This is a genomic window from Cryobacterium sp. TMT3-29-2 (genome assembly GCF_004564305.1).
GTDB classification, from domain to species: Bacteria; Actinomycetota; Actinomycetes; order Actinomycetales; family Microbacteriaceae; genus Cryobacterium; species Cryobacterium sinapicolor.
The window spans coordinates 1-51841 of the sequence record NZ_SOGK01000113.1 but is presented as its reverse complement, the minus strand read 5'-3'; the positions used below and the strand labels follow the sequence as shown (position 1 = coordinate 51841).

The following is a 51841-nucleotide window of genomic DNA, read 5'->3' as shown; positions in this document are numbered from 1 at the left end:
CTCATGGACGAACTCGCGGATCTCCGCCGCGTTGAACCCCGGGCTGATCGACATTCCCTTGCCTCCTACTGCTTGTGAAGTGACTCACAAGCAGCTTGACGCAGAGGGCAAAAGCGCATTTTGCCTCAAAATCTCCGTCGAATTCGTTAGTTAAGGGAGCGCCATGAAGGTTGCAGTTCCGGCAGAGATCAAGAACAACGAGTTCCGGGTGGCGATCACTCCGGCCGGCGTGCACGACCTCGTGGCGCACGGGCACGAGGTGCTAATCGAAACGGGGGCCGGGCGCGGCTCCGGGCTCAGCGACGAGAGCTACGCCGCGGCGGGCGCGACGATCATGCCGGATGCCGCGTCCACCTGGGCCGCCGCCGACCTGCTGCTCAAGGTGAAGGAGCCCGTCCAGAGCGAATACGCCTTTTTCCGTTCCGATCTGCTGCTGTTCACCTACCTGCACCTGGCCGCGGAACCTGCCCTGACCCGCGCGCTGCTGGAGAGCGGCGTCACCGCGATCGCCTACGAGACCGTGCAGCTGCCGACTCGGGCCCTGCCCCTGCTCGCGCCGATGAGCGAGGTCGCGGGCCGCCTGGCACCCATCGTGGGTGCCAACGTGATGCTCAAGCCCAACGGCGGACCGGGCCTGCTCGTGCCCGGGGTGCCCGGAACGCATCCGGCCCGGGTCACCGTGCTCGGCGGCGGCGTCGCCGGCACCGCCGCCATGCAAGTGGCCCTCGGGCTCGGCGCCCAGGTGACCGTGCTCGACACCAACCTGTTCCGCCTGCGCGAAATCGACGCCCTGTATTACGGACGGGTGCAGACCATCGCCTCGAACAGCTTTGAGATCGACCGGGCGCTGGTGTTGTCCGACCTGGTGATCGGGTCGGTGCTGATCCCCGGAGCCCGGGCCCCCAAACTCGTCAGCAACGAGCTCGTCTCCCGGATGAAACCGGGCAGCGTGCTCGTGGACATCGCCGTGGACCAGGGCGGATGCTTCGCCGACTCTCACCCGACGACGCACGCCGACCCGACTTTCACCGTGCACCGCTCCCTGTTCTACTGCGTGGCCAACATGCCCGGCGCCGTTCCCAGCACCTCCACCTATGCGCTCACCAACGCGACACTGCCCTATGTTCGGCTGATCGCGAACCGTGGCTGGAAAGACGCGCTCCGAACGGATGCCGCACTCGCCCTCGGCCTGTCCACGGTCGGCGGCCGGGTCACCAGCGGCCCGGTCGCGACCGCGCACTCGCTGCCGCTCCGTGAACTGGTGGACGCGTTGGCCTGATCCGCGACCGGGTCCCGTCATTCACGAGGCGGCTGGCGTTACGGCGGGCGAGGCGGCTGGCGTTCTGGCGGGCGAGGCGGCTGGCGTTCTGGCGGGCGATACGGCTATGCGACCGGGGGCCGCAGAGTGGCTCGGTGCACGGTGCCGTCCGGGCGCAGCACCCAGACCCGACCGCGGTTGGGTGCCAGCGGCGGCGGCAGGTCCCGGCGTCGGCTGATCGCCCGGTAGTCGGCGAGGCTGCAGCCGTCGAAGACGAGGTCCGCGTGCGGGCGCAGGGCACCGAGCAGGGACCACTGCGCCTGCCACGCGTCGACGTCGCCGACGAAAGCGGTCCCCGACTGCGTCTCGCTGAGCCGGAGCGGCGCCCCCGCGTGCGCCACCTCCGCAATCGCGTCGTGGGACGCTGCGGCGAGGTCGACGACCCGCGCACCGGGGACCGCGCCGAGCGCCGCCGCCGTGCGGGACGGCGAACCCGACACGACGAGAAGGGTCTGCCCCGGCAGTCCCAGGAGCGCGGCGACATCCGGAAGCGTCGGGGCATCCGGACGTTTCATCAGGCCCAGGCTCCCCGGACTTCCTGGGCCACCCGGGCCATCCGGACCTGCACGGCCCTGCTCCGGCGCGAGAAGCTGGATGCGGTGGCCCTGCCAGGTCCCGCCGCCGGGCGGGAGCTGGTCGTCGAACAGGGCGGCCGCTCCCCCGGCCGCGACATGCTCGCCGACATCGGCCAAGCGCAGCACCAGCCGTCTCTGACACAGAGTCGGCAGGGCCTGAAGCGATCCGGTGAGCCGCTGCGCGGCCACGACGATGCGGACTCCGCCGTCCGCCCCGTCTCGGAGCAGTCCGGCGAGTAGCTCGAGGGCTGCCGGGCGGTGTTCCTGGTCCCAGCGGGCGTGCACGGAATCGAAGTCGTCGAGCAGCAGCAGCCGGGCCACCGGGCTCCCCCCGGCGTCGAGGCGTCGGCGCGCCTGGACCAGGGCGTCCCACACGGCCTCGACATCGGCACCGAACAGGTCGGCATCACCGACGGGTGCGAACCCCGCCACGACCGACGCCAGTGCCGCTGACTTGCCCGAGCGGGGCCCGCCGATCACGAGCAGGCTGCCCTCGCCCATCGGCTCGTAACGGGCCACCCGGTAGCGCTGGAGCTCCGGCTCATCGAGCAGCCCCAGCAGTGCTCCGGGCTTGGCACGGATGCCGGGCGCGGCACAGTCCTGCCCGGGAGCCGGAATGGGGCCGTCGGACGCGTACTCGTCGACCGCCGTTCCGCTCGCGACCAGGGCAAGGAGGTCCACGCGGCTCAGGCTCGCGGGCAGCAGGTCGAGCCAGGGGCGCCGGGGTCTCGGCTCCCCGGCGGCCGCCGCGGCGAGGTCGCTGATCTCCTGCTGCGAGGTCGTGGCCACCTGGCAGAGCACCGGTCCTGAGGAGTCCGTGGCGATCAGACACCGGCCGGCCTGGTCGGCGCCGAGGGCCGCGGCGGCATCCGTGCCCAGAACCGCCACGCTGTCGGCGCGGTTGTTGACCCGCAGCGATACCCGCAGCGTGCAATTGGCGAGCAGGGCGTCGCGCACCACCCCGGTGGGCCGCTGGGTGCAGAGGATCAGGTGGACCCCCAGCGATCTGCCCCGCGCGGCAATGTCGATGAACAGAGCGTGCAGGTCGGGGAAGGCCGTGAGCATGGTCGCGAATTCGTCGACCACGATCACAAGCCGTGGAAGCATCCCTCCGGAATCCTGCCCCCACAGGTGCACGATGTCCCGCGCACCAGCCCGGCCCAGCACACGTTCGCGGTACCGCAGCTCGGCGGCAAGGCTGGCCAGCGCCCGAGCGGACTGGTGCCCGTCGAGGTCGGTGATCAGCCCGACGCAGTGGGGCAGGGCGCACAACGGGGCGAACGCCGCCCCACCCTTGAAATCGACCAGCAGGAACGTCACCTCAGCGGGGCTTGCCACCGCCGCCATCGCCGCAACCCAGGTCACCAGCAGCTCGCTCTTGCCACTGCCGGTCGTGCCGCCGACGACGGCGTGAGGCCCGGCCCCGACCAGGTCGAGCGACACCTCCCCCGCTTCGCCGACCCCGATGGCGCAGCGGAGGCTCGGCGATCGGGACTGCCCCTGCCGTACCCGATGCCCGGGTCGGAAGCCGGTGAGTTCGCCGAGGGCGACGGATGCCGGCACCGCCCGCGACGTCGGCACCAAACCGGCCGTCGCGGCCCGGTCGCTCAACACCCGGGCAACCCGGAGCGCCTGTTCGACGGTGATCAGTTCGGGCCGGAAGCCGGTTCCCCAGGCGTGCACGCCGGATCGCAGCACCTCGGCTCGTCCGGGACCCTGCATTCGCACGATGGTGTCGCAGCCGACGGGGAGTGCCTCGAGCGTTCCGGCCAGGGCGATGATCAGCCCCGACCCTGCGGGTGCCGGTTTCCCGGACGCCCCTCCCGGCGGCGCCTCGCAGACCACGACGGTGCGAGCACAGACCGACCCGGTGTCGTACGGGAGCGCGGCCGCCCAGTCCCAACCGTTTTCTGGCACGCTCAGGCGGACCTGGTCGGGCACCAGCGAGCAGGCCAATTGCACCAGGAGCCCGCGGCCCAGCGCCTGCCCGAGCGGAAGCGGTCCGACGATTCCGATCCCCCCGCCGACGTCGGCGACGATGGGCGCCTCGGGAAGGGTGGCCGCCCAGTCGCGCAGGTCGCGATGCTCGTCGAGACCTGCGCCGCCGTCGAGGCGCAGACCGCTCGGCACCGCACCGGACCCCAGGCTCACATCCGATCCCGAGCCGGTCCACCGCAGGGCGGCGTGCGGGGCGGCCACGATGCTGTTGGCCGAGGGTGTGCGCCGCCACTGCAGGCGGCGCAGCTCCTCCTGGCGTAGGGCCACTTCGGCCCGCAGGGTCACCAGGGCCTGCTCCTGGTCGGCGGCGTTCGCGCGCCGGGTGCGTCGCCCCGTGCGGCGCGCGTCGAGCATGCCGGCCAGGGCGATGACCGGGCCGAGTACCGCGAAGATCAGCACGAAGGCCGAACCCGTGATCAGCCAGATCACCCCCGCCGCGGCCAGCGGCGCCACGCTCGCGATCAACGGGAAGCCGGGCGCCGGCGGGTCGGCCGGACGGGCGGGGAGGGTCAGCGGGACATCGGCTCGGATCACCGCACCAGCCCATCACTCCGGGGGCGATCCCAGCGGCACGCACCGGCATCCGTGGCGGACAGGCGGCCGACAGGGCTGGGGAGGGATCAACGGGTGTGGCACCCAACGAGTCTCGAACCAATTCGACGGAGATTCTCGTCTGAAAACACTTTTTGGGCGGTTCCGGGGCCGGTTTGGGCAAAATCTCCGTCGAATTCGTTCGGGCCGGCTCGTTCGGGCCGGCTCGTTCGGGCCGGCTCATTCGGGCCGGCGCCGGCCCGGGCAGGGAGCGGCTCGCAGGCGACTAGTTGAGGATGAAGAACTGGTCCGCGATCTCGACGCGGGAACCACGCGGCACCAGATAGCGCCGGCCAGGTTCGCAGCGAACCAGTACCGCATCCGGGCGACGGATGATCGTGCCGTTCCCCGAGAACCGGTCACTGACCCAGAACTCGCCCTCGTGCTGGCCGAACTCGAGGTGGCTCTTCGACACCGACCGACCGAGGTCGTTGATCTGCACCAGGATGTCGACGTGTTCGGTCGGCTGGGGCAGCGGTCGGCGACCGATCAGGCCGGTGCCCAGGGCCGAGATCGTCTCCCCCGTGCTGAACTGGAGCACGAACAGGGACGCGGCCGAGGGGGCCGCGTCGAACGAGGATGACGTGGCCGAGGGGGCCGCAGGCTGAACCGACAGCGGCGCCGGGGCGGGATCCGGATCGGGGATCTCGACCGAGACGGAGAACACCGGTGCCGGGAGGACGGGGGCCGGGAGGACGGGGGCCGGGAGCACGGGGGCCGGGAGCACGGGGGCCGGGAGCACGGGGGCCGGGAGCACGGGGGCCGGGAGGAGAGGAGCGTCAACCGGAGCCGGGAGGACCGGGACCGGGACCGGGACCCGGACCGGGGCCGGGACCGGAGCCGGGAGGACCGGGGCCGGGGCCGGTCCCGCAATCGGAACCGACACCACCGGCACGGAGATCACGGTGTTCCGGCGGAGCGGCTGGATGACAGTGGTGTCGCCGGGCCGCGGATCCGGGCGTTTTCGGGTTTGCGGGGTGGCGGTGCTCGAGCTGCCGCATTCACCGCAGAACATGGCGCCGACGGGCAGCTGCGCACCGCAGATCAGGCAGTTCATGGGCGGGCTCCTCCCGGTGCAGGGCCGCTCCCTCGCGGGGCTGTTCGGTGAACGGATGTCCCTCCAGCGTACCGACCCAACGAGCGCAGCGACACGAGGGCCCGAAGCCGGTCGGTGCGGCTGCCCCCCGCGCCGAGCGAGCGGCACAGGGCGGTGACCGCCGTCCACACCTCCTCGGCGGCGGCATCGTCCGACCGTTCAGGGGAGAACACGGCGCGGTCGACGGCATCCGCGACGACGCCGGCCGCCGTCCTGGGCTCCGTACCCGGCACCAGAACGGCCAGTTCCGTGCGGGTGGCCCCGACCGGAACGTCGACGCCGTGATCGAGGACGGCGTCGGAGAACTCGCGCCAGCCACCGCGGATCCGGTCGAGCGGTGTGGACCGGGTGCGACGCAGGTGCCGTCTGCGCGCCTTGGCGCCGACGATCAGCAGGAAGGGCGCGAGCAGCACACCGAGGCCGAGAAGCGTCCAGGCGGCGACGGTCGCCGCGGCGAGCAGGAAGGCCAGCAGCGGGTCGGATGGGGCCGGCGGATCCTCGGTGCTGCTCTCCGGCGGGGCCGGATCGCGCAGCTCCACCGGGTCGGGGAGCGCCGGGGGCACCACCGACTGCGGCCGGGAGACCACCGTCGGGTCGTCGGGGGCCCGCGCCGGGATGTCGCGCACGGCCGGGTTCGGATCGATCGTGGCCCAGCCCAGTGTGGAGGCCACCTCGATCCACGCCGAGATGTCGGAACCGACAACGGGGATCGCCTCTGCCCCCGACGCCGTCTCGCCCCCGGAGGCGGCCCTCGGCACGAAGCCGATGACGACCCGGGCCGGGAAGCCGAGCCGGCGCGCCATCAGGGCCGCGGCGACGGCGTATTGCTCGGCGTCGCCGAGCATGGGTTGATCGGTGAACAGCTCGCTGATCCGGTCGGCACCGTGCCCGGACCGGCTCACCGGTTCGTCCGGGAGGATGCCGTGGCTGATATAGCCATCCGTCTTGAGCCCGTCGAGCATGGCCTGCAACTGCACGCCGGGCGGGTCGCCGGCCCGCACATAACGGGCCAGAGCCTGTTCGAGCTCGTCCGGCAGAATAGCCGGCTCGGGCAGCACGGCGCTGCCGGGCCGCAGAGCGGCCAGGTTGTCCGGGGAACGGGGGACGACACCCACGCTCCGGTAGCTGTCGCCTCTGACCAGCCCGGTGAGCACCGCGGCCGTGCCGCTGTTGTCGTTGTAGTAGAAGGAGTCGGAGCGTACGATCCGGGTGGGTCCGGTGAACGTGATGCTTTCGAGCTGTCCGGCGCCGGGCACCCAGACGCCGGTGTAGCCCTCGACCGTCACCGTGAGGGTGGTCTCGTCGCCGTCGACCAGGGACTGGTCGAGCCGGTCCGGCAGCCGGGTGAACGAGCCGGACGCGCTGCTGACCTGGTCGCTGCCGACCGAGTAGACGATCCCGTCGTAGCTGTCCAGGGTGGCCAGCCGGAGCCGACCACCGCTCGGCAGGCCGGCCACCTCGAGGAGCACGGCATCCGACCGCCCGGTCTGCAGGTAGCCGCGGAACTCGCTCAGCGGGCTCGGGTAGGCGCGCGGGTCGAACGGCTGCTGCACCCGGGCGCGCGCCACGTCGCGGGGCACGTCGGCCGGCAGCAGGACCGCGGCCCCGGTACCGGCGGCGATCGCCACCGCCACGATCACGGCGGCGCTGACCAGCCCGCGGGCGGCCGCGAGCCGCCGATGGGAAGACGACGCCGTACTGCGGCGGGATTGCTGCAGGGTGAGCCGCCGGGCGGATCGGCGACGCATCCAGCGAAACCAGAGCAGCCAGGCCAGGAGCACGACGAAGAGGCCGAGACCGGTTCCGATCGGCATGCTCGCGACCGTCGGCCCCAGCACGATGCCGCTGACGAACAGGGCGGCGGGGGCCAGGGTGCCGAACTCGCCGACCGGGGCGCGGAGGGCCACCGACAGCCCGATCACCGTGCTGAGCAGCACGAGGATGAAAGCAGGCACGAGCAGCGCCTGATAGGAACCGACCGGCAGCACGATGGTGACGAGCTGTTTCCAGCTCAGCGCGGTCGCCGCGAGCAGGTCGAGGAAGCCGTCCGGGGTGGGCAGGACGCCGCCCACCGCCCGACCGGGAACGGCCAGCGGCACCCCGGCGAGGAGATACACCCCCACCGTGGACAACGCCACCAGCCAGGTGCCCCAGCGCAACAGCGCTCCTAGAAGGGCAACGAGCGCGCCGAGGGCGAAGGTGACGCAGACCAGCACGATGAACTCGCGGCTCTGATAGACCGGCCAGAACGAGGCTGCGGCGATGACGGTCGCCAGCAGCAGCCCGATGGTGTTGCCGACGATGAAGCGCCAGTCCAGACGGATGCCGCCGGCCGCCATCCCGTCCCGGCGCGCGCCGCGCCGCCGTACCCCGCGCGCGCTCATGCCGCCTTCGTTCGAGCGAGGCTGTGCTGGAGGTCTTCGAGGTAGCCGATGGTGAGTACGCTCAGCTCGGCCACCCGGCGGAAGCTGGGCACGGTCTCCGGGGCGCAGATCACGGCGACCACGTCGACCCCGGCCGGGAAACGGCTGGCGGCCGTGCACAGCTGGGTCAGGGTGGTCACCGACCCGCAAACCAGGAAGGCCACCGAGATACCCGCCACTGTGTCCGCGGCAGCCCGGGCAAGTTCGCTGACCGGCAGGGCCGCAGAGGAACGATCCACGCCGCTGAGATCGTCGAGCAGCCGGGCGCGGGTGAGGGTGCGGAGCGAGCGGAGACCCGGCATCCGTCGTCGGTTGGAGTCCGGCGGCACCGCACTCGCGACCACGGAGACCGTGCGCGCGTCACGGATGGCCCGCACCCCCAGGCTGCCGGCGACGCTGACGGCCAGCTCGAATTCGTCCTCGTCGGCGTAGTCGGAATCCGCCAGGCTGAGCGCGACCATGAGGTGGCTGCGGCGGGATTCCTCGAACTGTCGCACCATGAACCGCCCGGTCTTCGCGGTGCTCTTCCAGTGGATGGCGCGCCGCTCATCGCCGGCCACGTATTCGCGCAGGGCGTGGAACGACACATCGCTGTTCGTCAGATCGCGGGTGGGATTGCCCTCGAGGTCGCGGATGAAGCCGGTGCTCATGCTCGGGATCGAGACCGTGCGCGGATGCACGAACAGTGAGACCTGTTCCGACCAGGCCACCTCCCGGCGCAGCAGCCCGATCGGGTCGGCTCGCGCCGTCCGCACCGGGCCGATCGGGATCACGCCGCGTTTTCGGGTCGGCACGATGAAGACGTCCGAGAAGTCCTCGCCGCGGGCGAGGCTCGGCATCGCGAATTCGGCCAGCCCGGCACCGACCGGAACCTCGACGCCGACGCCCGGCAGCCGTCGGCGGGTCGGGTTCCGCACGTTGACCTGGCCGGGCACCCGCTCCCCCACCACAACCCGGTCCACGGGCAGGTGCAGGTGGATCTCAAACGCGTTCCGACCGATCAGGAAACAGGAAGCCGCGACCAGGAGCACGAGCCCGGCCCAGCCGATCACGATGAACTCGGTCCAGCCCAGGGCGTACCCGACGAGGAACGACGCCCCCACGACGGTCAGGGCGGCCCAGCCGAGCGGGGTGACCACGGAGGAGACCACGTGCAGGGCGCGGGTGGCACGAGCGCTCGCCTCCCGCGCGAAGCGCACTCCCGCCGCGACCGTCTCGGCCAGTCGGCCGTCGCCGGAGGTGCCCACAGGCACCGCAGCAGGTGGCGTGAGCGCCGTGACCGCGTCGATCGGCGCTCCCTGCGTCACGCAGCTTGCCTGTCGCTGGGCGGCGGCGTCTCGATCAGCACCCGGGCGATCACGCTGGAGGCAGTGACCCCGTCGAATTCGGCCTCGGGGTCGAGCACCAGCCGGTGCGCGAGCACCGCGTCCGCCAGCTCCTTGACGTCGTCGGGCACCACATAGTGGCGGCCGTTCGCGGCGGCGAGGGTCTTCGCCGTGCGGATCAGAGCGAGCGCCCCGCGGACGCTGACGCCCAGGCGCACCTCGGAGCTCGTGCGGGTGCCGTCGATCAGGCGCGCCACGTAGTCGTTGATGGTGGCGTCGACGTAGACGGTGCGGGCCAGGGCCGCGAGCTCGACGACGGTCGCCGCGGACACCACCGGCGGCACGATCACCTCGTGCGCGCGCTGCCCTGCGCCTTCGAGGATGCGGATGGTCGAGGCGTGGTCCGGGTATCCGATGGACGCCTTCATGATGAACCGGTCCAGCTGGGCCTCCGGCAGCCGGTACGTGCCGGCCTGCTCGATCGGGTTCTGGGTGGCGATCACCATGAACGGGGCCGCGACCGGGTGGGTGACGCCGTCGACGGTGATCTGCCCCTCCTCCATCACCTCGAGCAGTGCGGCCTGGGTCTTCGGGCTGGCCCGGTTGATCTCGTCGGCCAGCACGATGTTCGCGAAGACCGGCCCGCGGTGGAATTCGAATGCACCGCTGCGCTGATCGTAAATGCTCACCCCGGTGATGTCGCCCGGCAGCAGGTCCGGGGTGAACTGCACCCGGTTGCTGGTGCCGCGCACACTTTGCGCGATAGCGCGCGCGAGCGAGGTCTTGCCGGTGCCCGGCACGTCTTCGAGCAGCAGGTGCCCGCCACTGAGAAGCGCGGTGAACGACATCCGGATGACGTGGTGCTTGCCCAGCAGCACCTGCTCGACCCCGGTCACCAGTCGGTCGAAAACGTCGGCGAACTGGGTCGCCTGCTCCGCGGTCATCGTCATGGGGTGATCACTTTCGTGTAGTTCATGGTGCATAGGTGTAGCTCTGATTATTCACGGTCACCGTCAGGCGCACGGTGCCGGCCGCCGGAGGCGGCACGTCGGTGCCGAATCTGCAGGTGTTCGGGGAGTCGGCGTCCCGCGGGGCCACCGCGGCGTCGCCGGGCACCGAGCACCTGTAGGCGGCAGGGAGGCCGTTGTTCTCCGGCCCGTTTGTCCAGCTGATGATTCCGGTGGCGGGGTCGTACGCGAGCCCGGTCACAGTGAATCTAACGGATGCCTCGGGCGCGGCCACCGTGCCCGACCACGGCCCGCAGGATCCCCAGCCGGTACAGGCCGAAACCTGATAGCGCACGACCGCGCCGAACGGGAGCCCCAGCAGTTCACGCGGCCAGCCCGCCCCACCGAAGACGACCTCCGATTCCGGAACGACGTTGCCGGAGCCGTCGACCGCGCGCAGTCGGTAGTCCCGGATGCCCGCGCTCGGGCTGATCCCGTCGACGCGCAGATCCCAGGCATCGCCCCGCACGGCCATGCGGCTCTGCACGTCGGTGACCGGCCCCGGCGCCGGCCGCACGAGCACACTCGCCACGGCCGTCGGGGCGCAGCCGGCCCGGTTGTAGCCCCAGACAACGAAGTAGTACCGGCCGTTATCGGCGAGGAGGCTGTCGAACACGGCGCTGGTCACGTCTCCGGCCAGCATCCGCTGTTCGGCGACGATTCCGCCCTCGGTCGGCGCCTGGAGCTCCCCCGACGCGGAGACCGTGCACGACTGCGCGCCCCTGGGAATCTGGTCCGTACTCAGCCGCTGCACGAAGTAGCCGCCGATGGGGTCCCCTCGACCGTCGAACCCGTCCCACGTCACGGTCACCGCTCCGGCGGCGTCGGCCGAGCTCGCCGCGACCGTGCCGGCGCGAGCCGGGCCGAACGGCGTCGCGCTGCCGGCCGCACTGTTCCAGCCGGCCAGTGCCGGGTAGGCGTCGTTGCGGGCGCTCACAGTGAACGGGGTGTTGACGCCGTTGACGAGACCCGTCAGGTCGACGGTGCAGGTGCCGGCCCGGCAACTCGGCCCGGAGGCGCTGACTTCCTCTTGGACGGCGCCGTTGCTGGTCACCAGATAACCGCGCATCGCCGTTCCACCGCCGACCGGGGCAACGGTGTTCCAGCGCAGCCGCAGGCCGCCGTCGAGGGGTTCCGCGACCAGCCCGGTCGGCGCGGGCGGCACCGAGTCGGACCAGACCCGATCGGAGAGCACTGTCGCCGCGGACAGGCCGATCCCATTCTGCGCGGCGACCGACACCCGCAGCGCATTGCCCTGGCCGTTGCCGGGCGTCGCGACCTGGCAGGAGGTGGCCGAGCAGAGCGACGTGGACAGAACGGCCCCGGAGCCGGCGTCGAGCAGGGAGATCTGATACCCGGTGATCGCCGAGTTGTTGAAGGCCCCGGCGTTGAAGGAGACGGCGAGGCTGCGGTCGGCGAAGCCGGTGACGCGCAGGCTGGACACCGGATCGGGCTTGTCCTGCACCGAAACACGCACAGTGCCCCAGGCATAGCGGCCCGGGTCGTTGGTCGCGTCGGCCACCTGGTATTGCAGAGTCAGGTCGGTCGGCGCGGCGTCCGCGGCGACCCGGACCGACAGCCGGCTTCGGTCCGTGCTGGGCGTGATGCTGACTCCGGCCGGAACGGCGCCGCCGTCCAGGCCCCGCACCGCGAGCACGCGCAACGGCACGGACGGGAACGGATTGGTGGCGCCGTCGTTCGCGAGTACGTCGACGACGGTCGTGCGCCCGCGGGGAGCGACCGCTGCATCCGTCACGGGGATGGCAACGGGCCGCGTGGATGCGACCACGCGCAGGTCGATCCGGCCTGCCCTGCCCTCCTGGACGCCGTCGCGCACACCGATGGTGATCGTGCTCCGGGCGCCCTTCGGGGTGGACTCGGTGGCGCGCAGGGTGAGTTTCTGGCCGTCGAGCCTATAGCTGAAACCGGTCGGCAGCGGGTCGAGCACGGCGTAGGCCAGCTCGGCCTGGTCGTTCGGATAGGGGTAGCTGGTAAGCCGGGTCAGGTCGATGACCTTCTCCTGGTCGGGCTCGAAGTCGAGCACGGCACCGCCGAAACCGGGCGGCTGGTTCTCGCGGGGCGTGACCTCGATGGGCAGGACGATGGTCGCCGTGCGCCCGTCCGGATCGTTGGGTCCCGACCCGTCGGTCACCTCGAACGAGATCGACGCCGGCCCGAAGTACTTGTCGGTGCTCGTGAACGCGAGGCCTGTGTCGCTGCGCACCAGGTCGGCCCCGTCGGAGTGGGTGGCCTGCACGAGGCTGCGGTCGGTGAGCCGCACCGTCTTTCCGGCGACGGCGACGACGTAGTCGTTGATGTCGATGTCGAGCAGCGCCTCGCTCTGCACCGTCAGCGGCTTGACGCCGCGGCGCAGCTGGGGCAGGGCGTCGTCGGTTCCGGGAACCCAGATGAGCGCGTAGGACACGATGCTCGTGTCCTCCGGGTGCGCCACCGCGAACGGGATGATCTGGCTGGTTGAGCCCACCGTGACCCGGATGCGCCCGGCCGGCGTCACTTCGGCCACTCCCGAGAAACGGTCGGGGACGCTCAGGGCCAGTTGCGCGGCCGGTCCTTCCGCGAAGAAGACGTTGGCCAGCACGTCGACGTCGACGGTGCGGGCCTCGAGCACATCGGACAGCGCGACGTGGGTGTCGCGGGCGTCCGGCCGTGAGTGCGGGGCGTCCGACCTCACCACGACCGTGAGGAAGGTGGAACTCGTGCCGCCCCGCACGTTCTGGATCTCGTAGATGAAGCCGTAACGCCCCTCTGTCATCGGTGCGGTCACGGCAACGGTGTCGCCGTCGACGACGGCGGTGCCGGAGCCGGCCCCGCCGCTCGCTTCCACGCCGCTGATACTCAGGGTTCCGCCGTCGGGGTCGGAGTCATTGCCGAGCACCCGCACGGCGACCGTGCTGCCGGGGCGCACGACGACCTCGTCCGGAGCTGCGACCGGATTGCGGGCGCCGTCGAGGCGCGGGCTGATGCCCACCCGCACGGTGCCGACGGCCCGGGCCCCGAGCGCGTCGACCACCGAGTAGCTGAACGTGTCCGTGCCGGCCGAGTACTCCCCAGCCGTGTAGTCGAGAGAGTCGACGCCGGTGACCGTGACCGACCCCTTCTCCGGGCTGGTCTCCTGGCCGACCAGCTGCACGGAGTCGCCGTCGGGGTCGATGCCGGACAGCGGGATCGGGATGCTCACCGTGTCACCGGCGAGCACGCGGGCCGTCACCGTCTTGGGCACGGGAGCGCTGTTCGAGGTCGGATCCGCTTCCCGCACCGCGATGCTGACCTCGGCGTTCGCGAACTGGCCGTCCGGGGCGTTCACCCGATAGACGGCGGTGACGTTGCCGGCCGTGTCCGGCGCCAGGAACCGCAGCACGGAGCCCGAGACGAAGAGCAGCCCACCGCCGGCAGGGAGCTCGGTCGCGAGCGCCGGCGCCAGGGTGAGAGTGTCGCCATCGGGGTGCTCGTCGTTGGCGAGCACGGGAATGTCGATGGCGTCGCCGACCCGCACGGAGATGGAGTCCGGCACGGCGATCGGGGCCTGCTTCTGCGCCGGCGGCGGGATCTCGATCACGGTGACCGTGCCCGCGGCGTCCGCGAGGCCGTTGCTGACCCGGTAGCCGAACACGGCCGTGCCGCCCTCGAGCGGTTTGGTCAGGGTGACGCGCAGGATGCGTTGGTCGAGGATCTCGATGCGCAGCCCGCTGTCGGCGGGGACATCCGTGATGCCCGTCACCAGCAGCACCCCGCCGGCCGGATCGGAGTCCGTGGCGAGCACGTCCACGAGGGTGGCCTGCTGACCGCGGATAAAGGCGGTGTGCGGCACGGTGACGGGGGCGGTACTGGCGTCGGGCGCAGCCATCACATTGACGCGGATGCGTCCGGTGGCGGTAATTTCGCCATCCGTCACCGCGTACTCGATCTCGTGCACGCCCACCACGCCGCTCTGCAACCGAAAGGTGCCGGCGTCGAAGTCCGCCGTGATGCTCACCTCGGGTTTGGCCGGCACGCTGCTCAGGCGCAGCGGCGCCGAACCGCCGCGCACATGCTCGAGCGGCGACACGGTCACCTCGCTGCCGGCGGTCGCAAGCACCACGAACGCCTCCGCGACGATGGGCACCGACCCGCTGGGCCGAACCATCACCGAGAGCGTTCCGGCTCCACCCAAACGGCCGTCGGAGACGGTCAGGCCCACCGTTTTCGCGCCTCCGCCCGCCCCGGCATCCGTGTAGACGACGGACCCGGCCGGCGTGAAGCTGACCTGGTCCGGTGCCGGCGCGGTCGCCGCCGCGAGGTAGAACGGGTCGCCGTCCGGGTCGACCCAGTCACCGAGCACCGCCGTGGTCACCCGCCCACCGGCGCGCACCGTGGTGTTCGTCGTGCGGGCCTGCACGGGCGCGGCGTTCTCTTCGGGAGCGCGCACCGTGACCGTGACCGTGGCCGAGGCCGTCCCGCCGCGCCCGTCGTCGATGGTGTAGTCGAAGCTGAGGGTCCCGGCTGCCTCCGGCGTGAGGGTCAGCTGCACCTGCTGGGTGTCCGCCACGAGCTCGAGCCGCCCGGCCGACTCGGGCACGGGGGTGAGCGCCGAGATCACGAGTACGTCACCGTTGGGGTCGAAGTCGTTCAGCAGCACCGGCAGGGTGACCGTGCGTCCGGGCCGGCCGCCGAAGGAGTCGTCGACGGCCACGGGTGGCAGCTGCGACTTTTCGTACTCCGGTTCGACGTCGTCCGCGGTCTGCTCGACCTGCTGCTGGTCCGGGTCGGTGTCGATCAGGTCGGCCCAGTTGTCGATCAGTTCGTTGCCCTGCTGCACCGCCCAGGCCGCGCCGTTGCGGGCGTCGTTGAGAACGAGTCCGGTTCCGTTCCGCCGGAAGGCGAGCCGGGCGTCTCCGGCGACGCCGGACAGCGTGGCGGTGGCTTCGACGGTTCCGTCGCCGCCAGCCGTATCGGCCGTAGCGACCGTTCCGCAGTCGCGCCAGACGGTTCCGTCCGACCAGGCGGCGTGGGCGCAGGAGGCGTCCTGCACCGGCACGGCGGCGTCCCCGCTCCGCCCCGTGACCAGCGGTGTCAGGCGTCCGCCGGTACCGGGCACCGCGATGAGTCCCTCCCGGTGGGCGACGAGAACGCGGTCGCCCGTCACGCTCGGCTCCGACAGGACCGGCTCATCCCCGGCACGGATGCTCCCGGACAGGTCTTCGGTTCCCTCCGCCTGGAACAGTCGCCGGGTCGTCGCGTTGAGCAGCGCCCACCGGCCGTCGACGCTGGTCAGCTGGTAACGGTCATCCGCTTCGCCGGCCGTGAGAGTGACCGTGCTGGTGATGGTGTCTGCAGTGAGCAGGTCGACCCGAGCGAGTTCCCCCGTCGCCGGCGTGAAGGCATACAGCACCCCGGCCGGATCGAGGCTGATCACGGAGCCGGCGCCGAATGCCAACGTCGGTTCGGCGGTGCTGTCGAACTCGGAGAGCCGGCTCGCGGCCACAGTCCAGACATCTCCGTTCGCGGTGATCACCGCGCGGTCGCCGGCCAGGAAGACCGAGGCGGCCTCCGGCGGCAGGGCCACGCTGTCGGCCACCTCCGCGGTCGCGGGGTCGAGGATGTCGAGGGCGCTGTTGCCGCGATCGAGCACCAGCACTGTCGCTCCCTGTTGCACCACGTCGAGGCTGCTGCTCCCGGCGTTGACGACTGTGTTGAGTTCGAAGACGGCTGTGTTGGCTCGCCCGACCGCCTGGCGGGCCTCGTTCGTCACCCAAACGGCCGCATCCCCAAGGTCGAGGCGTTGCGCGGTGTACCCGCCGGAGACGATGGCCACGGTGGAGATGACGGCCAGGACCACGGTGCCGCTGAGCGCGGTGATGAAGAGCGACCGGTGGCCGGCGAGCCAGCGACGGATCACCTGGTGCCGCCGGACGCGCCAGGAACGGAGGTGTCGACGCATTTTTCCCCGCTCGGAGCGCCGGTCTTGCCGTCCCGGTTGACCGTGACGGTCGCACACACCCTCGGCTCGCCCTGCGGGTCGACCCGGAATTCCGTTCCCCGCTGGATGCTGCTGGCACCGTTCCGCAGGGTCACCACGAAGTTGTCACCGTCCCGGATTCCGGGGTCGGCCCAGTCGAACACGACGGTTCCGGAGCGGAGTTCACCGTCCACATCGCTGACCAGGGGGATGTCGGAGCCCCTCTGGTTCACCAGCACCATCGCCGCCGTGGTCGCGAGCCCCACGATGATCACGGCCGCGGAGATGAGTCCCCAAACCGTGAGCGTGCGCCGCTGCTTCCTGGGCCGGGTGGTCACGGTGTCCCCGTGCGGTCCGGTCAGCTGCCCGGTGCTCTGGACCGGGGTCGCCCGGCGTGCGCCGACGCCGACGGCCGGCGCCTTCCGGCGGCGGCGGCCGGTGTAGGCGTCGACGGAGTTGATGCCCGTGATCCGGGTCTGATCGTCCTGATCGGCCAGCGCGGCCACGGCCCAGCCGTCCTGCTCCACCTCGAGGGGAGTCTGAGCGAGGCCGAGTTCGGCCTCGACGGACTGGAGTTCTCGGATGAGTTCCAGCACGCTCTGCTGCCGCAGTTCCGGTCGCCTCGACATCGAACGATTCAGAATGGCGGAGAGCCGGGCCGGCACGTCGGCGCGGTTGAGCGGCGGGATGCGCGCCTTGTTGATGCGGGCCATCATCTGGGCCGAACCGTTCTCGGTTCCGGCCACTTCGAACGGGGACCTGCCGGCCAGAAGCGAGTAGAGAGTGGCGCCGAGCGACCACACCTCCGAGGCGATCGACCCGGAGATGTTGCCCAGCAGCACCTCGGGAGCCGACCACGGCACGGAGAGCCCGATGGCGTCGCTCCGCTCGGCCTCGCCGAGGGTGGCGGCGATCCCGAAGTCGGACAACACCGGGTGCCCATACGCGGTGAACAGGATGTTGGACGGCTTGAGGTCCCGGTGCAGCACCCCGGACCGGTGCGCGGTCTCGACGGCGCTGGCGATCTTCACACCGATCCGCAGGGTTTCCGGCACGGAGAGCGGTTCGGAACGGTAGCGCTGGCTCAGGGTCGAGGAGCAGTACTCCATGACCAGATACGGTCGCCCGTCCGCGGAGACGCTCGCCTGGAAGACCGTGAGGATCGACGGATGCGAGCTCAGCTGGGCCATCAGATTGGCCTCGGCCTGGAATAACTGGCGCACGTGGTCGTTGACGATCTCGGACAGGAGTACCTTGACCGCGACCTGACGCCTGGGCATGTTCTGCTCGTAGAGGAACACATCGGCGAAGCCGCCGGAGCCGAGCGGCCGGAGATAGGAGTATCCCGGCAGGTTCGGCGGCGTGGAGGGCAAGCGCCGTGCCATATCGCCTCCCGGTGTGCTGGTCAGTGCGTATCGTGCGTGAACGTGCGCGAATCGACCGGGTGACTCGACAGGCGCCCCCTAATTTTAGGCGTCTGCCTGCCACGCGGGAGGTGGAAAACTACCCCAACTCTGGGGGTACGACGTCGTCCACGGCGAGCACATCGAGCACGATCACCGTGACGTTGTCGCGACCACCGTTGTCGAGCGCGGCTTCCACGAGCGCCGACGCCGCGTCATCCGCCCGCGGGTTGGAAATCAGGAAATGACGGATGCCGTACGCCGTCAGCTCCTTCGTCAGGCCGTCGGAGCAGATCAGGAGCCGCATCCCGGCCTGCAGGGGACGGATGCGATAGTCGGGCACGGGCGGTTCGTGGAATCCGACGGCGCGGGTCACGATATTGCCGTGCGGGTGCACATCCGCCTCGTCGCGGGTGATCCGGCCCGCGTCCACGAGTTCCTGCACGACGGAGTGGTCGGTGGTGACCTGTTCCAGCACTCCCGAGGTGAGCTGGTAGACGCGGGAGTCGCCGATGTTGAACACGATCCACTGCGGCACACCGGAGACGACGGCCAGTGCGGCGCCGGTGACGGTCGTCCCGGTGCCGAGGTCGGTCACACCCTCGCCCGAGGCCATGTCGACGACCGAGCGGCTGAGCGCGTCATTGATCGCCTCCGCTTCGAGGTGGTCCGTGCCGGCTAGTTCGGCCAGCCGGGTGACGACGGCCGCACTGGCGACGTCGCCGGCGGAGTGACCGCCCATGCCGTCGGCGACCGCGAAGACGGGGATCTCGGCGACGAGGCTGTCCTCGTTGATCTGGCGGCGATGTCCGGTGTCGGTGAGGGCTGCCCAGGCCAGCGTCACGGATTTCTGCACCGATGGGAGTACGACTGTGGAACCGGTTGAGCCTTGACCAATTTGGGTCACGGTTGTGCCTTCCGAAATTGCCGTGCGCTTACTGACCGGGCATCATGCCGGGTGCGGGGAGGATCTCGATGATATTACCGTCCCCTATGTGCACCGTTGTACCGGGCAGCACCGTCAGCGATTGGCCGGAGCGAAGTCGTTGCCTGCGACCGCGTGGCGGAGCCACCACGGTGCCGTTCGTGGAACCGAGGTCGGTGACGACGACGGAGCCGCCCTCCTGTCGTATTTCCACGTGAGTGCCGGAGACGGCGGAGGTCGGCGAGGCAACCTCGATCAGCCGCGCCGGTGTGGCGGCGGCGATCCGCGTCTGGCGCGGCCGGCGCCCGAGGCGGCACGGGAGGTCCAACGGAATCTGCTCCCCGTCCGGCAGCCGGAGTGCGAAACGGGGCTCGGCGGCGCGAACCCCTTCGCCCGCCGAGGGGCCGCGAACAACGTGCCCGGGAGCAGCCCGGCCGCCGGGGATCAGTGTGTCGGTCCCGACCGGGCCGAGAACGGTGTCCTCGTCGGCCGCGCTGCCGGTCGCGCCGGGAGCGCCGGCGCGCACGATCGTGGCATCGTCGGCGAACGCGCCATACGTGAGTGCGGCATCGGCCGGAGTCGACTCGGATTGCCCATGCTCCGCCAGCGACCAGGACAGGGTGTTCGCGAACACGGAGCCGAGTCCGAAGGGCCGGCCGGAGTCACGGGCGCGCGCGGATGCCACGGGCCGCCCGGTGGACCCCACCGTGAACCCGATCACGGCCCGGAAGTCCGCCAGAAGCCAGGGGCGGATGCCGCCGGCCGAGAAACGACGCGACCCGCCGACCGAGTACACGTCGACCGCGACCTCGCCGCGAACGATCACGGAGACGGGAATGCCGTCCTCGTCCGTGGGAGCGCGCTGCACGATCACCGCGAAGTTCTCGACGGCGTGCTCGCCGCCGAGCGGCAGCAGGGCGACCAGGTCCTCGGCTTCGACATGGGGTTCCGTGACGAGCGCGGCCAGGGTCAGGATGACGCCCGACGGGGTGCCGACGGGCATCGCGGCGATGAAGCCGCGGCCCACGACGAAGGTCCAGGCGGCTTCGGTGCCGGGACCGGTGACAAATCCGACACGCCCCACGGGACTGGTGCCTTTCCGTTGCGTTGGCGAAAGCTCGCCGACGGTTCATCCTAGCGGCGGGAACCGAGCCTGAACCAGGCAATCTTCCGTTGATTCCGTTGCATTCGACCTGAATTGCTTCGGAATCGCTTGCCTGAGGGCACTCGCGCTGGCATACTCGCTGGATGAGCGTAAACGGGCGCAATTCTGCGGGCAAGCCGGCACCACTGGATGATGTCTCGAAGAAGATCATTGAGCAACTCCAGACCGATGGCCGCCGCTCGTATGCCGAGATCGGCAAGGCGGTGGGCCTGAGCGAGGCCGCTGTACGCCAACGCGTGCAGAAGCTGACGGACGCCGGTGTCATGCAGGTCGTCGCCGTCACCGATCCGATGCAGCTCGGATTCTACCGCCAGGCCATGATCGGCATCCGTGCGACCGGGGACACCCGGCTGCTCGCGGACCAGCTGGCAGCGATCCCGGCCGTCGACTACGTCGTTCTGACGGCCGGCTCCTTCGACCTGCTGGTCGAAGTCGTCTGCGAGGACGACGACGAACTGATCGATCTTTTGAACACTCAGATCCGCGGTCTCGAGGGCGTCAGCTCCACCGAGACCTTCGTCTATCTCAAACTCCACAAGCAGCTCTACAACTGGGGAACACGGTAAATAACATGACAACCACAGCACCCACCACGCACTCCGCGGCGACGAAGACCACAGTCAACGCCGACGCAGTCGTCGACTCCACGGCCGACGCCACGGCCGACGCCACGCCCGCACCCCGCGTCTACACGGATACCGAGAACGCCACCCTGCAGCAGAAGGCCAAAGACCACCTCTGGATGCACTTCTCGCGCCAGTCCGTGCTCGAATCCGGCCATGGCGTGCCGATCATCACCAAGGGTCTCGGCCACCACATCTGGGACTCCAACGGCAGGAAATACATCGACGGCCTCAGTGGGCTGTTCACAGTCAACGCCGGTCACGGCCGCAAGCGGCTCGCCCAGGTGGCGGCGAAGCAGGCCGAGGAACTCGCGTTCTTCCCGATCTGGTCCTACGCCCACCCGAGCGCCATCGAGCTGGCCGACCGGCTGGCGGCCAACGCGCCCGGCGACCTCAACCGGGTCTTCTACTCGACCGGCGGCGGCGAGGCCGTGGAGACCGCCTTCAAGCTGGCCAAGTACTACTGGAAGCTGCAGGGCCGCCCCACCAAGCACAAGGTCATCTCCCGCAACGTGGCCTACCACGGCACCCCGCAGGGCGCCCTGGCCATCACGGGCATCCCGGCCATGAAGGAGATGTTCGAACCGGTCACCCCGGGTGGGTTCCGCGTGCCGAACACGAACTTCTACCGCGCCGACGAGATGGGCTCCGGGCTCGGCGACGACGTGGAGAAGTTCGGCCTGTGGGCCGCCAACCGGATCGAGGAAATGATCCAGTTCGAGGGCCCCGAAACCGTGGCCGCGGTGTTCCTGGAGCCCGTGCAGAACTCCGGCGGCTGTTTCCCGCCGCCCCCCGGCTACTTCAAGCGCGTGCGCGAGATCTGCGACCAGTACGACGTGCTGCTCGTCGCCGACGAGGTCATCACCGCATTCGGACGCATCGGCAACATGTTCGCGTCGACGACCTTCGGGATCGAACCGGACATGATCACCTGCGCGAAGGGCATGACCAGCGGCTACTCCCCAATCGGCGCCACCATCATCAGCGACCGCATCTACGAACCGTTCAAACACGGTGACACCACCTTCTATCACGGCTACACCTTCGGCGGCCACCCGGTCTCCGCGGCCGTGGCCATGGCCAACCTCGACATCTTCGAAGAGGAGAAGCTCAACGAGAACGTGCGCGAGAACTCGCCGTTGTTCCGGGCCGAGCTGGAGAAGCTGCTCGCTCTGCCGATCGTCGGCGACGTGCGCGGTGAGGGCTACTTCTTCGGAATCGAGCTGGTGAAGGACAAGGGCACTAAGGAGACCTTCAACGACGCCGAGTCCGAGCGCCTTCTGCGCGGGTATCTCTCCAAAGCACTGTTCGAGGCCGGTCTGTACTGCCGCGCCGACGACCGCGGCGACCCCGTGGTGCAGCTCGCTCCCCCGCTGACGATCGGCCCAGCCGAATTCAGCGAGATCGGCGACATCCTGCACGGCGTGCTGTCGGAGGCGCCCAAGTACCTGTAGCCACATCCGGGCAACCGGATGCCTGAGCCCGATGCCGGTCAGCGGCATCCGGCTCAGGCGTCCGCGGTCTCGTCGTCCGGCGGGACCGCGAACGCCCAGTCGGGCAGGTGCCCCGAACCGAAAACGGCGTTGAGCAGTTCGGCCATGCCGTAGTGCCGGTCGATGGCGAGTGCCTGGTCGACGAAGATGCCGGCGACCGATCCGCGCCCCATCGCCCATGACAACCACGCCAGCATGCACAGCGGCGCCGGCCTGGCCTTCCGCGGAGCCAGGGCGACCAGAACCTTGAACAGCCGGATCGCCTGTTCGATCCGCACGGGGTCGGGGCGCTCCCGGCCGAGGCCGAGCATGAGGTCGCTCGTGACCTGGGAATGCGGACTGTCGACGCCTGCGGCCCGCTCTTCGCCGATGATGTCGTCGACGCTGCGGCCCGTGGCTCGCTGCAGGATGGCGTACCGCAGGTTGAGGCAGTGCGTGTTGCGGCCGACCTCCTCGCCGAAGGCGAACTGCAACATCATCTGGTCCCGGCAGGCCGGCCCCTGCACCAGGAACAGCAGCGCTGCCGCGTCGTCGAGCCCCAGGTTCTGCGGGTCGAAGCCGAGCGCGGTCTCCGCGGCCACCACCGGGTCCAGGATGTCGCCGGCCAGCTCGAGCAGCTCCGACATCGTGCCGGCCTCGGCGCCGAGCCGGTGATAGCGCGCCAACCGGCGGCCGAGCCGCTCCCGCATCGACGGGTCGACCGTGGGAAGGTCCGCGCGGCTCGAAAGCGTCGCGATGTCACGGCGAACCGCGTCGGGGATGTCCCGGTGCACCTCGGAGGAGGCGATCGCACTCAGCGGATGCCCGCCGGCCGGGCAGTCCGGATCGAAGTACGAGCCCCAGCCGTCGTCGGCCACGCACAGTGCGTCGCGCAGCAGGAAACCGGAGAGCCTGGCCCGAGCGCAGAGCACCTCCACGAAGCGTTCCTGCGGTAGTCCGGTGACGGCAGCGATGGGCTCGTCGGTGTAGATCACGGGGACCAGCGCGTCGACACCCGGGATCTTGCAGATGGTTCCCACGAGTGTGGTGGCGATGCGCTTCAGCACCTTCTCCGGCACCGTCCGGTCGGGCAGGTTGAACCGCATCGCCCCGCAGGTGCGGTTGCCGCGGAAGGCGACGAGCACCAGGCTCTGCTCGGGCTGGAACCCGGCGAGCTGCGGCACGAGCGCGAGGAAGTCGTGCGCTTCCCTGGTCTTGACGATTGTCCTGTTCATGGCTCCACCCTCGCCGGAGCCGCCGCCACCTCCCGATCCGGTCCAGGTCGGTGCACGACTCGGCGGATTCACATTCTGGGGAGGACCGGCCACGTACGCTGGGTTCAGACGGATGCGGCCGGTGGGCGAGCGCACGACACCGACGACAGAACGAGGTTCACGGATGGCATTCTCAACTGTGTTGGATGTGGTGCTGCTGATCGTGCTCTTCGGCTACCTCATCTCCGGTTACCGCAGCGGCCTCATCGGCAGCATCGCCGGAATCGCCGGACTCGCGGCGGGAGCGGTCGCCGCCTACTTCCTGGTGCCGCTCGTGGGCACCTGGGTTCCCGCCGCGGAGTGGCGCACGGCCGCGTCCCTCGCCGCCGCCGCTGTTCTACTGATCGGCGGCCTCTCCCTCGGCCGCTCCATCGGCGGAATGCTGACGCCTCAGGGCACCCGCAACGGGCTCCGGGTCATCGACCGCGTGCTCGGCGCCGGCGCCGCCGTCGCGGTGTCCGCCCTCGTGGCCTCGATGATCGCCTTCAGTATCGGCTCCCTCGGGGTCCCCGTGGTGTCGTCGGCGGTGAGCTCCTCAAGCGTGATCCGTTCGATCGATTCCCTGACCCCGGACCAGGTGAAGAGTTTCCTGGCCCAGCTACGCTCCATCGTGGTGACCGAGGGCATCCCTCGCGTCGTGGAGGCGTTCAACGGCGAGGCTCCGGTCGTTCCGAACGTGGGCACCGACAGCGACGCCCTGCGCGCGGCGAGCTCGTCGGTGCTGAGAATCAGCGGCACCGCCTACTCCTGCGGGCAGAACCAGTCCGGCAGCGGATTCGTCATCGCACCGGAGCGGGTCCTCACCAACGCCCATGTCGTGGCCGGGGTCTCCGAGCCCGTCGTCGTCACTCCCGGCGGCAGTTCCCGCTCGGGTCAGGTCGTCTACTTCGATCCGGTCGTGGACCTCGCCGTGATCGCGGTGTCAGGACTCGAGGCACCCCCGCTCTCGCTCGGCGACAATCTCGCGCCGGGCAGCCTCGCGGTGAGCAGCGGCTATCCCTTCGGCGGGCCGTTCGAATCAGCGCCGGCCGAGGTCGTTGCCGTGGCCCCAGCCCTGGTGGCCGACATCTACGGGCAGGACCCGTCCTCCCGGCAGATCTACACACTCGCCGCCGATGTGGACCACGGCGAATCGGGTGGGCCGCTGCTCAGCGAGGCCGGCCTCGTGACGGGCGTCATCTTCGCGAAGTCGACCATCACCGAGAACCTCGGTTACGCCCTCGCGATGGAGGAGGTCGATCCCGTCGTCGAGCAGGCAGCCGCACTCGGCGCCCCGGTCTCGTCCGGCGCCTGCATCAGCGGCTAGCCCTCGATGGCAGACTAGACAGGTCCTGAACCAGCGGGACCCCAGGAAAGGCCCACTGCATGACGATCATCGCCGCCGCCGACGGTTCGGCTCTGGGCAACCCCGGCCCCGCCGGATGGGCCTGGTTCGTCAACGATTCCTGCTGGGCCGCCGGCGGCTGGAAGCACGCCACGAACAACCAGGGCGAGTTGAAGGCCGTGCTCGAACTCTTCCGGGCCACCGCCCACCTCGACGACGACCTGCTCGTGCTGTGCGACAGCCAGTACGTGATCAACTCCGTCACCAAGTGGATGCGCGGCTGGAAGGCCAAGGGCTGGCGCAAGGCGGATGGCAAGCCCGTGATGAACCTGGACCTGCTCCAGGAGCTCGACGAGGCCCTGGCCGGGCGCCGCTACCGGTTCGAATGGGTCAAGGGCCACGCGAACCACCCGCTCAACGAGGCCGCGGACAGTCGGGCGCGAGCCGTGTCGGATGCGTTCCAGCGGAACGCGCCGATCAACGCCGGCCCCGGCTGGGTGCGGGAGGGCGATACCCCGACGCCCCGCCGCCCCGCGCCGACTCCGGCCACGAAGGCACGGGCCGTCACGGTGCCTCCCGCCGCCCGCACGCGCCCGGCCGGCCCCGCGCATCCGGAACTGTTCGCGTTCGACGAGCCGGCCGAATCCCACACCGTGGCTCTCGAGCTCTCCCCCGACGAACACGCCCGGCTGACCGGGCGCGCCGCCCGGCTCGGTGTCACCGTCGAAGAGCTGCTTCGCGGCCTGATCTGACCTCGTCCTGCTTCGACGCGGTCCTGGCCGCGATCTTTGCCGAGTTCCTCGGCGGCAGCAGGGTGCTCGCCTCGTCCAGGGACATTCCGTTGGTCTCCGGAATCTTGGTCAGTACGAAGACGAACGACAGCGCCGCGAACAGAGCGTAAACACCGTAGGTCAACGGCAGCGAGACGGCTGCCATCGACGGGAATGTGACGGCGATCAGGAAATTCGCGATCCACTGGGCCGCTGCTGCGACACCGAGCGCCTTCACCCGGATGGTGTTCGGGAACATCTCGCCGAGCAGCACCCAGACGACGGGGCCCCACGAGGCGCCGAAGAAGACCACGAAGACGTTCGCCGCGACCAGGGCGATCCCACCCCACGCACCGGGCAGGGCGATCTCACCGTCCACGGTGACGGCCTGGCTGAAGGCGATCGCCATGGTGGCCAGCGACAGCGTCATACCGATGGAACCGGTCAACAGGATCGGCCGGCGTCCGACCCGGTCGATCAAGGCGATGGCGATAAAGGTGACCGCGATGTTGGTCAGGCCGGTGAGCACCGAGATGGTGAGCGAGCTTGACTCTTCGAAACCGACCGCCTTCCACAGGGTGGTCGAGTAGAAGAAGATCACGTTGATGCCGACGAACTGCTGGAACACCGACAGGAGGATGCCGACCCAGACGATCGGGCGCAGACCGAGGGTCTTGCCGCGCAGTGACCCGACACGCTGGCCCAGCGCGTCCTCCTTGATGGAGGCACGGATGTCGCGGATCTCCCGTTCCACGTCGCCGTTGGGCCACAACCTCGTGAAGACCGCGCGGGCTTCCGTCTCACGGTCTTTCAACACCAGGAAACGTGGGGATTCCGGCAGGATCTTCGCGATCACGAAGTACACGGCAGCGGGGAAAGCGCAGGCCAGGAACATCCAGCGCCAGGCGTCGATGCCGAACAGGGACGGCTCACCGGCTCCTCCGGCGCTGTTGGCGAAGAGGGCGTCGGACAGCAGCGCGGAGAAGATACCGATCGTGATGGCCAACTGCTGGAGCGATCCAAGGCGCCCCCGCATCGCTCGCGGAGAGATCTCGGCGATGTAGGCCGGCGCGACCACGGACGCGAGCCCGATGCCGAGACCACCGACAATGCGCCAGAGCACGAGGTCGTAGACGCTGAAGGCGAAGGCGGAACCGACCGAACTGACGAAGAACATGATCGAACCCAGGAGCATCACCGGGATTCGACCGTACCGATCACCGACCCGGCCACCCAGGTAGGCCCCGGCGGCGGCGCCCAAGAGCGCGCTCGCCACCGCGAAACCGGTGAGGGTCGCCGTGAGCGCGTACTCGTCCTGAATGGCATTGACCGCCCCGTTGATCACGGAGGCGTCGAACCCGAAGAGGAACCCGCCGAAGGCCCCGGCAACCGCCAGCGCGACGACCTTCCCGTTGTTGGATGGTTTATCGGTCTGGGTCATCTTCAGTGCCTCTAACTCTTTGTGGAACAATTCGAAAGAGCCTACGCCCGACCATGGAGTGCCGATAATCGGCGGCGGCATGCGCCCGTCACCTGCCTGTGCTATCCATGAGCCATGACGCGGTTCCTTGGAGTTGACCTGGCCTGGGCCGAAGGCAGCGCGTCGAAACCGGCCAAGGAGTCCGGTCTGGCCTGCATCGACGAGAGCGGGCGGGTGATCGACGCGGGCTGGGCCCGCGGTACGGATGCCGTGATGCGCTGGATCGACTCCCTGTGGGAGCCCGGCGCCGTGCTGGCGGTCGACGCCCCCCTGGTGGTGGACAACCTCACCGGCATGCGCCTATGCGAGCGGGAAACCGGGAGTCGCTACGGCAGTTGGTACGTCTCGGCGAACGCCTCGAACCTCGGCCGCCCGTGGCAGGGTGGCGTGGCGATCCGCCGCCGGTTGGAGGCATCCGGCTGGACCTACACCGACGGCCTCACGCCCATCGATCCGGCCACCCCCCGCTTCTTCGAGTGCTATCCGTACACGACTCTCGTGGGCGCGGCGGAGTTCGGATACCTCGACAAGCGACCCCGCTACAAGCGCATGGGCACCTCCCTCCCCCCGGACGAACGCCGGGAGGCGCGGGCCGTGGTCTGCGACGACCTGATCCAGCGGATCTGGCGGCTCACCCGAGCATCGCCGCCGCTCGACCTGGGCTCGCATCCCGTCTCGGACGCCCTGGTGACCGAGCCTTCACCGTTGGTCGACCGGCCCTACAAGCACCGTGAAGACCTGATCGATGCCCTGCTCTGCGCCTGGACGGCCTCGCTCTGGTGGCACGGGGGCACCGACCGGTGCCAGGTTCTCGGCGCCCGGGACGACGTGGCTGTGCTCGGTCGCCGACCGACCATCATCGCGCCGGCCCGGCCGGAGCAGCGCCGAACCGTCGAGGGGGCGCGGCTGGTCACCGCACCGGGTACCAGCGCGCCTTGATCCGCTCGGTCACCTGCCACGACACCGGCTCCACGCTGGTGCGGGCCGCGGCGAGCACGTGGTCGCCCACCCTCAGGGCCATCGCGGCGTCATCCGCCGTGAACCGCACGATCGCGCGCGGAGAACCGGCAACGACGGCCAGGTCGGTCGCCTCCACGGTCGTCAGCTGGGCGGCGGCGGCCGCCAGGTGCGGCAGCACGGAATCCGGGGCGGCGCCCGGACGGAGGGCGCCGATGATCAGGGTGAGGCGGAAAGACGGCATCCAGTCAGCGTAGGCGGGGGCGACAGAACGGGTGTTCACCGGTCGCACGGGTTCCAGGCCTGATGTTCGGGCTGGACGTTCTCAGTCCCCGGTGGCCGACGCGGAATCCCGCTTCGGCTCAGGCTCCGGAAAGCGCACTTGGACCTGGGTCCGGTCCGCAAGCTCGTCCCCGGCCAGATCAGTCAACGCGATGATCACGACGCTCGGCGATTGACCGAGCAGGTCGAGGATGGATCCGATCTCCACCCCGGCATACGGATCGTCGAGGTCGAGCACCTCCGGCCGCACCCCGAACAGCGGGTCGGACGCGGCGATCATCAGCACGGCACCGCGGTGTTCCGCCTGTTCGAAGATGCGGTCGAGATTGTCTTCGGTGTCGGCAACGCTGGCTCCGACGACCTCGTCCAGAAGCACCGTCACGAGGGGCTTACCCAGTTCACTTGCGACGGATGCCGCGGCCCTGGCCTTCGTCGCGCCATCCGAACCCGTGAACACCACCATCGCGCCGGCCCCGGCCTGTGTCACGACATCACCCACGGTACCGACCACCGCCGTGCGCTCGGCCGCATCCAGGGTGAACGAGGCCATCACGCCGAAGGACAGCCGGAGCGGCGCAGCGGAAGCCACCCAGAGGGAGGTGAGCGCCTCGCTGGTCAGCGGAGAGGGCGAGAGCCAGACCTGCAGGTTGTCCGCCGAGCCGATGGGAACGTTCAGCACGGGATGGCGTTCGATGGCGGCCCGTGCCGCGCCGAAGGAGCGGTGACTGCCGGCATCCGTGTCGACGTCGTCGCCGGGGAAGGCGCTGACCAGGTAGTGCAGCTCGGCAATCACGCGGCTGGGCCCCCGCTGGGTCTCCTCCCGATAGCTGATCAGGCTGTCGTAGTAGAGGAACAGGTTGATCGAGGGGCCGGTGACACCGGTGCGCGGGGCGCCGAGCGCGTACGCCGTGACCTGCAGCCCGATCGGCGGGGAGGTCAGCAGCCGTTGGAGCGCGACGGTCGTCGAGGCGATGGCCTGGCCATAGTTCGTGAGCGACGACATGGGGACTCCGGCTTCTCTGACTTCTGGATGCGGATTCTGGATGCGAAAAGTGGGCAGACGGTGCAACCGTACTCCGGGTGACCAGCGAGGTCGAGGAGCGCGGCTGCGCCCCGGTGGGCCTGGCCCGGTGCACGGCCACGGATGCCGTAGCCTGCTTCGGTAGAGGTGCGCGCGGTGTCCGCCGCACTGCAATCGCAGCGCCGTCCCAGTGAAGGAGTTCCATGGACTACTCGGCAACGATCGTGGCACAGGCCCACGTCACCAAGCCCGACGCGCTGCGTCTGATTGCGAAGGCGGTCGGGTCGACCGTGCAGGATTCCGGGACGGCGCATCCGTTCGTGCCGCTCGTCGGCGGTGGTCGCGTCGAGGTCGAGATCCCCAAATTCGGCGAGGCCCCTCCGCTCGCGATCGATGTCTACAACCTCCACGGCGCCGACCAGGCCCGCGCCTCGGCGGTCTCCCTGCAGGCCGCCCTCACCGGCGTGACCGACTGGCCCACCGAGGTCAGGTAAATCCCCGGCGGTGGAGCCTGTCGAGGCCACAGGCCGCACTCCCGGCTCAGATCCGCTTGCTCGGCAGTGTGATCAGCGTCCGCTCCACCTCTCCGCCAGGAACCCTAGATGCGAGAGTTGTTCGCATCTTGTGGAGAGTTATATCGGAAGTCTATTCGCCGCTCACCACCGGGTGCGGGCACGCTCCTGGTCGACGACCGCCTCCCGGTCGACGAGGCGGCGCAGCCCGGCGAGCGGCTGTGCCATGCGGTGATTCCCCCGGATGCGCGGCTCCACCCGGTCGAGGAAGGCCCAGTACCCGGCGGTGAACGGGCACGCGTCTTCGCCCAGCCGTTTCTTCGGGTTGAACGTGCACGCGCCGCAGAAGTCGCTCATCTTCGAGATGTACGCACCCCCCGACGCATACGGCTTCGTGGCGACGATTCCGCCGTCGGCGTGCTGGGACATCCCGACCACGTTGGCGGGCATCACCCACGGAGTGCCGTCGACGAACGAGTTCGTGAACCACTCGGTGAGCTCGGCCGGCTGGTAGCCGCGCTGCAGGGCCCAGTTGCCGAGCACCATCAGTCGTTGGATGTGGTGCGCATAGCCCGTGCGACGCACCTCCCCGAGCACATGGCTCAAGCACTTCGCCCGCACCGCGCTGCCGTCGAGCTCCCAGAACTCGCGGGGCAGGGGCACCTGCGCCTCGAGGTGGTTGCTGCGCCGCACATAGTCCTCGCCCAGATGCCAGTAGAGGTGCCAGACCCAGTCCCGCCACCCCATGATCTGGCGCACCACGGCTTCCACGCTCTGCAGCGGGGCTCCCCCGGTCTCGTAGGCGGCGACCACGGCGTCGATCACCTCGCGCGGATGCAGCAGTCCCAGATTCAGGGGAACGCTCAGCCTCGAGTGGGCCATGGATTCATCCCCGAGCAGCGAGGCGTCCTCGAACGGACCGAAGTCGCCCAGGCGCGTCTCGACGAAATCGGCGAGCGCGGCGAGCGCCTCCGCCCGGGTGGCCGCGAACCGGCGCGGGCCGTCCTCACCGATCAGGTGGACGCGCCCCTCCGCCTGCCACCGGTCCAGGTCGATGCGTACCTGCGCGTCGATATCGTCTTCGACCGGACAGAACGGGTCCGGCAGCCCCAGGTTCACCGCTCCCTTCGGCGGTGGCTGGCGATTGTCGTGGTCGAAGTTGAACTTGCCGCCCTCGGGGTCAGGTCCGCGCATGAGCAGCCCGGTCTCGGTGCGCACCTGTCGATAGAACTGGTCCATGATCAGACGCGACGGCGGCCGGTCGGCCGCCCAGAGCGCGAAGTCCGCCTCGCTGGTGACGAAGCCGCGGCTGGGCAGCACCCGCGCGCCGAGCTCCCGCACCAGGGCACGGGAGCCCCACGATGTGGGATCGACCACCTCGAGGTCACGGCCGGCGAGCACGTCCCGGTAATGCTCGGCGTGCAGGTATTCCACCCGGTCACCGAGTTCCCTGGCCCGGTGCCGGAGGGCGCTCAGGATCAGGTGCGCTTTGGCCCGGTGATAGGTGCGTTGGCCCAGAACACCGACAGCCTCCACCATGAGAAGAGGTCCGCCGTCATCGAAGTGGGGGCCGAGCTGGTCGGCGAAAATTAAGCGAGGCGCTGCCATGGTTCCGAGTTTAGGATGCTGCCGCGCACCCGGCAGCGCATAGCGGCCATGCGCCCCGCCGCGGGGGAGGTTCGAGGCCGATGCCCAGCCACCAGGAGTTAGCCTCGGTCAATGAGCAGGTTCGTAGACAGTTGGCGGTCGCATCTTCTGGTGACCCTCTCCGGAAACGGCGAGGGGCGCCCGCACTGGGTCGACAAGATGGAACTCGGCGACGACGTCGGCTTCTTCGGTCCGGGCTCGGCCTCCTGGGCCGTGCACGGCGGGATGGCGACGATGGTCGCCGGCATCCGTGCCCTGCTCATGCAGACCCTGCATCCCGGCGCGATGGCCGGCGTGCACGACTGGTCGCGCTACAAGGAAGACCCGCTCGGACGACTCTCCGGCACGATTCAGTGGCTGGTCACCGTGACCTTCGCCGACACCACCCTGGCCGAGCACGAGTCCTCTAGGGTGGGCCGGTTCCACGACCGGGTCGCCGGAACCTATCGCGACGCCCAGGGGATCGAGCGGCCGTATTCCGCCGGAGACCCCGAACTGCTCGCCTGGGTGCACATCGTCTTCACCGACGCCTTCCTGGCCACCCACTCGATCTGGGGAGGCCCCATCCCAGGTGGCGCCGACGGCTACGTGCGCGAGTGGGCCAAGGCCGGAGAGCTGATCGGCGTGCACAATCCGCCCCGTTCCGCATCGGAACTGCAGGCACAGCTCGATGCGTTCCGGGATGCCGGCATCCTGAAAAGCGACGAGCGCGTCGCCGAGGCGGTTCGATTCATCCGCAATCCACCGCTCCGTCGGGGCATGCTGCCGTTCTACCGGGTGATGTTCGCCGGCGCCGTCGCCTCGATCCCCCGCGAGTACCGTGAGCTGCTCGGCCTCCGGCGCTCCCTGCTGCCCGTGGTCTGGGCCACCGGAGCCGTTCTCGGCCTGGTGCGCCTGCTGCTGGGCCGGTCGTCGACCTCAGAGGATGCCGCCCGCACCCGCATCGCACGCCTCGCCGAGGCGAATCCCGCCTAGGCTTGGGGGATGCCTCCACGCCCGGGTCGCCGGAGTGCGGCCGGAATTCCAACCCGCCGTGTTCCGTATCGGGTGGTGGTGCTCGGCCTGGCGGCGCTGTCCGTGGCGGCACTCTGCCTGGGTGCACTCGGACTCAGTGGCGTTTTCCCTTTCTCCCCGCCCGCGGCCGACAGCACTGTGCAGGTGGACCGCCCGGATGAACGCCCGCTGCGGGTTCTGTTCGTCGGGGATTCGATCAGCTACGGCCTGAACGCCGAGCGGCAGGACCTTGGGTTTCGTCCGCTGATGGTCGATGCCCTCTCGGCAGACGGACCGATTCAGGAATTCCACAAGAATCGCGCCGGCGCCACCACTCGCACGGTGTCCAGGCTGGTCGACGTACCCGAGAACCTCGACCTGGCCGTGGTCGAGCTGGGCACCAACGACGTGGTGCACCAGACGGCACCCGACGAGTTCGCGCGCAGCTACCGCGCACTCCTGCGACGCCTGCACACGGAATCGCCCGGGGTGCCGCTGCTCTGCGTGGGCACCTGGGGCAGCGCCGGTGGCGCCGACGGGTCCGACGCCTACAACACGCTCATCGACGAGGAATGCGCGCGGCAGGGTGGCGCATTCGTCAGCCTGTACGGGCTATACCCGGTCGAGGCCAACCGGGGGCCGGCCGGACGGGATGTCTTCGGCGGAGCCAGCGACCGATTCCACCCCAATGACACCGGCTACCGGGCGATCGCGGATCTCCTGCTGGGCAGGATCGCCGTTCACTGACCCACCGGCGCCGTCCTCGCTCGCAGTCGCCCACGGCGGCTTGCATATCGCGGCGCGAAAGTACACCCCCTTGTCGACGCCCTCGATTTGAGGAAATCTCTAGGAATGAGAGAAAACGACTGGGTGTTGACCGTCCACTGCCGAGAATGCGGGATCGGCGCCACCGCCCATGTCGGGAACGATCTGCGCATCGTCTGGCCGGCTATCGTGCACGAGGGCGGCTGCGAACTCGCCGATGACGAGGACCTCGTGGAGTCCCGCTTCGGGCATCCCGTGCAGGGACACCGCCAATCCGCCTTCGCCGGCTGACGCCAACCTATCCGCGCGACCGAGCACTCCATATGACGCCGCCGATGGCCACCGCCGCTCCCGCGAACAGTCCCATCGCCAGGAAGAGCATGAGGACCCCCGGGCGCGCAATCGATTGTCCGGCGAGCGCCTGCCCGGTCAGCAGCGCGAGCACGCCCAGATAGAGGACCATCAAAACCCCGATGATGCCCACCCGCACCCTCCCGACCCGGAGCACAGGCACCCACCGGGCCAGGAGCTCGAGCAAAAGGACCGCCAACGGCAGCATCTGCAGGGCGTGCATCCCGACGAAGTGCGGGATGCGCAGGTCACCGGCCACGGTGCTCCAGCCCAGCATCGGCAACCCGGGGCCACCGTCGGACAGGCCGACAGTGTGAGCCCCGGCCACACCCTGGAACGAATCCAGCTGGTCCGCGGTGGGATCCGTCATGAGAAAGGCGAGCCCCATCCCGAGCACGGCGATGAGCCCTCCCGAGCGCACGGCGAGCGACCTGGCCCGGTCTCCGAGATCAGCCCGGAAGAGCAGGAACGCGAGAATCAGCGTCGCCAGCCAGACCACGACGATCGAGAACGCCATTACCGACCACAGCACGGATGCGAGTGGGGTTGAGACGTTGAAGTGGCTCGTCACTCCGACCGAGGCTGCCCCGACGATGACGACCATCTCGATGGCCAGGGCGACCATCGCAGCGGTGCCGATCCACCAGGCCAGGTGCCTCCGCCGAAGGAGCGGGAGCAGCCAGGCCAGGGTAAGCCCATACACCAGCACGCTGATCGAGAATTTGAGCGGCTTAGCCCAGATCGGAGCGCCGGTGAGTGTGCGGTGGTCGACCAGGAGCCCGATCAGGCACATCACGACCAGCACAGCCATGGCCACCGACATCCAGAGCAGGGGCCGATGCCAGACCAGGGGGCGAAGCGCCCGGTGCAGCCGGGACGATTGGGACGACTGGGACGACTGGGACGACTGGGACGACTGGGACGACTGGGACGACTGGAACGACTGGCTGGACACGATCACTCCTCGGACCTTGCGGTTTGGTTGCCTGGTTTCGTTGCCTGGTTGTGTTGGCGGGTTCCTTGGCGGGGCGTGCGATCCACGTCAGAGCTCGGGCGCCGGAGGCGCTGAGTACCGTAGCGAGGACAGATGCTCCTGGGCCGCCCGGCGCAGGCCTGAGAACAGCGTGTCGCCGAGCGCTGTGCCCACGACGACGATCTCCGCCTTGGCCGCCCGCTCGATGCGGGCGTCGAGTTCATCGATGTCGGCCTCGGCCGCCACGAGGGCGGCGGCGGCGTAGCGCCGGAACCAACCAGCGGCGTCGATCTGGCCGATTCCCGTGAACGTGTCGAAGACCCGGGCCGCCGCGAGGCGACCGGGGTTGTCGTCCGAGACGTGCCAGCCCGCCATCAGCGCGTCGACGTGGGCCAGGGCGTCCGCCGTCACCGTCGTCGGATCGACCGCCTCGGAGACGGCATGCTGGGCGATCTCGAATGTCTCCGGCAGGGGGAGCTCGGAATCGATGGCTTCGAGCACGCGCCGGGCGGCTGCGACGGTGAGGCCACCGACCTCGGTCAGGCCGAGGATGAGACGGATGCGACCGAGGTGCGCGTCTCCGTACAGCGCCTGATTCGGACCCGTGCGAACGCCAGGCGGGAGCAGGTTCTCCCGCTGATAGAACTTGATCGTCGCGACCGCCACACCGCTGCGTGCGCTGAGTTCGGCCATCTTCATGGCGGCGTCCGCCATGGTCAGGCGTCCGCCCGCACGGCCGGCGCCCGATAGCTCTCGATCACGGCCGCCAACGACTCCGCCCATGGTGTGGCCTGCACACCGAGCAGTCGCTCGGTCTCAGTGGAGTCAACCAGGAACGGCCGGTTGAACTGGTAGGCCGAGTCGTTGGCCGCTCGGATGAACGGCAAGAAGACGCCGAGCAGTCGCAGGAACGCCGGGCTCATTTCCTTGACGCTGCCCTTTTCGCCCGTGAGCCGATTCACCCGCTCGGCGATCTCGGCGCGGGAGAGCGGCTCCGCAGCCGGCACGTGCCAGACCCGGCCCCACGGCCCGCGGTAGTCCGCGGCCGCGATCAGGGTGGCGACGATGTCGGCCCGGTAGCACCAGCTGTGCGGTTCGGTCGCGCTGCCGAAGATCCGGGCGCACCGGCCGGCGAGTACGGGCCCGAAGAAGGCCGAGCCGAGTTGGCAGTTCCGGCCGGCGCCCGGTCCGAAGTAGTCGCTCGCCCGCACCTCGACCACCTCGATCTCGCCCCGGGCCTGGGCGGCGAGCGCGAGCGTCCAGCCCTCGGCTCGCACCTGCCCCTTCGGCTCGGTCGGGTGCAGCGGCGTCGTTTCGGACATGGGCATGGCGCTGTCCTCGCCGTAGCCGTAGAGGTTGCCCATCAACACCAGCCGGGCCGAGGACCGGTGGGCCGCTTCGATGGCGGCCCGGTGCATCGGGGGCCACAGTTCCGGCCAGCGGTGATACTGGCGAGGACCGGTCGCGAGGAAGATCGTGGCGGCGCCTTCTGCTGCGGTGGCCAAGGCATCCGGATCGGACGCGTCGAGGGTGACCGACGTCGTGCCGGACACGTTCGTGCCGGAGCGGGTCGCGAGCAGCACGGTGTCCCCACGCGCGACGAGGGCGCGGGCGAGGGCTTCGCCGATGTAGCCGGCGCCGGCGATGAGGTGGACGGTCATGAGAATCTCCTCTGCGGACGACGCGAGAGCCGTCGTACAGATAGTTAGAATGTCTGATAGCCATGCTATCAGATACCTTGACTATCCGGAAGGAGTTGAATCCTCATCTCCGGGTTTCGCCGGGGCGGGGCTGGGCTCGACTGCCGAAGTCACTCACCGGTCGTTAGTGCTCGGGGGCGAAGAACGCGCCGATCGCGACGCTCAGCGCCACCGGGTCGTTCACGTGGCACAGTTCGCGGGCGGAATGCATCGACAGCAGCGGGATTCCCACGTCGACCGTGCGGATGCCGAGGCGCGTGGCGGTCAGCGGCCCGATCGTGGAGCCGCAGGGCACCGTGTTGTTCGAAACGAATTCCTGGTACGCCACGCCGGCCTGCGCGCAGGTGCGGGCCCAGAGCGCGGCACCGGCGGCATCCGTCGCGTAGCGCTGGGTGGCGTTGATCTTCAGGAGCGGCCCGCCCCCAGCGACGACCATATTCGCCGGGTCGTGCTTCTCCGGGTAGTTCGGGTGCACCGAGTGGCCGGCGTCGGCCGAGAGGCACCAGGAGCCGGCGTAGGCGCGCAGGCGATCGCTGACGGATGCCCCGAGCCCCGCCCCGATCCGCGTCAGGATGTCGTCGAGCAGCGGTCCGCTCGCGCCCGAGCGGGTTTCGGAGCCGAGTTCCTCGTGGTCGAAGGCCGCGAGCACCTGGATCTGCCCGGCCGACGTGGGGGCGGAGATGAGAGCGACGAGGCCGGCGTGCACAGAGGAGAGGTTGTCCATCCGTCCGGCGGCGAAGAGTTCGTCGCCGAGACCGAACCGGGCCGGTGCCGCCGTGTCAGCCGTGATGATGTCGTACCCGGCGACATCCTCGCCCGCCAGCCCGGCCAGACCGGCGAGGTGCTCGACCAGATCGGCCTGGCTCTTCTCCCCCACCCCGAAGACCGGGGTCAGGTGCCGCTGCCGGTCGAGGGTGAGGGCGGTGTTGGCGTCGCGGTCGAGGTGGATGGCCAACTGCGGGATGCGGCAGAACGGGCCGGTACGCACGAGGTGCTCGGTGCCGTCGACGGTGGTCAGACGGCCGGCGAATTCGAGTTCGCGGTCGAGCCAGGAGTTCAGCAGCGGGCCGCCGTAGACCTCGACCCCGGCCTGCAGCCAGCCATGGGCGCCGATGGTCGGCTTCGGCTTCAGTTTGAAACCGGGCGAATCGGTGTGGGCGCCGAGGATACGGAACGGGGTCGTCGGGCCGGCGTCGGCCGGCTGCACCCACGCGACGACGGCGCCGTCGCGCAGGATGTAACGGCGGCCGGGTTCGTTCGACCACTCCTCCGTTTCGCTCAGACGGTCGAAACCGGCGCCGTCCAGGCGGCGGGCGACCTCCGCCGCCGCGTGGTAGGACGACGGTGAGGCCGTGATGAAGTCGGCGAAATCGGCGATGTAGTCGGGTTGGGAGGTCATGGGACAATCCAACCACTCTGCGTTCTATGTACACATTCACGGGCCGCACGCACGGCCAGTCGTTCACGGCCAGGAGGAGCGCACCCATGATCCAGCCGAACAAACCCCCGCACCCGGCCCGCGCCGCGATATTCTCGTGGCAGAGCGGCATCGACGGGCGCGAGTCCACCCCGACGGAACTCTTCAACCCCCTGTCCTAGCATTGGATGCCTGACAATTCCCAGAACCAGCGGCATGTGGGCCTCGCCGTGGCCTACAGCGTCTGGGAGTACTACCAGTCCACCGGTAACACCGAATTCCTGATTCACCAGGGTGCCGAGATGCTGCTCGAAGTGGCCCGCTTCTTCGCGAGCCTGGCCCGCTACGACGAGGTGGACGACCGCTACGACATCGTCGGGGTGATGGGGCCGGACGAATTCCACGACGGCTACCCCGGTGCGCCGGGCAGCGGCGTCCGCAACAACGCCTACACGAACGTGATGACCGCGTGGGTGCTGCGCCGCGCGGTCGACACCGTGGCGCTGCTGGAGAACCGGGACTGCCGGCCGCTCTGGAACCGGCTGCGACTTCGGCCGGACGAGGTCGACCAGTGGGCCCGGATCAGCCTGCGGCTGCGGGTGCCGTTCCACGCCGACGGCGTGATCAGCCAATTCGAGGGCTACGAAGACCTCCCCGAGTTCGACTGGGACGCCTACCGGGGCAGGTATCATTCCATCGCTCGGCTCGACCTGATCCTCAACGCCGAGGGCGACAGTACGAACAACTATCGGCTCTCCAAGCAGGCCGACGTGCTCATGCTGCTCTACCTGCTCTCCGCGGAGGAGCTGCGTGACCTGCTCGAGACCATGGGTTACGAACTGCCGCCGGAATCCATTGTGCGAACCGTCGACTTCTACTCCGCACGCTCCACCCACGGCTCCACGCTCAGCAACGTGGTGCACTCCTGGCTGGACGCCAGCCGCGACCGGGAACGGTCCTGGGTCTACCTGACCCGGGCCCTCGACAGCGACCTCGGCGACATCCTCGGCGGCTCCACCCACGAGGGCATCCACCTCGGCGCGATGGCCGGATCGGTCAACATGGTCGTGCACTGCTACACCGGGCTGGAGATCCGGGAGGACATGCTCTGGCTGCACCCCGTGCTGCTCGACGGCGACGCCGAGGTGCTGCACAGGCCCGAGGCAGGCGACGGATTGGTCGAGTACTTCCGGTGTATCGCCGGCGAGCACTCCGACTGGGCCGAGTACCGGGCGTCGATGGCCCTGCAGGACAAGGCCCGGATCCGCATCACCCCCACCCGGTGGAGCCCGATCGGTACCGGTGGGTTCCCGGCCGAGGTGGCCGCCCGGCTCGACGCGCTGTAGCCGAGCCCGGCGCACTGTCACCCGCATCTGCGAAGCTGGACGGATGACCGACACCCGCGCCGCCGCCCTCGAGATCCTGCGCAACCTGGTCGGGCGTGACGACGCCGACTTCCACGAGGGGCAGTTCGAGGCCATCGAGACCCTCGTCGACCAGCGCCGCCGGGCCCTGGTCGTGCAGCGCACCGGGTGGGGCAAGTCGGCCGTCTACTTCGTCGCCACACTGCTGCTGCGCCGCCAGGGTGCCGGCCCCACCATCCTGGTGTCACCGCTGCTCGCCCTGATGCGCGACCAGGTGGCCGCGGCCGCCCGGGCCGGGGTGCGCGCCGTGTCGATCAACTCCGCCAACCCGCACGAGTGGGCCGAGGTGCAGCAGCAGCTGCAGGGCGACGAGGTCGATGTGCTGCTGGTGTCGCCGGAGCGGCTCAACAACCCGAAGTTCCGCGACGAGCAGCTCCCGGCGCTCCTGACCCGGGTGGGGCTGCTCGTCGTCGACGAGGCCCACTGCATCTCCGACTGGGGGCACGATTTCCGGCCGGACTACCGGCGCCTGCGCGACCTGATCGCCCAGATGCCCGCCGGGGTGCCCGTGCTGGCGACCACGGCCACGGCGAACAGCCGGGTGGTGACGGATGTCGCGGCGCAGCTGGTGACGGCCGGCTCTCCGCTCTCCACAGGCTCTCCGCACTCCACAGGCTCTCCGCACTCCACAGGCACTCCGGTCCCGACAGGCTCGACCACCGGGGGCACCGAGGTGGTCACAATCCGGGGGCCGCTCGCCCGGGCATCCCTGCGCCTGGGCGTGCTGCGGTTGCCGGACTCGCGCACCCGGCTGGCCTGGCTGCTCAGCCACATCGACGAACTGCCCGGCAGCGGCATCATCTACACCCTCACCGTCTCGGCTGCGGAGGACACCGCCCGGCTGCTGCGGGAGGCCGGGCACCCGGTGCGCGCCTACACCGGGCAAACCGACACGGCCGAGCGGGAGGAGTCCGAGGGAATGCTCAAGCGCAACGAGGTCAAGGCCCTGGTCGCCACCAGCGCCCTGGGCATGGGGTTCGACAAGCCCGACCTCGGCTTCGTGCTGCACCTGGGTGCCCCGTCCTCACCCGTGGCCTACTACCAGCAGGTCGGCCGCGCCGGACGCGCCACCGAGAACGCCGACGTGCTGCTGCTGCCCGGAGTCGAAGACGAAGACATCTGGCAGTACTTCGCGACCTCCTCGATGCCCAGCCAGCACAAGGCCGAGGCCGTAATCGGGGCGCTCACGGACCACGGCGGCGCCCCGCTGTCCACGCCCGCGCTCGAGGCCCGCGTCGACCTCAAGCGCAGCCCGCTCGAGCTGCTGCTCAAGGTGCTCGACGTCGACGGCGCCGTGCGCCGCGTCACCGGCGGCTGGGTGTCCACCGGCCAGCCCTGGCTTTACGACCGGGAACGCTACGAACGCATCGCCGCCGCCCGGGTGAACGAGCAGCAGGCAATGCTCGACTACGAGCGCACCACCGGCTGCCGGATGGAATTTTTGCAGCGTGCCCTCGACGACGACACCGCGGTGCCCTGCGGTCGCTGTGACAACTGCACCATGGCTTGGTTCCCCGGCGACGTGGCACCCGAGATGGCCTCCGTCGCCGCCGCGTCGCTCGACCGCGTCGGAGTGGCCCTCGAACCGCGCGCCCAGTGGCCTACCGGGGTGACGAGCCTCGGCGTCAACGTACGCGGAAACATCCCGGCCGGCGAACGGATGCTGCCCGGCCGCGCCCTCGCCCGCCTCACCGACCTGGGCTGGGGCGGGCCACTCCGCGACCTCTTCGCCACCCAGACCTCCGATGCCCCGCCCACGGATGCCCCGGCGAGCCCGGCCCTGATCCAGGCCTGCATTCGCGTGCTGGCGGAATGGGGCTGGGATGAACGACCGGCCGCGGTGGTCAGCGTGCCTTCGCGGCGGCATCCGTTGCTGGTCGGATCGGTGGCACAGGCGTTCGCCGACGCGGGCCGCCTGCCCTGGCTCGGCTCGCTCGACCTCGTGAACGGCGGCCCCACCGGCACGGCGGGCGGCAACAGCGCCTACCGACTCGCCAACGTCTGGGACCACTTCGCGGTGGGGTCGGAGTTGGCCGCGGCCCTCGAAGCGGTGCAGGGCCGGCCGATCCTGCTCGTCGATGACCTCGCCGACAGCCGCTGGACCCTCACGGTCGCGGGTCGCTTGCTGCGCCGCCAGGGGGTGGCGGCCGTGCTGCCGTTCGCGCTGGCGTTGAAGTCCTGAGCTGTTGAAGTCCTGAGCTGTTGAAATCCTGAGCTGTTGAAATCCTGAACCGCCGGAAACCTGAACCGCCGGAAACCTAACCCCCTGGACAACCGTCCTCAGTGCAGGGCGCGCAGCCTGACCGTGCGCCGTCGGCCGACCTTGTCTGCCACGACTCCCCCGGCCTCGTCGCCGTGGGCGGCCTGCATCGAAAGACGCACCAGGTCCACGCCGCGCAGCCCCGGCCAGCCCTGCACCAGGTGGCGCCAGGCCGTAGGCACGGATTCCAGCCCCCAGCGGGCTGCGGTCAGCGCGCCCACGGCACCCGCCACGGCGTCGGTGTCGCCACCGCCGCGGGCCGCGGCTTCGATGGCACGGCGCACCTGGCCGGCATCCGTTCCCCGGGCGTGCGTGATGGCCGACCAGGCGGCCTGCAGGGTCTGCACGACCCAGCCGTTCCCCGGGAAGTCCGCCGGCCGTTTACTCTCGGCCTCGTCGAACCGGGCCGACCAGTCCCCGCGGCGGTCGCTCGGCAGGGCGTACAGGCCCACCCGAATGTCGAGTTCGCCCTCGAGCACCGCGTGTCGCAGGGCGAGCCCAAACAGCACGCAGGCGTCGCCTGCCTCGGTTTCGGGGTGCGTCAGCTCGCTGACCAAGCGCGCTGCCCGGGCCAGGGCGACCGGATCGCGAAGGAACGCCAGCGCCACCGGCGCGGTGCGCAGAAGCGATCCATTGCCGGCGCTGCGCCCGTTCCGGTCGTGCTGCTCCTTCGCCGCGCGGCGCACGGACTCTGCGTTCGGCTCGCTGGCGGAGAGCACCTTGCCCAGCTGCACGCCGGCGTACGGTGCCGATTTCGCCCAGCCCACCCAGTGGGCCACGACGTGGTCAAGGACCGCCTCGTCCCGGAGATCCCTGCCCTCCGCCGCGGCCATCGCGAGCGGCACGGCCAGTGCCGTGTGGTCGGTCCACTCGCCGGGCGCCCAGTGGAAACCGCCACCGCCGCGCATGCTGACCGAGGTGGTTTCCGGCAACGGCCCGGCGAATTCGTAGCCCGCCCCGAGGGCATCCCCGCATGCCATGCCGAGCAGCATTCCGGCCGATCGGTCATGTTGGTCGGCAGTCAGCTTCATGCGGGCTCCTCCGGGTTGGGCCGAATCCGGTCGGGTAAGGACCGTTGTACGGTCGGGTAAGGACCGTTGTACAAGCGAATCCGAGATCAGGCATCGGATGCTCGCCACGCCCGCAGCCTAATCCGGCCCAAAATACCCGACAAGGCCATTGACTGGGCCCTGTGGGGTGTGTGACGCCGGGCGTCACGGGAATATTGACCGGAGCCCACTGCTTGTTAGTCTTCGGAAGTCGCTTTTCGGCGGCGGATACGCTCCTGCAACCTCGGTTAGGCCAGAAACCATGAAGCTCAAGATCCTGTCGGCGGTATTCCTCACAGCGCTCACCGTGTCGCTGGCCGGCTGCTCCGCGGGTGCCGGCACCGACGAGGCGGCAACCACCGGCGCCGACACCTCGCTGTCCTCCGTCACGGACGCCGGCGTTCTCACCGTGGGAACCGAGGGCACCTACCGCCCGTTCACGTTCCACGAGGGCGGCTCCGGCGCCCTGACCGGCTACGACGTCGAGGTCATCGAGGCCGTCGCCGCCGAACTGGGCGTCAAGGCCAAGTTCGAAGAAACCCAGTGGGACGGCATCTTCGCCGGCCTCGAGGCCGGACGCTTCGACGTCATCGCCAACCAGGTCACGGCGACCCCGGAACGCGTCGAGAAGTACGACTTCTCGACCCCGTACACCGTCTCGACCGGCGTCATCGTGGTGAAGAGCGACAACACCTCGATCACCTCCTTCGAGTCCCTGGCCGGCAAGACCACCGCGCAGTCGCTCACCAGCAACTGGAACACCCTCGCCACAGAGAGCGGCGCCAACGTACAGGCCGTCGAGGGGTGGGCCCAGTCGGTCGCCCTGGTCGAACAGGGTCGCGTAGACGCGACCGTGAACGACAACCTGACCTTCCTCGACTACCAGAAGCAGACCGGAGCCGCCGGCCTCAAGGTCGCCGCGAACACCGACGAGAAGTCTGCATCGTCCTTCGCGTTCGTCAAGGGCAGCACGGAACTGACGGATGCTGTCGACGCGGCCCTCGCCAAGCTCGCCGCCGCCGGCACCCTGACGTCGATCTCGGAGAAGTACTTCGGGTCCGACGTCTCCAAGTAACCCGTTCCAGCCATGAACCAATCTGCCTGGGAACTTTTCTGGACCTCGCTCGGTCCCATCGTGCACGGGGCGATTGCCGGTACGATCCCGCTGGCCCTCGCCTCGTTCGCGATAGGAATCACGCTCGCGCTCGGCTTGGCGCTGATGCGCCTGTCCCGGCGCCGGTGGGTGTCCGGAATCGCCCGGGTCTACATCTCGATCGTTCGCGGCACCCCGCTGCTGGTTCAGCTGTTCGTGATCTTCTACGGTCTACCGTCTCTGGGCATCCTGATCGACCCCTGGCCGAGCGCCGTGGTGGCGTTCTCGCTCAACGTCGGCGGCTACGCCGCCGAGGTGATCCGGGCGGCCATCCTGTCTGTGCCCAAGGGGCAGTGGGAGGCGGCGTACATGATCGGCATGTCGCACCGTCGCGCGCTGACCCGGATCATCCTGCCGCAGGCCGCCCGCGTGTCGGTGCCGCCCCTGTCGAACACCTTCATCAGCCTGGTCAAGGACACCTCCCTCGCCTCGCTGATCCTGGTCACGGAGCTGTTCCGCGAGGCGCAGCAGGTGGCCGCCTTCAGCCAGGAATTCATGCTGCTCTACCTCGAGGCCGCCCTGGTCTACTGGGTGATCTGCCTGGGTCTGTCCTCGATCCAGAGCGTTCTCGAGAAGCGATTGGACCGCTATGTCGCTCACTGATCCGACCGACCCCACCGACTCGACCGACAGGGATGCCGCGTCGGCCCCGGGCGCCCTGCTCCGGGTGCGGGGCCTGCGCAAGAGTTTCGGCCCGAACCAAGTGCTGCAGTCCGTCGACCTGGCGGTGGGCCGCGGCCACGTGCTCGCGCTGATCGGCCCGTCGGGCTCCGGCAAGACCACCATCCTCCGCTGCCTGAACGGCCTGGAACTGGCCGACGGCGGCACGATCGACGTCGCCTCGGAGGTCTCGCTCGACTTCGGCACTCCCCCGGCGAAGAAGCAGCTCGCGGCTCTGCGTGACCGTTCGGCCATGGTCTTCCAGCACTACAACCTGTTTCCGCACAAAACCGTGCTGGAGAACGTGCTCGAAGGGCCCGTGGTCGTGCAGCGGCGTCCGAAGGCGGAGGTCGAGGCGGAAGCGCTCGCGCTGCTCGACAGGGTGGGCCTCAGTACCAAGAAGGACAGCTACCCGTTCGAGCTCTCGGGCGGTCAGCAGCAGCGCGTGGGAATCGTGCGCGCGCTCGCCCTGCGGCCGCAGCTGTTGCTCTTCGACGAGCCCACCTCCTCGCTCGACCCGGAACTCGTCGGGGACATCCTGCGCCTGATCAAGGAGCTGGCCGTGGAGGGCTGGAGCATGGTCATCGTGACCCACGAACTTGAATTCGCCCGGGAGGTGGCCACCGAGGTCGCCTTCGTCGACGGCGGCCGGATCGTCGAGCACGGCGACCCGAAGCAGATGCTCCGCAACCCGAAGGAGGAACGCACCCGGCAGTTCCTGCACCGGCTGCTGTTCCCCTTCTAGGCCTCCGAGCCCCTTCTAGGCCTCCGAGCCCCTTCTAGGTCTCCGAGCCCCTTCTAGGTCTCCGGGTCGGTCCGCTCCGCGGGTTCGGGGTCGGGCCGATCCGCTGCCCGGAGTGAGCCGGCATGCGCTCGTGCCGTGGGATCCCGGCGCGTCTTGACCAGGCTGGCAATCGTGGTCACGGTCAACACCACACCGATTACGATCAGGCTGAGGTTCGTGCTGATCTCCGGCACGCGGTCGTCAAGGCCGTGTCCCCAGTGCAGAACAAGTTTCACACCGATGAACGCCAGGATCAGGGACAGGCCGGTCGACAGGTACACCAGCCGGTCGAGGAGTCCCTTGACGAGGAAGAAAAGCGCCCTGAGCCCGAGCAGGGCGAAGGCGTTGGCCGTGAAGACGATGTACGCCTCATCGGTGATTCCGAAGATCGCCGGGATCGAGTCGAGTGCGAAGAGGAGATCGGTGCTGCCGATCGCGATCAGCACGATGAACAGTGGTGTCACGGCGCGGCGGCCGGCGATGCGGGTGAACATCCGACCGCCGACATAGTCGTCGGTCACGGTCAGACCCCGACGGGCCACCCGGACCAGCACGTTGTCCTGCACGTCGGGGTCGACATTGCGGTGCCGGTACAGCTGCACGGCCGTGAAGATCAGCACCAGGCCGAAGATCAGGAACATGAAGGAGAACAGCGAGAGCAGGGCGGCGCCCAGCGCGATGAAGATCGCCCGCAGGATGAGGGCCAGCACGATTCCGAAGATGAGCACCTTCTGCTGGTATTTTTCCGGCACGGCGAAGGTCGCCATGATGATCACGAAGACGAAGAGGTTGTCGATGGACAGGCTCTTCTCCACGATGTACCCGGCGAAGTATTCCGCACCGAAGCCCCAGCCCACCTGGACCGCGAAAACGAGGCCGAACAGGATGGCGACCGCGATGTACAGCACCGACGAGACTGCGGCCTCCCGGAATTTGACCACGTGCGGCCGAGCCATGGCCAGGCCCAGGTCGAGCGCGAGCAGACCCAGAATGAGTGCGATAGTGAGCGTCCAGCGGAGCGCAGTTACTTCCAGCAACTGTGACCTTCCTGTCGTGTCCTCAATGAGGATTTTCGGCGTGATCACTAATGTTAGGGACCAGTTGGGTGATTAGGTGACTGTGGTTCAGGGCCGGTCAAGCGAGCGGCCTGCCCCACTGATTCCTCAGCTCGGCAGCACTATTCTTTTCCAGTGACTTCAACAGTAATTCCTACGGTGGCCTCCGATTCAGCATCGCCCTCCGCCCTCCGACGCCTCTCGGGTCTGCTGCGCATCGCCATGGGGCTGCTGCTCTTCGCGAGCATCATCACACAGATCGCCGACCAGCTCTGGAACGACGCGTTCGTGGCCACCGAGTACTTCGGCTACTTCACGATCCAGTCGAGCCTGATGAACGTGGTCGTGCTGCTCGTGGGAGGGTCCCTCGCGTTGAGAAGCCGCGTCGACCCCCAGCTTCTCACCGCGGTACGGATGTCGGTGCTCACCTACGCGGTCGTCACCGGCGTGGTCTACAACGCCCTGCTCCGCGGCATCGTCTCCGACGGTTTCATCGGGGTGGGCTGGCCCAACGAGGTGCTCCACGTCTGGGCGCCGATCTTCATCGCCCTGGACTGGATTCTCTCGCCGGGGCGACCGGCTCTGGCCTGGACGCGCTTCGGCTATGCCCTGATCTACCCGGTGCTCTGGGTGGTCTACGCACTGCTCCGGGGAACGCTGACCGGCTTCTACACCTACCCGTTCCTCGACCCGGCGCAGCCGGGCGGCTACCTCGCCGTTGCCCTGTACGTGCTCGGTATCGCGCTCTTCATCGCCGGTCTCGCCGCGGCGGCCATCGCGGCCAGCCGCATCCGTCCCCGCGCCCTTGAGCCGGAACCCGCGGTCTGACCGGAGGTCGTCCGGCCGTGGCGCCGCCGGCGCCAAGTTGGCGAACACGGCGATCATCTCGTCGATGCTGTGAGCCGCGTTCGACGGATGCCGGAACGGCCGGTTCCGCTCGACGCTGTAGTGGTTTCGCCGCCCGACCCGTTCGCGCCGAATGTACCCGGCCTCGACCAGGTCCGCCGTGATGCTCAGCGCCGCCCGGGACGACACCCCGACCGTGTCGGCGAGCTCCTGCACCCGTGCATCCGGATTCCCCGCGATCGCGAGGAGCAGGTGCGCGTGGTGGGTGAGGAACGTCCACGGCTTGCCGGGGGCATCCGGCGGTGCGGGTAACGGATCGGTCAGCGTTGCGGGTAGCGGATCGGTCAGGGGTTCGGTCATCGGCGGTTCTCGTTCTCCTTCTGGGGCTCGGACTTAGGCTCAGGCTTGGGCTCGGGCTTCTGCCCGGGCTTCTGCTCGAAACTGCGGGCCGGGCGGCGCCAGACCGGCTCCAGCTCGGCGAGCTCCGCGGGGGTGGCCTCGCGGAACGAGCCGGCCGCGTCGGCCTCGACCTCCCGACGTCCCTGGCCGCGGGTGGCACGGAGGCTGAGCACGACCGACACCGTGATGATCAGCGCGATCACACCCAGTGAGACGGTTGTTGGGATGTAGAAGACGTCGAGCAACAGCATCTTGACACCGACCCAGACCAGCACCAGGGCGAGCCCGATCTTCAGGTAGACGAACCGGTGCATGAGGTCGGCGAGCAGGAAGTACATCGCCCGCAGGCCGAGGATCGCGAAGGCGTTGGCGGTGAAGACGATGAAGGGCTCGCTGGTGACCGCGAAGATGGCCGGGATGGAGTCCACGGCGAACACGACATCCGTCACCTCGACGAGCACAAGAACGGCCAGCAGCGGTGTGGCGAGCAGGATCCCGTTCTTGCGCACCAGGAAGCGCTGGCCGTGGAACGCGTCGGTCATCGGGATGAAGCGGCGGAAGAGGCGCAGCACCGGCGACTTCTCGGGGTGCGCGTGTTCGTTGCGGGTGCGGATCATGCGGTAGCCGGTGTAGATCAGGAACGCGGCGAAGATGTAGAGGATCCAGGAGAAGTTCTCGATCAGCACGGCGCCCGCGGCGATGAAGATACCGCGCAGCACGAGCGCTCCAAGCACGCCGAGGAACAGCACGCGGTGCTGGTACTGGCGTGGCACGGCGAAGGCGGCGAAGATGATCGCCCAGACGAAGACGTTGTCGACCGCGAGGGACTTCTCGATCAGGTAGCCGGCGTAGTACTGCTGACCGTACTCGGCCCCGGCAGTGCTCCAGATCACCGCCCCGAACCCGATGCCGATGACAACCCAGACCACCGACCAGATCGCGGCCTCGCGCACCCCGATCACATGGGCCTTGCGGTGGGCGAACAGGTCGACGGCGAGCATGACGGCGATCACGCCGAACACCGTCAGCCAGGCGTAGAGGGGAACGTTCATGGGAAATGCCTTCCAGTCCGTAGTACCACTGGAGGTCTGGTCCAACCCGGATCGGGTTCCTGCGGCCGGGTTCCGATGACGGAACCGTAATGACGACCACACGCTGGGGATTACTCCCCTCCGAAAACAAGTGAAGCATACTTCACCCTTTGGAGCAAACCGGGGCGGTTGAGCAGCGTCGCCACCGCGACTACCGTGGATTGGAACGAAGGAGGATCCCATGAAGGGCTTTGTGGACAACATCGAAGACGCGGCCATCCGCAACTCGAATTTCCGGCAGGTGCTGTACACCGCGGAGAGGATGCAGCTGGTCGTGATGGCGCTGGAACCGGGTGAGGACATCGGAGAAGAGGTGCACTCGGATCGAGACCAGTACTTCCGGGTGGAGAAGGGCAAGGGCGAGATCTGGATCGACGGCACCAAAACGAAGATCCGGAAGAACTCGGCCATGATCGTTCCGGCCGGCACCCGGCACAATGTGCTGAACTCGGGCGGCAAAGTGCTGCGGCTGGCCACGATCTACGCCCCGCCCGAGCACCAGGACGCAATCGTTCACCGGACGAAGGCGGACGCCCACTCCTCGGAGGAGCACTTCGACGGCACCGTCACGGAACCGAAGGCGAAGCGGCGGTCCGCGAAGCGGGCCACAGGACAGGCCACCGCGAAGTCGACTGCAAAGTCGACTGCGAAGTCGACTGCGAAGACGCCTGCGAAGACGACTGCGAAGACGACTGCGAAGAAACCGGCCACAAGGTCAGCGGCCAAGAAGACAGCGGCTAAGCGGCCCGCCACGAGCGCGCGGTCGGCCGAGACCGACTAGCCGGGTCAGCCCTAACGAATACGACGGAGATTTTGGCTGTTTCGTACTGAAACGGATGATTAGGGACGACTACCAGCAAAATCTCCGTCGAATTCGTTCGACACCGACTAGCTCGCGGGTGCCGCCTGCGTCCGCCGCGCGTGAAGGGCGCGTTCTCGCATCGCGAGGAAGAGCGGGAAGGTGAAGGCGAACGCCGTCAGGCCGGAGAGCAGCACGTAGAGCCAGCCCCGCTTCATCCCGAGGCGCCTGGCCTCGACGATGATCAGGATGCTGCCGGCCACCGCCACCACCAGCAGGTCCACGGTGAGTGACGACACCGCCGGGCCGCTGTTCACCCAGTCGCCGAAGAAGTCGCGCAGCGCCGCGATCGCGAGCAGGTTGAAGGTCCAGGTGCCCACGAGGCCGGCGAGGCTGAGCGCCAGGTAGACGACGGCGAGCGGGGTCCAGTTTTTGGTCATGCGTCATTATCGCCGCCCGGTAGGGTCGAGAGCCGACCCTCTGGGAGCACCATGCCACACTCACCCCGCCGGCCGGCGTCGACTCGCAGCCGTCGTTCCCGGCGCGGGCCCGTCACCGCCCTGATGGTGATCCTGCCGCTGGCCCTGATCTGGGCGATCATGGTCGGCGTGCCCGGTCTGGTGCCGGGAGAGACATCCGTTCCCTTCCCGAACGGATCCGCGGCCCCGGCGGCGGGTGACGCGGCCGACCTGCTCGCCACCCTCCCGGTCAAGGGCAAGGCCGCGAAGACGGGCTACGACCGCACCGGGGACTTCGGCTCGGCCTGGCGAGACGTCGACGACAACGGATGCGACACCCGCAACGACATCCTGGCCCGCGACCTCACCGAAATCGTCACCGACGACACCTGCCGGGTGCTCAGCGGCGAGTTGCTGGCTCCGTACACGGGCGAATCGGTCAGATTCGAGCGCGGCGAGACCAGCTCGATGCACGTGCAGATCGATCACCTGGTGGCCCTGTCAAACGCCTGGCAGACGGGTGCTCAGCAGTTGGACCAGGACGCGCGGATCGCTCTGGCCAACGACCCGATGAATCTGCTGGCCTCCGACGGCGCCTCCAACTCGCAGAAAGGCGATGGGGATGCCGCCACCTGGCTGCCCGCGCAGAAGTCGTTCCGCTGTGAGTACGTGGCCCGCCAGATCTCTGTGAAGGCCACCTACGGCCTGTGGGTGGCCCCGGCCGAGCACGACGCCATGGCGCGCGTTCTCGCTGCCTGCCCGGGCCACCCTGTCTATGCGTTTGCGGCCGGTTCGCGCTAGTCCAGAACCAGCACAGCACGAACCGGCACAGCACGAACCAACGACAGCACGAACCGGCCCAACACGTCTAGGCCGACAGGAGGTTCTCGCCGATCTCGCTGAAACCCTGGTCGGTGACGGTGATGACCAGCTTGGCCGGGATCTGCTCCTTCATGGAGTCGACGTGGCTGATCAGACCGATGGTGCGGCCACCGGCGCGGAGGCCGTCCAGGGTGCTCATCGCCGTCTCCAGGGTGGCTCCGTCGAGCGACCCGAAGCCCTCGTCGACGAACAGGGTGTCGAGGGCGATGCCGCCGGCCTGGTTTGACACGATCTCCGCCAGCCCGAGGGCGAGGGCCAGAGACGCCAGGAACGTCTCGCCGCCCGAGAGCGACTGGGTGGGACGGGCTCGCCCGGTGTGCGCATCCCGGATCATCAGCCCGAGCCCGGACTGGCCGCCCCGGAACTGCACTGAGTCGTCGTGCTCGAGCGTGTAGCGGCCGCCGGTCATGGTGCGCAGCCGGTTGTTGGCGGCCGCGATGATCTGCTCCAGCTGCGCGGCGAGAACGTAGGTCTCCAGGCGCATCCGTTTCGTGTTGGGTTCGTCGCCGTGCACGGCCGCCGCCAGCTCCCGCACCTGCGTCTGCGTGGACAGGAGTTCCTCGCCGGCATCGAAGTGCACCCGGGCATCCGTGACCAGGCCGGTCAGGACGACCACGCGCTCCCCCAGCGACCCGCGTTCGGCCAGCGCCGTGTCCCGCTCCGCCGCGGCGGCGGCCAGGGCCTCCCGGGCCGGACCGACGTCGGTCAGTCCGGCGGGCAGATCCGTGAGCGCGGCCTCGGCGAGCACCGACCGCCCCGCCGCGCGCGAATCGTCGTGGGCGCGGATCAGTTCCTCCAGCTGCCGCACCTCGGCGTCGTTCCGATGGGCGGCGGTCGCGGTCTGCTCGTCGGCGAAGTCTTCACGGACCAGCTGGGTCTGTACGGATGCCTCCGCGGCGTTCCGCAGACTCCGGCCCTCACGGCTGTGGTCGAGGGCCGCGTCGAGGGCCCGCGCGGAGGCCAGCCCGGCCTGCAGCCGATCGACCCGGCAGACGACCGAGGCGAAGCCGCCGCGCTGGGCGGCCACCCGGTCGTCGATGGCCTGCCGGGCGCTGCGTCGATCGGCGAGCCGGGCAGCCGTCTCATCGCGAGTGGAGCAGAGGTCGGCCAGGACACGGCCGGCTTCCTCGAGTTCGGCCCGCAGCCTGCTTTTGTCGAGGCCGAGTGCCGCGGCCCGCACGCCCGCGGTAACGGCCTCGGCCAGGGCGACCTCGGATGCAGCCATCTCGGCGATGAATTCGTCGAGGGTGCGCGCCCCGGCCCGGGCCCGGGCCTCAGCCAGCGCGGTGGCCACGGCGCCGGTGACGGCGTGCGTCTGCTCGAGTCGGGTCTGCCCCTGCTTCAGCAGTGCCCGCGCCGAGACGATATCTGCTTCGGTGACCGGTTCGTCGTCGCCGGTGGCGGGAGCCGGGTGAGCGGTCGACCCGCACACCTCGCACGGCTCGCCCGGCACGAGGTGCGAGGCCAGCTCGACGGCGTGGCCGGCCAGCCGCCGGTCCACGAGGGTCTGGTAGCCCACCGCCGCCGCCGCGTTCTCACCGGCGGCGACCGCATCGGCCAGGTGTGCCGCCGACAGCTCGGCGTCGAACCGCCGCACCTGGCCGGCCGCGGCCTGCGCCACGCGCAGCCGCTCTGCCT

At 69.3% G+C, this 51841-nt stretch carries 41 protein-coding genes and 1 pseudogene; 18 read left to right on the top strand and 24 right to left on the bottom strand.

From position 1 onward, the window contains the following. Positions 1-163 precede the first annotated feature (163 nt). The gene (gene ald, locus E3O67_RS12800; RefSeq protein ID WP_135102865.1) at positions 164-1279 is read left to right on the top strand and encodes an alanine dehydrogenase; all 1116 of its coding nucleotides are present in this window, start codon (positions 164-166) and stop codon (positions 1277-1279) included. Positions 1280-1383: 104 nt separating this feature from the next. Here the strand turns inward: ald and E3O67_RS12790 are convergent, their stop codons facing one another. The 9 genes from E3O67_RS12790 to E3O67_RS12745 form a co-directional block, all read right to left on the bottom strand. Next, on the bottom strand, positions 1384-4425 hold the full coding sequence (locus tag E3O67_RS12790) for an FtsK/SpoIIIE domain-containing protein (RefSeq protein ID WP_135102864.1): 3042 nt from the start codon (positions 4423-4425) through the stop codon (positions 1384-1386). A 283-nt stretch (positions 4426-4708) separates the two neighbouring features. Next, on the bottom strand, positions 4709-5539 hold the full coding sequence (locus E3O67_RS17130) for an FHA domain-containing protein (protein WP_174776835.1): 831 nt from the start codon (positions 5537-5539) through the stop codon (positions 4709-4711). Further along, positions 5536-7962: a transglutaminase domain-containing protein gene (locus E3O67_RS12775; protein ID WP_241982168.1), complete on the bottom strand. Its 2427-nt coding sequence runs from the start codon at positions 7960-7962 to the stop codon at positions 5536-5538. The genes E3O67_RS17130 and E3O67_RS12775 overlap by 4 nt, the downstream gene beginning before the upstream one ends. Next, entirely contained in the window at positions 7959-9308 is a 1350-nt protein-coding gene (locus E3O67_RS12770; protein WP_241982166.1) for a DUF58 domain-containing protein, read from the bottom strand. Before E3O67_RS12770 ends, E3O67_RS12775 begins: the two co-directional genes overlap by 4 nt. After that, the gene (locus E3O67_RS12765) at positions 9305-10276 is read right to left on the bottom strand and encodes a MoxR family ATPase (RefSeq protein ID WP_135102862.1); all 972 of its coding nucleotides are present in this window, start codon (positions 10274-10276) and stop codon (positions 9305-9307) included. The genes E3O67_RS12770 and E3O67_RS12765 overlap by 4 nt, the downstream gene beginning before the upstream one ends. A gap of 22 nt (positions 10277-10298) precedes the next feature. Beyond that, positions 10299-16271: an Ig-like domain-containing protein gene (locus E3O67_RS12760; RefSeq protein WP_135102861.1), complete on the bottom strand. Its 5973-nt coding sequence runs from the start codon at positions 16269-16271 to the stop codon at positions 10299-10301. Beyond that, the gene (locus E3O67_RS12755) at positions 16226-17674 is read right to left on the bottom strand and encodes a serine/threonine-protein kinase (RefSeq protein ID WP_134427630.1); all 1449 of its coding nucleotides are present in this window, start codon (positions 17672-17674) and stop codon (positions 16226-16228) included. The genes E3O67_RS12760 and E3O67_RS12755 overlap by 46 nt, the downstream gene beginning before the upstream one ends. 118 nt (positions 17675-17792) lie before the next feature. Beyond that, a complete protein-coding gene (locus E3O67_RS12750; protein WP_134427632.1) occupies positions 17793-18599 on the bottom strand; it encodes a PP2C family serine/threonine-protein phosphatase in 807 nt (268 codons plus the stop codon). Positions 18600-18627: 28 nt separating this feature from the next. Further along, a complete protein-coding gene (locus tag E3O67_RS12745; RefSeq protein WP_135102860.1) occupies positions 18628-19701 on the bottom strand; it encodes an FHA domain-containing protein in 1074 nt (357 codons plus the stop codon). A 164-nt stretch (positions 19702-19865) separates the two neighbouring features. Here E3O67_RS12745 and E3O67_RS12740 point away from each other — a divergent pair, with 164 nt between their 5' ends. Next, positions 19866-20348 carry an Lrp/AsnC family transcriptional regulator gene (locus E3O67_RS12740; RefSeq protein WP_134427636.1) on the top strand — a complete coding sequence of 161 codons (483 nt, stop codon included), beginning with the start codon at positions 19866-19868 and terminating at the stop codon, positions 20346-20348. 5 nt (positions 20349-20353) lie between these two features. After that, on the top strand, positions 20354-21859 hold the full coding sequence (locus E3O67_RS12735) for an aspartate aminotransferase family protein (RefSeq protein WP_135102859.1): 1506 nt from the start codon (positions 20354-20356) through the stop codon (positions 21857-21859). Positions 21860-21912: 53 nt separating this feature from the next. On the opposite strand, the gene E3O67_RS12730 is transcribed toward E3O67_RS12735, so the two are convergent. After that, positions 21913-23112: a DUF4192 domain-containing protein gene (locus tag E3O67_RS12730; protein ID WP_135102858.1), complete on the bottom strand. Its 1200-nt coding sequence runs from the start codon at positions 23110-23112 to the stop codon at positions 21913-21915. Between the two features lie 163 nt (positions 23113-23275). Between E3O67_RS12730 and E3O67_RS12725 the strand changes: the two genes are divergently transcribed. After that, positions 23276-24457: a MarP family serine protease gene (locus tag E3O67_RS12725; RefSeq protein ID WP_134427643.1), complete on the top strand. Its 1182-nt coding sequence runs from the start codon at positions 23276-23278 to the stop codon at positions 24455-24457. Positions 24458-24516: 59 nt separating this feature from the next. Then, positions 24517-25227, top strand: coding sequence for an RNase H family protein (locus E3O67_RS17875; protein ID WP_135102857.1), 711 nt, complete (start codon positions 24517-24519; stop codon positions 25225-25227). Here the strand turns inward: E3O67_RS17875 and E3O67_RS12715 are convergent. Beyond that, a complete protein-coding gene (locus E3O67_RS12715) occupies positions 25193-26686 on the bottom strand; it encodes a sugar porter family MFS transporter (protein ID WP_134427649.1) in 1494 nt (497 codons plus the stop codon). The genes E3O67_RS17875 and E3O67_RS12715 overlap by 35 nt on opposite strands. A 114-nt stretch (positions 26687-26800) precedes the next feature. Between E3O67_RS12715 and E3O67_RS12710 the strand changes: the two genes are divergently transcribed. Beyond that, complete coding sequence (locus E3O67_RS12710; RefSeq protein WP_135102856.1) at positions 26801-27664, top strand: DUF429 domain-containing protein; 864 nt, start codon at positions 26801-26803, stop codon at positions 27662-27664. On the opposite strand, the gene E3O67_RS12705 is transcribed toward E3O67_RS12710, so the two are convergent. Both E3O67_RS12705 and E3O67_RS12700 read right to left on the bottom strand, forming a co-directional pair. Continuing rightward, a complete protein-coding gene (locus E3O67_RS12705; RefSeq protein ID WP_134427655.1) occupies positions 27636-27926 on the bottom strand; it encodes a hypothetical protein in 291 nt (96 codons plus the stop codon). The genes E3O67_RS12710 and E3O67_RS12705 overlap by 29 nt on opposite strands. 81 nt (positions 27927-28007) lie before the next feature. After that, positions 28008-28967 carry a Pvc16 family protein gene (locus E3O67_RS12700; RefSeq protein WP_135102855.1) on the bottom strand — a complete coding sequence of 320 codons (960 nt, stop codon included), beginning with the start codon at positions 28965-28967 and terminating at the stop codon, positions 28008-28010. Between the two features lie 221 nt (positions 28968-29188). Here E3O67_RS12700 and E3O67_RS12695 point away from each other — a divergent pair, with 221 nt between their 5' ends. Continuing rightward, entirely contained in the window at positions 29189-29479 is a 291-nt protein-coding gene (locus tag E3O67_RS12695) for a hypothetical protein (RefSeq protein WP_134427659.1), read from the top strand. A 162-nt stretch (positions 29480-29641) separates the two neighbouring features. On the opposite strand, the gene E3O67_RS12690 is transcribed toward E3O67_RS12695, so the two are convergent. Beyond that, the gene (locus tag E3O67_RS12690; RefSeq protein ID WP_135102854.1) at positions 29642-31105 is read right to left on the bottom strand and encodes a cryptochrome/photolyase family protein; all 1464 of its coding nucleotides are present in this window, start codon (positions 31103-31105) and stop codon (positions 29642-29644) included. A 111-nt stretch (positions 31106-31216) separates the two neighbouring features. Between E3O67_RS12690 and E3O67_RS12685 the strand changes: the two genes are divergently transcribed. The 3 genes from E3O67_RS12685 to E3O67_RS12675 all read left to right on the top strand — a co-directional run bounded on the left by E3O67_RS12685 (position 31217) and on the right by E3O67_RS12675 (position 33193). Beyond that, positions 31217-32119 carry an oxygenase MpaB family protein gene (locus E3O67_RS12685; RefSeq protein WP_134427663.1) on the top strand — a complete coding sequence of 301 codons (903 nt, stop codon included), beginning with the start codon at positions 31217-31219 and terminating at the stop codon, positions 32117-32119. A gap of 9 nt (positions 32120-32128) precedes the next feature. Beyond that, the gene (locus tag E3O67_RS12680) at positions 32129-32884 is read left to right on the top strand and encodes an SGNH/GDSL hydrolase family protein (RefSeq protein ID WP_135102853.1); all 756 of its coding nucleotides are present in this window, start codon (positions 32129-32131) and stop codon (positions 32882-32884) included. 105 nt (positions 32885-32989) lie between these two features. Continuing rightward, positions 32990-33193 carry a hypothetical protein gene (locus E3O67_RS12675; RefSeq protein ID WP_134427667.1) on the top strand — a complete coding sequence of 68 codons (204 nt, stop codon included), beginning with the start codon at positions 32990-32992 and terminating at the stop codon, positions 33191-33193. Between the two features lie 7 nt (positions 33194-33200). Here the strand turns inward: E3O67_RS12675 and E3O67_RS12670 are convergent, their stop codons facing one another. The 4 genes from E3O67_RS12670 to E3O67_RS12655 all read right to left on the bottom strand — a co-directional run bounded on the left by E3O67_RS12670 (position 33201) and on the right by E3O67_RS12655 (position 37325). Continuing rightward, on the bottom strand, positions 33201-34208 hold the full coding sequence (locus E3O67_RS12670; protein ID WP_198418983.1) for a hypothetical protein: 1008 nt from the start codon (positions 34206-34208) through the stop codon (positions 33201-33203). Positions 34209-34295: 87 nt separating this feature from the next. Next, entirely contained in the window at positions 34296-34940 is a 645-nt protein-coding gene (locus tag E3O67_RS12665) for a MerR family transcriptional regulator (protein ID WP_167726624.1), read from the bottom strand. A gap of 2 nt (positions 34941-34942) precedes the next feature. Then, the gene (locus E3O67_RS12660; protein ID WP_134427669.1) at positions 34943-35887 is read right to left on the bottom strand and encodes an NAD-dependent epimerase/dehydratase family protein; all 945 of its coding nucleotides are present in this window, start codon (positions 35885-35887) and stop codon (positions 34943-34945) included. A 163-nt stretch (positions 35888-36050) separates the two neighbouring features. Next, positions 36051-37325 (bottom strand): M18 family aminopeptidase, encoded by a 1275-nt coding sequence (locus E3O67_RS12655; RefSeq protein ID WP_135102851.1) that lies wholly within the window; start codon positions 37323-37325, stop codon positions 36051-36053. Positions 37326-37531: 206 nt separating this feature from the next. Here E3O67_RS12655 and E3O67_RS17510 point away from each other — a divergent pair, with 206 nt between their 5' ends. Together E3O67_RS17510 and E3O67_RS12645 are read left to right on the top strand one after the other, a co-directional pair. Beyond that, complete coding sequence (locus E3O67_RS17510) at positions 37532-38689, top strand: hypothetical protein (protein WP_167726622.1); 1158 nt, start codon at positions 37532-37534, stop codon at positions 38687-38689. Positions 38690-38732: 43 nt separating this feature from the next. Beyond that, on the top strand, positions 38733-40949 hold the full coding sequence (locus E3O67_RS12645) for a RecQ family ATP-dependent DNA helicase (RefSeq protein ID WP_135102850.1): 2217 nt from the start codon (positions 38733-38735) through the stop codon (positions 40947-40949). Positions 40950-41047: 98 nt separating this feature from the next. On the opposite strand, the gene E3O67_RS12640 is transcribed toward E3O67_RS12645, so the two are convergent. Then, the gene (locus E3O67_RS12640; RefSeq protein ID WP_135102849.1) at positions 41048-42058 is read right to left on the bottom strand and encodes an ADP-ribosylglycohydrolase family protein; all 1011 of its coding nucleotides are present in this window, start codon (positions 42056-42058) and stop codon (positions 41048-41050) included. A gap of 280 nt (positions 42059-42338) precedes the next feature. On the opposite strand from E3O67_RS12640, the gene E3O67_RS12635 reads away from it, so the two are divergent. Genes E3O67_RS12635 through E3O67_RS12625 form a run of 3 tightly spaced genes read left to right on the top strand, consistent with a single transcriptional unit; the run spans position 42339 to position 44634 of the window. Continuing rightward, positions 42339-43151 (top strand): amino acid ABC transporter substrate-binding protein, encoded by an 813-nt coding sequence (locus E3O67_RS12635; protein WP_134427677.1) that lies wholly within the window; start codon positions 42339-42341, stop codon positions 43149-43151. A gap of 12 nt (positions 43152-43163) precedes the next feature. Beyond that, entirely contained in the window at positions 43164-43832 is a 669-nt protein-coding gene (locus E3O67_RS12630) for an amino acid ABC transporter permease (RefSeq protein ID WP_134427679.1), read from the top strand. Continuing rightward, on the top strand, positions 43819-44634 hold the full coding sequence (locus E3O67_RS12625) for an amino acid ABC transporter ATP-binding protein (protein ID WP_135102848.1): 816 nt from the start codon (positions 43819-43821) through the stop codon (positions 44632-44634). The genes E3O67_RS12630 and E3O67_RS12625 overlap by 14 nt, the downstream gene beginning before the upstream one ends. 53 nt (positions 44635-44687) lie before the next feature. On the opposite strand, the gene E3O67_RS12620 is transcribed toward E3O67_RS12625, so the two are convergent. After that, positions 44688-45710, bottom strand: a complete 1023-nt coding sequence (locus E3O67_RS12620; protein ID WP_135102847.1) for a TerC/Alx family metal homeostasis membrane protein — start codon at positions 45708-45710, stop codon at positions 44688-44690. A gap of 153 nt (positions 45711-45863) precedes the next feature. On the opposite strand from E3O67_RS12620, the gene E3O67_RS12615 reads away from it, so the two are divergent. Beyond that, a complete protein-coding gene (locus E3O67_RS12615) occupies positions 45864-46556 on the top strand; it encodes a Pr6Pr family membrane protein (RefSeq protein WP_135102846.1) in 693 nt (230 codons plus the stop codon). A gap of 147 nt (positions 46557-46703) precedes the next feature. On the opposite strand, the pseudogene E3O67_RS12610 reads toward E3O67_RS12615, so the two are convergent. Both E3O67_RS12610 and E3O67_RS12605 read right to left on the bottom strand, forming a co-directional pair. Then, a pseudogene (locus tag E3O67_RS12610) lies at positions 46704-46934 on the bottom strand (winged helix-turn-helix domain-containing protein); the annotation flags it as partial. After that, a complete protein-coding gene (locus E3O67_RS12605; RefSeq protein ID WP_135102845.1) occupies positions 46931-48025 on the bottom strand; it encodes a TerC family protein in 1095 nt (364 codons plus the stop codon). The gene E3O67_RS12605 and the pseudogene E3O67_RS12610, both read right to left, overlap by 4 nt. A 220-nt stretch (positions 48026-48245) precedes the next feature. Here E3O67_RS12605 and E3O67_RS12600 point away from each other — a divergent pair, with 220 nt between their 5' ends. After that, a complete protein-coding gene (locus E3O67_RS12600) occupies positions 48246-48845 on the top strand; it encodes a cupin domain-containing protein (RefSeq protein WP_135102844.1) in 600 nt (199 codons plus the stop codon). Between the two features lie 107 nt (positions 48846-48952). Here E3O67_RS12600 and E3O67_RS12595 read toward each other — a convergent pair whose 3' ends face one another. After that, positions 48953-49303, bottom strand: a complete 351-nt coding sequence (locus E3O67_RS12595) for a DUF2834 domain-containing protein (protein WP_134427688.1) — start codon at positions 49301-49303, stop codon at positions 48953-48955. Between the two features lie 51 nt (positions 49304-49354). Here E3O67_RS12595 and E3O67_RS12590 point away from each other — a divergent pair, with 51 nt between their 5' ends. Further along, entirely contained in the window at positions 49355-50122 is a 768-nt protein-coding gene (locus tag E3O67_RS12590) for an HNH endonuclease family protein (protein ID WP_134427690.1), read from the top strand. A 67-nt stretch (positions 50123-50189) separates the two neighbouring features. Here E3O67_RS12590 and E3O67_RS12585 read toward each other — a convergent pair. Then, positions 50190-51841, bottom strand: a 1652-nt coding sequence (locus E3O67_RS12585; RefSeq protein WP_304999340.1) for an SbcC/MukB-like Walker B domain-containing protein, incomplete at its 5' end; no start/stop codon positions are given.

Bases quoted from the DNA above. Each gene is read 5' to 3' on its own strand.
- E3O67_RS12775 (WP_241982168.1), bottom strand. From the start codon at position 7,962: ATGAGCGCGCGCGGGGTACGGCGGCGCGGCGCGCGCCGGGACGGGATG.
- E3O67_RS12700 (WP_135102855.1), bottom strand. From the start codon at position 28,967: ATGTCGTCGCTCACGAACTATGGCCAGGCCATCGCCTCGACGACCGTC.
- E3O67_RS12590 (WP_134427690.1), top strand. From the start codon at position 49,355: ATGCCACACTCACCCCGCCGGCCGGCGTCGACTCGCAGCCGTCGTTCC.
- E3O67_RS12600 (WP_135102844.1), top strand. From the start codon at position 48,246: ATGAAGGGCTTTGTGGACAACATCGAAGACGCGGCCATCCGCAACTCG.
- E3O67_RS12645 (WP_135102850.1), top strand. From the start codon at position 38,733: ATGACCGACACCCGCGCCGCCGCCCTCGAGATCCTGCGCAACCTGGTC.
- E3O67_RS12675 (WP_134427667.1), top strand. From the start codon at position 32,990: ATGAGAGAAAACGACTGGGTGTTGACCGTCCACTGCCGAGAATGCGGG.
- E3O67_RS17130 (WP_174776835.1), bottom strand. From the start codon at position 5,539: ATGAACTGCCTGATCTGCGGTGCGCAGCTGCCCGTCGGCGCCATGTTC.
- E3O67_RS17510 (WP_167726622.1), top strand. From the start codon at position 37,532: ATGCCTGACAATTCCCAGAACCAGCGGCATGTGGGCCTCGCCGTGGCC.
- E3O67_RS12710 (WP_135102856.1), top strand. From the start codon at position 26,801: ATGACGCGGTTCCTTGGAGTTGACCTGGCCTGGGCCGAAGGCAGCGCG.
- E3O67_RS12605 (WP_135102845.1), bottom strand. From the start codon at position 48,025: ATGAACGTTCCCCTCTACGCCTGGCTGACGGTGTTCGGCGTGATCGCC.
- E3O67_RS12760 (WP_135102861.1), bottom strand. From the start codon at position 16,271: ATGCGTCGACACCTCCGTTCCTGGCGCGTCCGGCGGCACCAGGTGATC.
- E3O67_RS12635 (WP_134427677.1), top strand. From the start codon at position 42,339: ATGAAGCTCAAGATCCTGTCGGCGGTATTCCTCACAGCGCTCACCGTG.
- E3O67_RS12630 (WP_134427679.1), top strand. From the start codon at position 43,164: ATGAACCAATCTGCCTGGGAACTTTTCTGGACCTCGCTCGGTCCCATC.
- ald (WP_135102865.1), top strand. From the start codon at position 164: ATGAAGGTTGCAGTTCCGGCAGAGATCAAGAACAACGAGTTCCGGGTG.
- E3O67_RS12715 (WP_134427649.1), bottom strand. From the start codon at position 26,686: ATGACCCAGACCGATAAACCATCCAACAACGGGAAGGTCGTCGCGCTG.
- E3O67_RS12660 (WP_134427669.1), bottom strand. From the start codon at position 35,887: ATGACCGTCCACCTCATCGCCGGCGCCGGCTACATCGGCGAAGCCCTC.
- E3O67_RS12680 (WP_135102853.1), top strand. From the start codon at position 32,129: ATGCCTCCACGCCCGGGTCGCCGGAGTGCGGCCGGAATTCCAACCCGC.
- E3O67_RS12725 (WP_134427643.1), top strand. From the start codon at position 23,276: ATGGCATTCTCAACTGTGTTGGATGTGGTGCTGCTGATCGTGCTCTTC.
- E3O67_RS12625 (WP_135102848.1), top strand. From the start codon at position 43,819: ATGTCGCTCACTGATCCGACCGACCCCACCGACTCGACCGACAGGGAT.
- E3O67_RS12595 (WP_134427688.1), bottom strand. From the start codon at position 49,303: ATGACCAAAAACTGGACCCCGCTCGCCGTCGTCTACCTGGCGCTCAGC.
- E3O67_RS12685 (WP_134427663.1), top strand. From the start codon at position 31,217: ATGAGCAGGTTCGTAGACAGTTGGCGGTCGCATCTTCTGGTGACCCTC.
- E3O67_RS17875 (WP_135102857.1), top strand. From the start codon at position 24,517: ATGACGATCATCGCCGCCGCCGACGGTTCGGCTCTGGGCAACCCCGGC.
- E3O67_RS12765 (WP_135102862.1), bottom strand. From the start codon at position 10,276: ATGACGATGACCGCGGAGCAGGCGACCCAGTTCGCCGACGTTTTCGAC.
- E3O67_RS12735 (WP_135102859.1), top strand. From the start codon at position 20,354: ATGACAACCACAGCACCCACCACGCACTCCGCGGCGACGAAGACCACA.
- E3O67_RS12730 (WP_135102858.1), bottom strand. From the start codon at position 23,112: ATGAACAGGACAATCGTCAAGACCAGGGAAGCGCACGACTTCCTCGCG.
- E3O67_RS12640 (WP_135102849.1), bottom strand. From the start codon at position 42,058: ATGAAGCTGACTGCCGACCAACATGACCGATCGGCCGGAATGCTGCTC.
- E3O67_RS12740 (WP_134427636.1), top strand. From the start codon at position 19,866: ATGAGCGTAAACGGGCGCAATTCTGCGGGCAAGCCGGCACCACTGGAT.
- E3O67_RS12655 (WP_135102851.1), bottom strand. From the start codon at position 37,325: ATGACCTCCCAACCCGACTACATCGCCGATTTCGCCGACTTCATCACG.
- E3O67_RS12690 (WP_135102854.1), bottom strand. From the start codon at position 31,105: ATGGCAGCGCCTCGCTTAATTTTCGCCGACCAGCTCGGCCCCCACTTC.
- E3O67_RS12755 (WP_134427630.1), bottom strand. From the start codon at position 17,674: ATGGCACGGCGCTTGCCCTCCACGCCGCCGAACCTGCCGGGATACTCC.
- E3O67_RS12705 (WP_134427655.1), bottom strand. From the start codon at position 27,926: ATGCCGTCTTTCCGCCTCACCCTGATCATCGGCGCCCTCCGTCCGGGC.
- E3O67_RS12695 (WP_134427659.1), top strand. From the start codon at position 29,189: ATGGACTACTCGGCAACGATCGTGGCACAGGCCCACGTCACCAAGCCC.
- E3O67_RS12665 (WP_167726624.1), bottom strand. From the start codon at position 34,940: ATGGCGGACGCCGCCATGAAGATGGCCGAACTCAGCGCACGCAGCGGT.